This window comes from Streptomyces sp. NPDC004647 (genome assembly GCF_040609575.1).
GTDB lineage: Bacteria > Actinomycetota > Actinomycetes > Streptomycetales > Streptomycetaceae > Streptomyces.
In genome coordinates this window covers 1-57,054 of the sequence record NZ_JBEXKU010000020.1, presented here as the reverse complement: position 1 = coordinate 57,054, position 57,054 = coordinate 1, and the positions used below count along the sequence as shown (strand labels likewise).

Annotated in this window: 45 protein-coding genes, 1 other RNA gene, 2 pseudogenes and 1 riboswitch (1 of these 49 only partly in view); of the genes and pseudogenes, 23 read left to right on the top strand and 25 right to left on the bottom strand. The window is 71.1% G+C overall.

All coding sequences use genetic code 11. The annotated features are described in order from the left end of the window. Positions 1 to 525, bottom strand: a pseudogene (locus ABZW18_RS11685) (epoxide hydrolase) (it extends 672 nt beyond the left edge of the window). A 168-nt stretch (positions 526 to 693) separates the two neighbouring features. After that, complete coding sequence (locus tag ABZW18_RS11680; protein ID WP_356185514.1) at positions 694 to 1,929, bottom strand: cytochrome P450; 1,236 nt, start codon at positions 1,927 to 1,929, stop codon at positions 694 to 696. 253 nt (positions 1,930 to 2,182) lie between these two features. On the opposite strand from ABZW18_RS11680, the gene ABZW18_RS11675 reads away from it, so the two are divergent. After that, positions 2,183 to 3,352, top strand: a complete 1,170-nt coding sequence (locus ABZW18_RS11675; protein WP_356185511.1) for a steroid 3-ketoacyl-CoA thiolase — start codon at positions 2,183 to 2,185, stop codon at positions 3,350 to 3,352. Positions 3,353 to 3,510: 158 nt separating this feature from the next. Here the strand turns inward: ABZW18_RS11675 and ABZW18_RS11670 are convergent, their stop codons facing one another. The 5 genes from ABZW18_RS11670 to ABZW18_RS11650 form a co-directional block, all read right to left on the bottom strand. Next, positions 3,511 to 4,509 (bottom strand): ECF transporter S component, encoded by a 999-nt coding sequence (locus ABZW18_RS11670; protein ID WP_356185509.1) that lies wholly within the window; start codon positions 4,507 to 4,509, stop codon positions 3,511 to 3,513. A gap of 73 nt (positions 4,510 to 4,582) precedes the next feature. Then, entirely contained in the window at positions 4,583 to 6,397 is a 1,815-nt protein-coding gene (locus tag ABZW18_RS11665) for an ATP-binding cassette domain-containing protein (RefSeq protein ID WP_356185506.1), read from the bottom strand. Next, on the bottom strand, positions 6,394 to 7,713 hold the full coding sequence (locus ABZW18_RS11660) for a CbiQ family ECF transporter T component (protein WP_356185629.1): 1,320 nt from the start codon (positions 7,711 to 7,713) through the stop codon (positions 6,394 to 6,396). The genes ABZW18_RS11665 and ABZW18_RS11660 overlap by 4 nt, the downstream gene beginning before the upstream one ends. A gap of 188 nt (positions 7,714 to 7,901) precedes the next feature. Next, positions 7,902 to 8,552, bottom strand: coding sequence for an SCO2322 family protein (locus ABZW18_RS11655; protein WP_356185627.1), 651 nt, complete (start codon positions 8,550 to 8,552; stop codon positions 7,902 to 7,904). 220 nt (positions 8,553 to 8,772) lie between these two features. Beyond that, on the bottom strand, positions 8,773 to 10,053 hold the full coding sequence (locus ABZW18_RS11650; RefSeq protein WP_356185503.1) for a prenyltransferase/squalene oxidase repeat-containing protein: 1,281 nt from the start codon (positions 10,051 to 10,053) through the stop codon (positions 8,773 to 8,775). A 190-nt stretch (positions 10,054 to 10,243) separates the two neighbouring features. Then, positions 10,244 to 10,316, bottom strand: a riboswitch (cobalamin riboswitch). A 401-nt stretch (positions 10,317 to 10,717) separates the two neighbouring features. On the opposite strand from ABZW18_RS11650, the gene ABZW18_RS11645 reads away from it, so the two are divergent. Beyond that, entirely contained in the window at positions 10,718 to 11,557 is an 840-nt protein-coding gene (locus ABZW18_RS11645; RefSeq protein ID WP_356185501.1) for an aldo/keto reductase, read from the top strand. A 202-nt stretch (positions 11,558 to 11,759) separates the two neighbouring features. On the opposite strand, the gene ABZW18_RS11640 is transcribed toward ABZW18_RS11645, so the two are convergent. The 6 genes from ABZW18_RS11640 to ABZW18_RS11615 all read right to left on the bottom strand — a co-directional run bounded on the left by ABZW18_RS11640 (position 11,760) and on the right by ABZW18_RS11615 (position 17,158). Then, positions 11,760 to 13,073, bottom strand: coding sequence for an MBL fold metallo-hydrolase (locus ABZW18_RS11640; protein ID WP_356185498.1), 1,314 nt, complete (start codon positions 13,071 to 13,073; stop codon positions 11,760 to 11,762). Positions 13,074 to 13,098: 25 nt separating this feature from the next. Further along, positions 13,099 to 13,626, bottom strand: a complete 528-nt coding sequence (locus ABZW18_RS11635; protein ID WP_356185495.1) for an NUDIX hydrolase — start codon at positions 13,624 to 13,626, stop codon at positions 13,099 to 13,101. 18 nt (positions 13,627 to 13,644) lie between these two features. Beyond that, a complete protein-coding gene (locus ABZW18_RS11630; protein ID WP_356185492.1) occupies positions 13,645 to 14,937 on the bottom strand; it encodes an STM4013/SEN3800 family hydrolase in 1,293 nt (430 codons plus the stop codon). Next, the gene (locus ABZW18_RS11625) at positions 14,930 to 15,571 is read right to left on the bottom strand and encodes a thymidylate kinase (protein ID WP_356185489.1); all 642 of its coding nucleotides are present in this window, start codon (positions 15,569 to 15,571) and stop codon (positions 14,930 to 14,932) included. The genes ABZW18_RS11630 and ABZW18_RS11625 overlap by 8 nt, the downstream gene beginning before the upstream one ends. Further along, positions 15,568 to 16,596: a radical SAM protein gene (locus ABZW18_RS11620; protein ID WP_356185486.1), complete on the bottom strand. Its 1,029-nt coding sequence runs from the start codon at positions 16,594 to 16,596 to the stop codon at positions 15,568 to 15,570. The genes ABZW18_RS11625 and ABZW18_RS11620 overlap by 4 nt, the downstream gene beginning before the upstream one ends. A gap of 88 nt (positions 16,597 to 16,684) precedes the next feature. After that, positions 16,685 to 17,158 (bottom strand): ATP-binding protein, encoded by a 474-nt coding sequence (locus tag ABZW18_RS11615; RefSeq protein WP_356185483.1) that lies wholly within the window; start codon positions 17,156 to 17,158, stop codon positions 16,685 to 16,687. A 370-nt stretch (positions 17,159 to 17,528) separates the two neighbouring features. Between ABZW18_RS11615 and ABZW18_RS11610 the strand changes: the two genes are divergently transcribed. Both ABZW18_RS11610 and ABZW18_RS11605 read left to right on the top strand, forming a co-directional pair. Further along, positions 17,529 to 18,917 carry a Tat pathway signal protein gene (locus ABZW18_RS11610; RefSeq protein ID WP_356185481.1) on the top strand — a complete coding sequence of 463 codons (1,389 nt, stop codon included), beginning with the start codon at positions 17,529 to 17,531 and terminating at the stop codon, positions 18,915 to 18,917. 80 nt (positions 18,918 to 18,997) lie between these two features. Beyond that, positions 18,998 to 19,483: an SAM-dependent methyltransferase gene (locus tag ABZW18_RS11605; RefSeq protein WP_356185479.1), complete on the top strand. Its 486-nt coding sequence runs from the start codon at positions 18,998 to 19,000 to the stop codon at positions 19,481 to 19,483. Positions 19,484 to 19,647: 164 nt separating this feature from the next. On the opposite strand, the gene ABZW18_RS11600 is transcribed toward ABZW18_RS11605, so the two are convergent. Then, complete coding sequence (locus tag ABZW18_RS11600; protein WP_356185476.1) at positions 19,648 to 20,505, bottom strand: GNAT family N-acetyltransferase; 858 nt, start codon at positions 20,503 to 20,505, stop codon at positions 19,648 to 19,650. A 140-nt stretch (positions 20,506 to 20,645) separates the two neighbouring features. On the opposite strand from ABZW18_RS11600, the gene ABZW18_RS11595 reads away from it, so the two are divergent. The 7 genes from ABZW18_RS11595 (at position 20,646) to ABZW18_RS11565 (ending at position 31,416) form a co-directional block, all read left to right on the top strand. Beyond that, complete coding sequence (locus tag ABZW18_RS11595) at positions 20,646 to 21,869, top strand: 4-hydroxybenzoate 3-monooxygenase (protein ID WP_356185474.1); 1,224 nt, start codon at positions 20,646 to 20,648, stop codon at positions 21,867 to 21,869. A gap of 284 nt (positions 21,870 to 22,153) precedes the next feature. After that, a complete protein-coding gene (locus tag ABZW18_RS11590; RefSeq protein ID WP_356185471.1) occupies positions 22,154 to 23,617 on the top strand; it encodes an aldehyde dehydrogenase in 1,464 nt (487 codons plus the stop codon). Beyond that, on the top strand, positions 23,617 to 23,850 hold the full coding sequence (locus ABZW18_RS11585) for a ferredoxin (RefSeq protein WP_356185468.1): 234 nt from the start codon (positions 23,617 to 23,619) through the stop codon (positions 23,848 to 23,850). Before ABZW18_RS11590 ends, ABZW18_RS11585 begins: the two co-directional genes overlap by 1 nt. A 367-nt stretch (positions 23,851 to 24,217) precedes the next feature. After that, entirely contained in the window at positions 24,218 to 27,190 is a 2,973-nt protein-coding gene (gene lanKC, locus ABZW18_RS11580) for a class III lanthionine synthetase LanKC (protein WP_356185465.1), read from the top strand. A 36-nt stretch (positions 27,191 to 27,226) separates the two neighbouring features. Then, on the top strand, positions 27,227 to 27,361 hold the full coding sequence (locus ABZW18_RS11575) for a SapB/AmfS family lanthipeptide (protein WP_356185462.1): 135 nt from the start codon (positions 27,227 to 27,229) through the stop codon (positions 27,359 to 27,361). 171 nt (positions 27,362 to 27,532) lie between these two features. Next, positions 27,533 to 29,377, top strand: a complete 1,845-nt coding sequence (locus ABZW18_RS11570; protein WP_356185459.1) for an ABC transporter ATP-binding protein — start codon at positions 27,533 to 27,535, stop codon at positions 29,375 to 29,377. A 164-nt stretch (positions 29,378 to 29,541) separates the two neighbouring features. Further along, positions 29,542 to 31,416 (top strand): ABC transporter ATP-binding protein, encoded by a 1,875-nt coding sequence (locus tag ABZW18_RS11565; RefSeq protein WP_356185624.1) that lies wholly within the window; start codon positions 29,542 to 29,544, stop codon positions 31,414 to 31,416. A gap of 205 nt (positions 31,417 to 31,621) precedes the next feature. Here the strand turns inward: ABZW18_RS11565 and ABZW18_RS11560 are convergent, their stop codons facing one another. Together ABZW18_RS11560 and ABZW18_RS11555 are read right to left on the bottom strand one after the other, a co-directional pair. Next, entirely contained in the window at positions 31,622 to 32,188 is a 567-nt protein-coding gene (locus ABZW18_RS11560; protein ID WP_356185622.1) for a response regulator transcription factor, read from the bottom strand. Between the two features lie 238 nt (positions 32,189 to 32,426). Next, positions 32,427 to 33,032 carry a TetR family transcriptional regulator gene (locus ABZW18_RS11555; RefSeq protein ID WP_356185456.1) on the bottom strand — a complete coding sequence of 202 codons (606 nt, stop codon included), beginning with the start codon at positions 33,030 to 33,032 and terminating at the stop codon, positions 32,427 to 32,429. 284 nt (positions 33,033 to 33,316) lie between these two features. Here ABZW18_RS11555 and ABZW18_RS11550 point away from each other — a divergent pair, with 284 nt between their 5' ends. The 3 genes from ABZW18_RS11550 (at position 33,317) to ABZW18_RS11540 (ending at position 36,829) form a co-directional block, all read left to right on the top strand. After that, positions 33,317 to 34,702 (top strand): glycosyltransferase family 4 protein, encoded by a 1,386-nt coding sequence (locus ABZW18_RS11550; protein ID WP_356185453.1) that lies wholly within the window; start codon positions 33,317 to 33,319, stop codon positions 34,700 to 34,702. Positions 34,703 to 34,952: 250 nt separating this feature from the next. After that, on the top strand, positions 34,953 to 35,753 hold the full coding sequence (locus ABZW18_RS11545) for a methyltransferase domain-containing protein (RefSeq protein ID WP_356185450.1): 801 nt from the start codon (positions 34,953 to 34,955) through the stop codon (positions 35,751 to 35,753). Then, positions 35,750 to 36,829 (top strand): prenyltransferase/squalene oxidase repeat-containing protein, encoded by a 1,080-nt coding sequence (locus ABZW18_RS11540; protein ID WP_356185447.1) that lies wholly within the window; start codon positions 35,750 to 35,752, stop codon positions 36,827 to 36,829. The genes ABZW18_RS11545 and ABZW18_RS11540 overlap by 4 nt, the downstream gene beginning before the upstream one ends. Before the next feature lie 165 nt (positions 36,830 to 36,994). Here ABZW18_RS11540 and ABZW18_RS11535 read toward each other — a convergent pair whose 3' ends face one another. Next, entirely contained in the window at positions 36,995 to 37,288 is a 294-nt protein-coding gene (locus tag ABZW18_RS11535) for a hypothetical protein (protein ID WP_356185444.1), read from the bottom strand. A gap of 539 nt (positions 37,289 to 37,827) precedes the next feature. Here ABZW18_RS11535 and ABZW18_RS11530 point away from each other — a divergent pair. Beyond that, positions 37,828 to 38,955 carry an NADH:flavin oxidoreductase gene (locus ABZW18_RS11530; RefSeq protein ID WP_356185441.1) on the top strand — a complete coding sequence of 376 codons (1,128 nt, stop codon included), beginning with the start codon at positions 37,828 to 37,830 and terminating at the stop codon, positions 38,953 to 38,955. Here ABZW18_RS11530 and ABZW18_RS11525 read toward each other — a convergent pair. From ABZW18_RS11525 to ABZW18_RS11510, 4 genes are all read right to left on the bottom strand, one after another. After that, positions 38,952 to 39,962 carry an LLM class F420-dependent oxidoreductase gene (locus ABZW18_RS11525; protein WP_356185438.1) on the bottom strand — a complete coding sequence of 337 codons (1,011 nt, stop codon included), beginning with the start codon at positions 39,960 to 39,962 and terminating at the stop codon, positions 38,952 to 38,954. The genes ABZW18_RS11530 and ABZW18_RS11525 overlap by 4 nt on opposite strands. A gap of 253 nt (positions 39,963 to 40,215) precedes the next feature. Further along, positions 40,216 to 41,082, bottom strand: a complete 867-nt coding sequence (locus ABZW18_RS11520; protein ID WP_356185435.1) for a hypothetical protein — start codon at positions 41,080 to 41,082, stop codon at positions 40,216 to 40,218. Between the two features lie 190 nt (positions 41,083 to 41,272). Continuing rightward, positions 41,273 to 42,280 (bottom strand): N-acetylmuramoyl-L-alanine amidase, encoded by a 1,008-nt coding sequence (locus ABZW18_RS11515; protein ID WP_356185432.1) that lies wholly within the window; start codon positions 42,278 to 42,280, stop codon positions 41,273 to 41,275. 23 nt (positions 42,281 to 42,303) lie between these two features. Continuing rightward, a complete protein-coding gene (locus ABZW18_RS11510; protein ID WP_356185429.1) occupies positions 42,304 to 42,957 on the bottom strand; it encodes a class I SAM-dependent methyltransferase in 654 nt (217 codons plus the stop codon). Positions 42,958 to 43,311: 354 nt separating this feature from the next. On the opposite strand from ABZW18_RS11510, the gene ABZW18_RS11505 reads away from it, so the two are divergent. The 4 genes from ABZW18_RS11505 (at position 43,312) to ABZW18_RS11490 (ending at position 47,704) form a co-directional block, all read left to right on the top strand. Further along, complete coding sequence (locus ABZW18_RS11505) at positions 43,312 to 44,112, top strand: SDR family oxidoreductase (RefSeq protein ID WP_356185620.1); 801 nt, start codon at positions 43,312 to 43,314, stop codon at positions 44,110 to 44,112. 497 nt (positions 44,113 to 44,609) lie between these two features. Then, positions 44,610 to 45,482: a MaoC/PaaZ C-terminal domain-containing protein gene (locus tag ABZW18_RS11500; protein ID WP_356185427.1), complete on the top strand. Its 873-nt coding sequence runs from the start codon at positions 44,610 to 44,612 to the stop codon at positions 45,480 to 45,482. A gap of 156 nt (positions 45,483 to 45,638) precedes the next feature. Then, positions 45,639 to 46,724 (top strand): Zn-dependent alcohol dehydrogenase, encoded by a 1,086-nt coding sequence (locus tag ABZW18_RS11495; protein ID WP_356185425.1) that lies wholly within the window; start codon positions 45,639 to 45,641, stop codon positions 46,722 to 46,724. 11 nt (positions 46,725 to 46,735) lie between these two features. Then, a complete protein-coding gene (locus ABZW18_RS11490; RefSeq protein ID WP_356185423.1) occupies positions 46,736 to 47,704 on the top strand; it encodes a 3-oxoacyl-ACP reductase in 969 nt (322 codons plus the stop codon). Positions 47,705 to 49,272: 1,568 nt separating this feature from the next. Here the strand turns inward: ABZW18_RS11490 and ABZW18_RS11485 are convergent. Continuing rightward, a pseudogene (locus ABZW18_RS11485) lies at positions 49,273 to 50,280 on the bottom strand (hypothetical protein); the annotation flags it as partial. Positions 50,281 to 50,588: 308 nt separating this feature from the next. On the opposite strand from ABZW18_RS11485, the gene ABZW18_RS11480 reads away from it, so the two are divergent. From ABZW18_RS11480 to ABZW18_RS11470, 3 genes are read left to right on the top strand one after another with little or no spacing between them, the layout of a single operon-like run. Then, positions 50,589 to 51,539 (top strand): Nif3-like dinuclear metal center hexameric protein, encoded by a 951-nt coding sequence (locus tag ABZW18_RS11480; RefSeq protein ID WP_356185420.1) that lies wholly within the window; start codon positions 50,589 to 50,591, stop codon positions 51,537 to 51,539. Beyond that, positions 51,536 to 52,279 (top strand): C4-type zinc ribbon domain-containing protein, encoded by a 744-nt coding sequence (locus ABZW18_RS11475; protein WP_356185617.1) that lies wholly within the window; start codon positions 51,536 to 51,538, stop codon positions 52,277 to 52,279. The genes ABZW18_RS11480 and ABZW18_RS11475 overlap by 4 nt, the downstream gene beginning before the upstream one ends. A 5-nt stretch (positions 52,280 to 52,284) precedes the next feature. Continuing rightward, entirely contained in the window at positions 52,285 to 53,502 is a 1,218-nt protein-coding gene (locus ABZW18_RS11470; RefSeq protein WP_356185417.1) for a bifunctional RNase H/acid phosphatase, read from the top strand. 91 nt (positions 53,503 to 53,593) lie between these two features. Here ABZW18_RS11470 and eda read toward each other — a convergent pair whose 3' ends face one another. After that, on the bottom strand, positions 53,594 to 54,238 hold the full coding sequence (eda, locus tag ABZW18_RS11465) for a bifunctional 4-hydroxy-2-oxoglutarate aldolase/2-dehydro-3-deoxy-phosphogluconate aldolase (protein WP_356185414.1): 645 nt from the start codon (positions 54,236 to 54,238) through the stop codon (positions 53,594 to 53,596). Between the two features lie 256 nt (positions 54,239 to 54,494). Beyond that, positions 54,495 to 55,295, bottom strand: coding sequence for a peroxide stress protein YaaA (yaaA, locus tag ABZW18_RS11460; RefSeq protein ID WP_356185411.1), 801 nt, complete (start codon positions 55,293 to 55,295; stop codon positions 54,495 to 54,497). A gap of 285 nt (positions 55,296 to 55,580) precedes the next feature. Here yaaA and rnpB point away from each other — a divergent pair. Continuing rightward, an RNA gene (gene rnpB / locus ABZW18_RS11455) (RNase P RNA component class A) lies at positions 55,581 to 55,983 on the top strand. Positions 55,984 to 56,275: 292 nt separating this feature from the next. Here rnpB and ABZW18_RS11450 read toward each other — a convergent pair. Next, complete coding sequence (locus ABZW18_RS11450) at positions 56,276 to 56,791, bottom strand: hypothetical protein (RefSeq protein ID WP_356185409.1); 516 nt, start codon at positions 56,789 to 56,791, stop codon at positions 56,276 to 56,278. Between the last annotated feature and the right edge of the window lie 263 nt (positions 56,792 to 57,054).

The following is a 57,054-nucleotide window of genomic DNA, read 5'->3' as shown; positions in this document are numbered from 1 at the left end:
GTATCGCTGGTAGCCGAGGCGCCTCATCAGCTCTGCGAACGCGGCGGCCACCCGCTTGAACTCCCAGCCGGTCTCCCGCGTCGGCCCGGAAAAACCGAACCCGGGGATGCTCGGCAGCACCAGGTGGAACGCGTCGGCCGGATCGCCGCCGTGGGCCCGTGGGTTGGTCAGCGGGCCGGCGACCTCGGCGAATTCGACGATCGAGCCCGGCCAGCCGTGCGTCATGATCAGAGGGGTCGCGTCCGGTTCCGGGGACCGGATGTGGGCGAAATGGAGGTTCGCCCCGTCGATCGTGGTCGTGAACTGCGGCCACTCGTTCAGCTTGGCTTCCGCGGCGCGCCAGTCGTACTCGTGCCGCCAATACCGCGCGAGCTCCTTCAGATAGTCGCGCGGAATGCCGTACGCCCAGCCCACTCCGGGCAGTTCGTCGGGCCACCGAGTGCGGTCGAGGCGCTCGTGCAGATCGTCCAGATCGCTCTGGGGAATGTCGATGCGGAACGTCTCGATGTTCTCGGCGGGCGTCATGCCCACAGATGCTAGGTCGACGCATCCATGACGGCGAACCCGATTTACCGGTGGTACGACGAAGCCGAGGACGCCGACCTGCCGCGTACCGAGCAGCAGAACCCCATTGTGCCTACCCGCAGCCGCAGCCGCGGTCGCAAACGCAGAGGCGTGGGTGGGTGGGAGTGGTCAGGCGTAGGTGACCCGGAGTTCCTTCACGCCATTGATCCATGCCGACCGCAGCCGCCTGGGGTCGCCCGCGAGGCGGATGTCCGGGATCGTGTCGGCGATCGCGTTGAAGATGAGGTTGATCTCCATCCGGGCAAGGCTTGCTCCCAGGCAGAAGTGCGGGCCGCCGCCCCCGAAGCCGAGGTGCGGATTCGGGTCGCGGGTGATGTCGAAGACGTCGGGCCGGTCGAAGACCTCCGGGTCGTTGTTGGCCGAGGAGTAGAAGATCCCGACCCGGTCGCCCTCCTTGATCCGCGCGCCGCCCAGCTCCGTGTCCTGTGTGGCGGTGCGCTGGAACGAGACGATCGGGGTCGCCCAGCGGACGATCTCGTCGGCCGCCGTGGCCGGGCGCTCCGCCTTGAACAGTTCCCACTGCTCGGGATGTGTGAGAAAGGCGTGCATGCCATGCGTAATGGCGTTCCGCGTCGTCTCGTTTCCCGCGACCGTCAGCACCAGCACGAAGAAGCCGAACTCGTCCGACGTCAGGTTGCCTTCGTCCGAGGCGGCGACCAGTTGGGTGACGATGTCGTGCGCCGGGCACGCCTTGCGCTCCGCCGCCATGTTCATCGCGTACGAGATCAGCTCCATCGCCGACTCCGTGCCGACCTCCTCGGTGATGGCCAGCTCCGGGTCGTCGTACGACGCCATCTTGTTCGACCAGTCGAAGAGTTTGAGCCGGTCCTCCTGCGGCACTCCGATCAGCTCGGCAATGGCCTGGAGCGGGAGCTCCGAGGCGATGTCGGTGACGAAGTTGCCGGTCGGTTTGCCGGCCGCTCCCGAGACGATGCGGGTGGCGCGGTCACGCAAGGCCTTTTCCAGAGCCCGTATCGCCCGCGGGGTGAACCCGCGCTGGACGATCTGCCGGAGCCGGGTGTGCTCGGGCGGGTCCATGTTGAGGATGATCAGCTTCTGCACGTCGATCTGGTCGCGGGAGATGGTCTCCTTGAAGCGGATGATCGCGGTGTTGGTGTTGGAGGAGAACACCTCGGGGTTGGTCGAGACCGCCCTGACGTCCGCGTGGCGGGTCACGACCCAGTAGCCGTCGTCCTGGAATCCCGCGATGTTGTGCGGCTGGGCGTTCCACCACACGGGCGCGGTCCGCCGCAGTTCGGCGAGCTCCGGGAGTGGGACCCGCTGCTGGTAGACGTCCGGGTCGGTGAAGTCGAAGCCTTCGGGCAGCGCTGGGCAGGAGGACATCGGCAGCTCCAGGTCCGACGGTCTGACGGTCCATCAGAAGTTCAGAAGTTGCCCGAAAGGTAGTAACGAGTTCTACAACTGGCAAGGCTCGGGGCGTCATCCGTTGCGGAGCGGGGGGTCCGACGCTTGCAGGACCCTTGCGTACCGGGGGTAATAGTCAGCAGACTTCTTGCGTAACTAGAACGCGTACTAGTTAGGGGTGCGCAGGCGCCGGGACGCCCTGCGTACCCGAGGCGCGAGGAGAGGACGAGTCATGGCCGCGGAACCCGTCATCGTCGAAGCCGTACGCACCCCCATCGGCAAGCGCGGAGGCGCGCTCGCCAACCTTCATCCCGCCTATCTGCTGGGCGAGACGTACCGCGAACTCCTCGCCCGTACGGGCATCCAGCCGGACTGCGTCGAGCAGATCGTCGGCGGCACCGTCACCCACGCCGGTGAGCAGTCCATGAACCCCGCACGCAACGCCTGGCTCGCCTGCGGGCTGCCGTACGAGACGGCGGCAACCACCGTCGACTGCCAGTGCGGCTCCTCCCAGCAGGCCAACCACATGGTCGCCAACATGATCGCGGCCGGCGTCATCGACGTCGGGATCGGCTGCGGAGTCGAGGCGATGTCGCGGGTCCCGCTGGGCAGCGGCTCCAAACACGGGCCGGGCAAGCCCTTTCCGGACGAGTGGAACGTGGACCTGCCCAACCAGTTCGAGGCGGCGGAGCGGATCGCGCGCAACCGCGGACTGACGCGCGAGCGCGTCGACTCACTCGGGCTGCTGTCCCAGGAGCGCGCGGCGCAGGCCTGGGCGGAGGAGCGCTTCAAGCGCGAGACCTATGCCGTCCAGGTGCCCACGACCGAGGAGGAGCAGGCCGCCGGGCAGGGCATGTGGCGGCTCGTCGACCGTGACGAGGGGCTGCGCGACACCAGCATGGAGGCCCTGTCGGGGCTGAAGCCGGTCATGCCGACGGCCCTCCACACCGCGGGCAATTCCTCGCAGATATCCGACGGCTCGTGCGCGGTGATGTGGGCGTCCAAGCGGATGGCGCGGGCGCTGAAGCTTCGGGCCCGTGCGCGGATCGTCGCCCAGGCGCTGGTCGGCGCCAACCCGCACTTCCACCTCGACGGTCCGATCGACGCGACGCGGGCCGTCCTCGGCAAGGCGGGGATGTCGCTGCGGGACATCGACCTGGTGGAGATCAACGAGGCCTTCGCGTCCGTGGTGCTCTCGTGGGCGCAGGTCTTCGATCAGGATCTGGAGAAGGTGAATGTGAACGGTGGAGCGATCGCGCTGGGCCACCCCGTCGGGGCGACGGGAGCGCGACTGATCACCACGGCGCTTCACGAACTGGAGCGGCGGGACAAGGAGTTCGCGCTCATCACGATGTGCGCGGGCGGCGCGCTGGCGACCGGGACGATCATCCAGCGGCTCTGAGCACGTACGAATGCGCCTGTATGGGGATGCGCGTACGGGTACGGGGATGCGCGTACGGGGACGCGTACGGGCACGCGTGGAGGCAGCGGCGGGTGCGGGAGCGGGTGTTCACCGTGGATGGGTGTGTGAGCCGGGCCGTGCCGGGCGGTCCGGACCCGTCAGGTCTCCGTGTCCGGCCTGGGCCGCCGCCCGGCGGCGAACGAGACCGGTGCCTCGAAAGCGGCGCGGCGGGTCGCCCTGCGCAGCGCCTTGAGGATCGTCCCACCGAGGGTCAGGGTCAGGACGGCCGTCAGTATGGCGCGTCCGATGTCCCAGCCGAGGGAGGTCGCCAGGCAGTAGACGGCGAAGCGGACGAGGTTCTCGTGGACCGGGTCACCGGGGTCGAAGGAGACTCCGGTGGCCAGGCCGCCGATATACGGCCAGCCCTGGAGGTTCATGACGGTGCCGTAGAGGACGGACACGGCCGCGCCGTACGCCGCGAGCATCGCGAGCTCGCCGCGACCCCGTAGCCGGTCCGGCCTCGGCAGCAGACCCGCGCCCATCGCCACCCAGCCCATAGACAGCATCTGGAACGGCATCCACGGGCCCACCCCGCCCGTCAGCAGAGCGGACGCGAACATCGTCACCGCGCCGAGCACGAACCCGAAGCCCGGCCCCAGCACCCGCCCGCTGAGCACCATCAGGAAGAACATCGGCTCCAGCCCCGCGGTTCCGGCCCCGAGTGGTCGCAACGCCGCTCCCGCGGCGGCCAGTACGCCCAGCATCGCGATGGCCTTCGCGTCCAGCCCGGAGTCGGCGATCGTCGCCACGACGACGGCGACGAGGAGCGGGAGCAGCGCCGCGAACAGCCATGGCGCGTCCTGAGAGTGCGCAAGCCCGGACGCGGAGTCGGCCAGCAGCGGCCATCCGAAGGCGGCGACGCCGATCGCCGAGACGAGTATGAGCGCGGCGACGGACCGTGACCCGAGGCGGATCGCCCGGACCCGCCGCCCCTGGCTGACGGCGCGGATCGGCTGGTCGCGGTCGGGGCCGATGTCGGCGCCGATGTCGGGGCCGGGGTTGGGGCCGGGGTTGGGGTCGCGGTCGGGGTCGCGGTCCGGTGTCGGTGCCGGTGGGGTGGTGCCCGGCTCGTCGGTGGGATCCCGGCGCGCGGTCATTCCGGGTTCTCCCGGTCGTGGAGGTTCTCCGTGGTGCGTGAGCCGGCCTCGCCGTGCGAGCCGTCCGGTTGCGTCAGCCCCTCCGGCGCTTCGCCTCGGCCAAGGGACTGGGCCCGCCCGAGGGCTGATGCGTGCCTCCCTGACCCTCCTGCCGCTCTGCCTCTGCCTCTGCCAGTGCCCGCCGGACCTGGGGCACCGTCAGCCAGCGCTGCGGCGTGAGCACCTTCGCCACCTGCGGAGCGAACGCGGGGGAGGAGACCACCACATCCGCCGTCGGGCCGTCCGCGACCACCTCGCCGTCCGCGAGGATCACCACCCGGTGGGCCAGTTCGGCCGCCAGTTCCACGTCGTGCGTCGCCAGGACGATGGCGTGGCCGTCGGCCGCCAAGCCGCGCAGTATCTCCACGAGGCGGGCCTTGGCGGAGTAGTCGAGCCCCCGCGTCGGCTCGTCGAGCAGCACCAGCGGCGGGCGGGCCGTCAGCACGATCGACAGTGCGAGTGCCAGCCGCTGCCCCTCCGACAGATCGCGCGGGTGCGTGGCGTCCGGTACGCCCGGCAGCAGTTCCTCGACCAGCGCCCGGCAGGTGCCCTGCGTTGCCTTCGCATCCTCGTCTGCCGCCGCGCACTCCGCCGCGACCGAGTCCGCGTACAGCAGGTCGCGCGGCTCCTGGGGTACGAGCCCGACCCGGCGGATCAGTTCTCGCGGGCTGCTGCGGTGCGGGATCACGCCCCCCACCCGCACTGATCCGCCCGCCGGTTCGTGCATTCCGACCAACGTGCCCAGCAGTGTCGACTTGCCCGCGCCGTTGCGGCCCATCAGCGCAACCGTCTCGCCCGCCCGCACGGACAGACCGACCCGGCGCAGCGCCTCGATCCGGCCGCCGCGATATACGGACAGCGCGCCCACCTCGAGTACGGGGCCGGCAGGGACCGGCACCGGCACCGCGACGGGCGAGGGAGCCGGGACCGCGCCCGCGTCCGGGGCGGCGTGCGGAACCGCGTCCGGGGTGGCCGGCGGGGTGCCGTCCGGGGTGGTGCGCGGGGCGGTGTCCGGGGCAGTGCGCGGGGTCAGCGGCGCCAGCCGCTCCCGCAGCGGAGCCGCCTTGCGGCGGGCGTCCCGTACCGACAGCGGGAGCGGCGACCAGCCCGCCAGGCGGCCGAGGTCGACGACCGGCGGGTGGACCGGCGAGACGGCCATGATCGCGGCCGGTTCGCCGGAAACCGGGGGCTCTCCGGGGGCGGACAGCAGGACGACCTGGTCCGCGTACTGCACCACGCGCTCCAGCCGGTGTTCGGCCATCAGGACCGTCGTGCCCAGGTCGTGCACCAGCCGCTGGAGTACGGCGAGGACCTCCTCGGCCGCGCCGGGGTCGAGCGCGGACGTCGGTTCGTCGAGGACGAGGACCTGCGGGTGCGGGGTGAGGACAGAACCGATCGCGACGCGCTGCCGCTGTCCACCGGACAGGCTCGCGATCGGCCGGTCGCGGAGTCCGGCCAGGCCCAGCAGGTCGAGGGTTTCCTCCACCCGGCGGCGCATGACGGCGGGGGCGAGACCGAGGGACTCCATGCCGTAGGCGAGTTCGTCCTCGACGGTGTCGGTGACGAAGTGCGCGAGCGGGTCCTGGCCCACGGTGCCGACGACATCGGCGAGTTCGCGCGGCTTGTGCGTACGGGTGTCGCGTCCCGCGACGGTGACCCGGCCGGACAGCGTGCCGCCGGTGAAGTGCGGTACGAGCCCGCTGACGGCGCCGAGGAGTGTCGACTTGCCGACTCCGGACGGGCCGACGAGCAGACAGAGCTCTCCTTCGGGGACTGCGAGGTCGACGTCGCGGAGCGCGTACCCGGGCGCGTCGTCGTAGGCGACCGACACCTGCTCGAACCGGATCACGGGGTCTCCTCCGGACGGGTGGGGCGGCGCGGGACCGCGGCTTCGTCGGGCTGATGCGGGACCGCGGCTTCGGCGGGCCGCTTCGAGGCCTCGGCCGAGGCGGGCCGATGCGGGGTCACGGACGGGTCCGGCCGATGCGGGGTCACGGACGGGCCTGGCTCATTCGGGGCTTCGGCCGGGCTTGGCCGCTTCGGGGCTTCGGCCGGGCTTGGCCGTTTCGGGGCTGCTGGCCTGGGCCGGTTCGGGGCGGGGGCGACGAACGCCGGGAGCAGGCCCAGCAGTACGGCCGCCGCAGGCCACAGCGGCAGCGCCGGGACAGCCAGGGGGACGACGGACGGGTGCAGGGCCAAGGGGTCCGCCCCGGCCGCACGGATCATGAGCGCGGCCACCGCGACACCCGAGCCCGACACCAGCCACGCCCGCGTGCCCCACGCGTCCGGGCGGTAGCGGCTGCGCACCGAGCGGCGGCCGCCCAGCCACAGCCCGCCGAGCGCGGCGGCAAGCCCTGCCAGCAGCACCGGCAGCCCGAAGCCCGCGCCCTGGGCGGCCAGCAGACCGTACGTGCCGGCGCAGACGCCGAGCAGGCCGCCGAGGGTGAGCACGGTCGTGGTGCGCCGGACGGCCGGCGGGACCCGGGCCGTCCGGCCGTAACCGCGCGCGTCCATCGCGGCGGCCAGGGCGACGGACCGTTCCAAAGCGCCTTCCAGCACCGGAAGTCCGATCTGCAAGAGTGACTTGACGCCCCTGTCGGGACGGCCGCGCAGGCGCCGGGCGGAGCGGAGACGCAGCACATCCGCGACGAGGTTGGGCGCGAAGGTCATGGCGACGACGACGGCCACGCCCACCTCGTACAGCGCGCCCGGCAGGGACTTGAGCAGCCGGGCCGGGTTGGCGAGGGCGTTTGCGGCGCCGAGACAGGCGAGGAGGGTGCCGAGCTTCAGGCCGTCGTACAGCGCGAAGACCACGCCCTCCGCGGTGACCCGGCCACCGATCCGCACGCCCTGCGCCCAGTCGGGGAGCGGGACTTCGGGCAGTGCGAAGAGGGTCGTGCTGCCGGGGACGGGGGAGCCGAGGAAGACGGAGAAGACCAGCCGGATGGCGATGACCACGAGGCCCAGCTTGAGGAACGCGCCGTAACTGCTCGCCCAGGGCGCGTCGGTGCGGCGCACGGCGACCACATAGCCCGCGACGGCGACGAGCAGCCCGAGCAGCAGCGGATTGGTCGTCCGGGACGCGGCTGTCGCGAGTCCGAGTGCCCAGAGCCACCAGGCCCCGGCGTGCAGGGAGTTGCTGCGGGACGCCGCCGGTGTACGCAGCGGGAGCCGGTTGCGGCGCGCCGGGGCGGGGGCGGGGGCGCTTTCGTCGCCGGCAGCCGGGCCGTCGCTGTCCCCCCGTTCGAGGGGAGCGGAACGTCCGGCCCGGGTGCGGGGCTGTCCGTGCTGCTCGGTGCGGGTCTCGGTGCGAGTGGCGTAGGGGCGTCGGGACGCCGGGCGGTTGCGGGGGTTCATGTGCGGCGGGACTGCCACAGGGCCGCGGCGGCGAGGGCGAGGACGGCCGCGAGACCGGCGACCAGGCCCGTGGAGGGACCGCTGCCGTCGCCGTCGCCCTCGCTCCCCGCATCCGACGGCGACTTCGGCCGGGCGGACTTGTCCGACCCCTCGGACGGATCGCGCCGGTCGGACTTCGACGCGGCGTCGCCGGAAACCTGCTCGCCGCAGCCCTTCTGCGGGTAGCCCGCGATCGCGCACAGCAGCGCGTTGGAGTCGTAGCGCAGCGGCTTCGCGACCGACGCCAGGGCTTCCGCGGAGGTCGCGTCCCCGGAGACGCGCGCGCACTCCGTACGGCCCTTCGGCGGGGTCTCGCCGCCGGGTGCGTCCGCCTGTGCTCCGAAGTCGACGACCAGTGCGATCCGCTTCGTCCCGCCCTTGGCCGGTGTGTGCCCGCAGATCCTGTCGAAGTCGGTGGTGCCGCGCGGCTTCGCGGAGTCCTGGGAGTTCTCGCTCACGGAGAAGCGGAAGCCCTGGACGTCGCCGTCGGCGGGCCGCGCGGTGGCCGGCCCCTGCGTTGCGTACGCCCACTTCCCGCCGTCCCCGTCCCAGAACGACCAGTAGCGGTACCCCTCCGCATGCGCGGGCCCGGCCCCCAGCATCACCATGACCGCGGCCGCAACGGTGAGGGCCCCGGTCGTGCCGATGGCCGCCCGGGGGGTGCGTAGCCCCGGGCGAACGCCGTACCGGTCAAAGGCGTTGGCCTGCCTCTGGGCGAGCCGCGGGCCCCGAGAGGTGCTCATGGGCGTGGCAGCGATGGGCGCGGCGGCGTCTGCCCGGGAGACCCGCCGTGTGCCGCCGCGGGTGATCGCGGTCGTCATCCCGTCGTCATGCCTTGGTCTTGCGGCCGCTCAGCAGAAAGCCGATGCCGGCGCCCGCGGCCAGGCCCACGCCGACGATCCACCAGACCGTCATGTCGTCGCCGGGGTCCTGGTCCTGGTCGGGCGACTGCGTCGGCGCGTTCACCGCCGCCGGCTTCGGGCCGGTGGCGTTCAGCTGCTGCACCAGGTCGTTGCCACCGAAGGCGCGCGGGTCGGTGCCCGTCGCATGCGCGGCGAGGACCAGCGTGCCCAGGCCCGCGGGATTGTCCTTCGCCCAGGCCGCGGAGTTCTGCTCGAGCCACTTCAACGGACCCTGGACCGCGTCGCGGTGCCCGCCCGCCGCGAGCGCGATCACCGCGTCGGCCGTATTGGCGTAGTCCGGCGCGGGCTTGTCGGAGCCGGGTGCGACGGCCGTGAGGTGCATCTTGTTCTTCTTCAGGACGTCCGCCAGGTACCAGGCCGCGCCGCCGGCCGCCTCGTCCGGCTCACGCGCGTCCTTCGAATCCGTCGTACCGCACTCCAGCGGCTTGACGTCCTCGTTCTCGTCGCCCAGCGGCTCCACGACCAGGCCCTTGCCGAGGCCCGCGAGCGCGCCGGCCGCCGTCGCGTCGGCGTTCGGTGCGGGCCGGCCCCCCTTGTCCGGCTGGTAGGCGAACGCCCCGCGCACGCTCTCCTTCTCGTCGCAGCCCAGCTGGAAGGCGAGCAGCGCGTCGTACGCCGAGCGGCCCTTCTGCGACTTGGTCTCCTCCGGCTTCTCGCCCGCCGCGGCGAGCGCGCCGATCACGACCGAGGTGGAGTTGGCGTCGCTAGGACCGCCCGGGTTGTAGCTCCAGCCGCCGTTCTGGTTCTGCACGGACTTCAGCCAGTCGACGCCCTTCCTCACGGCCTCGCTGTGCCCGCCGAGCGCGGCCAGGGCCTGCACGGCGGCCGCGGTGGCGTTGCTGTCCACCGGTGTCTTCGCGTCGCACTTCTCAGCGGCGTCGGCACGGTACGGGGCGAAGCCGCCCGAGGTGCACTGCTGCCCGGCCAGCCAGTTCACCGCCTTCTTCGCCGGGGTCACCCCGGCCGTGTCCTGGGCGAGGAGAGCCAGGGACTGCCGCCACACACCGTCGTACGTCGGGTCCTTGGTGCCGTACAGCCCGGAGGGCAGCTCCGCGGAGGTCTTCGGCGAAGGGGAGTCGGCGGCGGGCACGGCCGGAGCGGCCACGGCCGGGGCGGCGGTCACGCAGAGCACGGCGGCGGACGCGGCGAGGGCGGCGGCGCTGCGGCGTACGGTCTTGGCGGACATGGCGGGCTGGTGCCTTTCGGTGGGCGGATGCGGGCAGCCGGATCCGCTGCGCACCGCACGCTGCGTGTCCGTACCTGGACCTACGCACGCGGGCGGGGCACCGGGCTCCGGCTCCGTACCTCGACGGTGCCGGTCGCCGGGCGGGACCGCGGGGCGGCACGTCCGGCGACGGAGCCGGTCACATCCGCCTGGGCGTTCCGACTCGCCGCGGTTCGACGGCTCACGGTTGCGGGTCAGTGCCGGAATTACACCGGCTTTCCCCTGTCGGATGTGGTATCGACCTACACACTCTATCGGCACCGCCGGAACGCGCCAGGGGTGGGCGGGAGACCCCGGTCAGGGCATGAGCATATGGTGAAACCTGTCGGGCTTGGGTGTGGTTCTGGTCATTCGTCGGCTGCACGGCTGCACGGCTGCACGGGTGTGGGCCTGGACGCCTCTACGGCTGTACGGCTCTGCTGCTCTGCGGGCAGGCTGCCCGGTCCGTGAAGCTATGTTCTGTCTCTTTGATCTGCGTTTTGATCTGCGTTGTGTCGAGAGGAGACCGCTGCGAGGCGGGCGGCCTAGTAGGCGATGGAGAGTCGTCGGTTCGCGAGCAGCGCCCCACGCCAAGGCCAATGGCACTGTTAGCGTTGCCGCTTGAGCGAAGGGGCGGAGACGGTAGATGACATCGACCATGTTTCGCATCGGGGGGGATCTGGGCGTGCGGCGGCTCGGGTTCGGAGCCATGCGCCTGCCGACCGAGCCGGGCCCCGCCCGGGAAGCCTCCCTCCAGGTCGCCCGGCGGGCCGTCGAGCTGGGTGTCACGCTGATCGATACCGCGCACATGTACGGCTGGGGCGCCAACGAGGAGCTCCTCGCCGAGGCCCTTTACCCGTATGCGGACGGGCTGCTCATCACCACCAAGGTCGGCGTCGCGCGATCGGGCCCCTCGGCCGAGTGGAAGCTCGACGGGCGGCCGGACGTCCTACGCGATCAGGTCGAACACGCCCTCCGTCGGCTGCGCGTTGAGCGGATCGAGCTCCTCCAGTTGCACCGCATCGATCCGGAGGTACCCCTCGCCGACCAGCTCGGCGCACTGCGGGAGCTCCAGACCGAGGGCAAGCTCGGCCGGATCGGGCTGTCCGAGGTCACTGTCACCGAACTCGACCAGGCACGGGAGATCATCGACGTCGCGAGCGTGCAGAACCGGTACAGCCTGCTGGACCGCGAACACGAGCCCGTGCTCGCGGTCTGCGAGGCGGCGGGGATCGCGTTCCTGCCGTGGCGGCCCGTCGCCGGAGCGGCGTCAGGCGCGGCGGCTGAGATCGCCGCCGTGGCGGCCGAACTCGGCGCCTCCTCTGCGCAGGTCGCGCTCGCATGGCTCCTTGGCCACTCTCCGGTCATCCTCCCGATCCCGGGCACCGCCCGGATCGATCACCTGGAGGAGAACCTCGCCGCGACGCATCTCCACCTGCCCCCGGCCCACCGGGACCGCCTCGAACGGCTGCCTCCGAGTGCGTAGCGTGTAAGGGACTGGCCCTGTTTCTTTGGTCAGCTCGGGTCCGGATGAGGATCGCGGCGAGGCGGCCGCCGGCCTGGTAGGCGATGGCGAGTTTGCCTTTCGCACGGCCAAGGCGCGCCACTGTTTGAGTCGGCTCGATCCGGTCCCCTACCGCATCACTGATCACGAACCGGACAGGTACATCCGATCAACTGACCACCCGTCAAAGAGACACGCTCTTGGTGGCTCGGTACGTGACCGGGTGGCTGTTCGTGCCCGCCTCCGCCCGGCCCAGCTTCACCAGGCGGCGCAGATGCGCCTCCGCCTCCGAGACGGCGATGTTCCGCGATCCGTACGGGATCTGCTCCCACGGACGGTTCCACTCCATGGCCTCGGCGAGCTGCCAGGCGGTGAGCGGGCGGGTGGCGAGGAGCTCATGGAGGCCGGTCAGGCGTGCCTCGTGGTGGGCCAACAGCTCCCGTACGCGGCCCGCGGCGTCCGAGAAGGCGTACTGGTGCGCCGGGAGCACCTCGGCCGGGGCGAGGCGGCCGATGCGCTCCAGGGAGTCGAGGTAGTCGCCGAGCGGGTCGGTGACCGTGGCGTCATCGGGGTCCTCGTAGAGGCCGATGTGCGGGGTGATCCCGGGGAGGAGGTGGTCGCCGGAGAAGAGCCGGCCGCCGGTGCCGGTGGGGCTGCCGCTGCCGCTGCCGCGGTCGGTGGCCGGAGTCGGACCGCGGCCGTAGGGCTCGGGCTGCGGTAGTACGGCAGGGCTGTGCGGTACGCCGTCAGTCCTGCGCCTGTGCCCTCCGTCATCGCGCGTGTGCGGTACGGCGCCCGGCCTGTCCGGTAGGGCGTCCAGGGTGTCACGCCGGTGCGGAAGTGCTTCCTCCAGATGCAGGCAGACATGGCCCGGGGTGTGGCCCGGAGTCCAGATCGCGCGCAGTCTCCGGCCCGGCAGGTCCAGCAGCTCGCCCGGATCGATGCTCCGGTCGGGCAGTGCGGCGCGCGTGCCGGGCAGGATGCGCCTCCGACCGGACTCTCCCCCATAGCCTTCGGCATGGGCGGTACCCCCAGCGGCGCGCAGCGGTTGGATGTGCTCGTCCGGGGCGCCGGCGGCCGCCAGCTTCTCGGCCATGTAGCCGAACCAGAGCATGGGTTCGGCGGTACGGGTACGCCGTACGACCTGGATATCGGCGTCGTGCATCGCGATCCAGGCGCCGGACGCCTCACGTACCTGCCCGGACAGCCCGTGGTGGTCGGGGTGGTGGTGGGTGACGAGGACGCCGTACACGTCGGAGACCGACGCCCCGCAGGCCGCGATCCCGTCGGCCAACGCGTCCCATGCGGCTGGGTCGTCCCAGCCGGTGTCGATCAGCACGGGCCCGCGGTCGGTGTCGAGGAGATACACGAGCGTGTGGCCGAGCGGGTTGTCCGGGATGGGGACCGGGATGCTCCACACCCCGCCGCCGTGGTCGGTCACCCGATCGGTGGCTGCGCCACGTGGCCACTCTCCGGGCGTGCGCTGCGGCGTATGCATTGCCCAACTATAACTAGAACTGGTTTCAATAGTCGCCCAAGTCGACTGTTATTCCCGGGCGCTTCGCTGACCGGTCGGAGCCACTGTCTTGACCAGGAGCTCTCCGACTTGGATCCTTCACGTGGATCTCGCGTCGGTCGACCAGTAACAGGGCCAGTGGGCCTGCCGGTAGGAGGAAGCGGCCTTCTGCGGCGGCAGTGATCGCGTCGTTCAGGGGCCACCAAGCGAGTTTGAAGTCCGCTTCATTAGGGGTGAGTTCCTGCGGTCCGAGAGTGAGGTTCGCCGCTTCGAAGAGGTGGACTCGGGCTGTGGAGCCCAGCGTCATGGCGTACGCACCGAGCGGCTGCCAGGTCTCGGCGGTGATGCCGGCCTCCTCCCGTAGCTCTCTGCGGGCGCACTCCTCCGGGTTTTCCCCTTCCTCCCGACGTCCGCCGGGGAGGAACAGGTATTCGCCGCCGTGCCGGGGGAAGTCGGCGCTGAGCAGTGCGACCAGTCCGTTCACGTCACGTGCCACAACGACGGAGGCGTCGCGCATCGCGCCAGGTTCGTTCATGGCGCGTGAGCGTATCGGTCACCCGCGCACTGTGGCTGCGAAAGGTACGTTCATCACCGCCGGGTGGGCGATGCCGCGGCCGTAGTAGCCGTCGTCGCCGTAGGCGTCTCCGTGGTCGGCACACATGATGATCAGCCACCTCTGCCGGGCCGTGAGACCGTCGATGAGGCGGCCGAGGTCAGCGTCGGCGTAGGCCAGGGCCGCTGCCTGGGATGCCGTGTTGTCGGTGCTGGACTCCAGGTAGTGACCGTGGGGGACGTGGGTGGCGGAGACGTTGACAAACAGGAACAGCGGCTGTCGCCTCTCGAAGATTTCTGCGGTCTCCAGAGCCTGGTCGACCTGGTTGCGCGTGGAGTCGATCTCGGGTGAGCAGAACTCGGGTCGCCAGTGGTCCTCGTCGAACATGTCGGGCAGTACGGAGCCGAGTGGCGTCTCGCGTGAGAAGTAGGTGACGCCGCCCACGCACACGGTGCGGTAGCCGTGCTGGCGGAGTCCGGCCAGAAGGCTCGGGGCGTCGAACACGAAGGTCTCCGGCCTTACCCGCTTGAAGGCCGGCGGGCGGCACTCCCACAGCCTTGGCGGCTGGATCGGCTGCGGGAGTTTGGGCAGGAATCCGGAGAAGAACGCCATGTGGGCGGGCAGAGTGAATGTTCCTGGGGTCTGTCGCCGTTCCCAGCGCCCTTCGGGCAGCAGGCCGCCGAGCCGCGGTGTCTGCCCCGCCTGGAGAGTTTCTTTCGCCACGTCGTAGCGCAGGGAGTCGAGGGTGACGAACAAGATGTTCGTCCCGGAACGGATGATTTCAGCCGTGTCGATCACTGGGCGGCCTTCTGCCTCGTAGGGCGTGACGCGCCCCCGTGCCGCGTCATTGACGGGAAGGGGCACGCGATCGTCGGTGATCATGCGGCGGATATCGGCGAGGCCGTTGCCTTCATCTACGGCGCGTCCGTCGCGGTCGAAGAGAGTGATGGTGACTGCATCGGCACCGTCGCCGCTGCTGCTGGTGATGAGCGCTCCGGGCACGTCCCCCAGCTCCTCCATGGCGGACAGCAGCTCTTTTTCCCCGCAAGGGCGGCCGAGAGTGGTGACGTGGCACGCGTAGTGCTGCGCGTTGATCGCTCCATTGCAGAAGCGGCTATGGAACTCCGTGCTTGTGGGGCGATGGTCGTATGCGACAGCGATGCGGTGCGCCTCGCTCACGACCACGAAGCAGGAGCCGACCCACCAGGCGACGCCTTCGTGGATCTCTCCCGGAAAGCGACCCGCGATGCGGCCGTCGCGGATGACGGCTTCGGTGTCGATGGGGTTAAGCACGATCGCGGCTCCCTACGACATTGATGATCCAGTCGGCCAGTTCGCCGACGCTCTTACCGTCGGTGTCGACGGTGACTGCGGTCGGGTCGGTGGCTGCCACCGCAGCGAAGTTGTTCAGGAGGGTGGAGAGGCGTCCGGGGACCTCGAACAGGTCCAGGTCGTCCTGCTTCAAGTCCCTCTTGGTCGCCATGCGCCTGCGGATTTCTTCCTCCGAGCAGCGCAGATAGAAGGTGTGGTCGGGCTGGATGAGGTAGCCGAGGAAGGGGGCGAGGAGGTCCCGTACGGCCTGGACGTCGATCCCCTGCACGGCCGCATGGCAGGCGGTCACCGACGACACGTACCGGTCCGCGACGACCCAACCTCGTGTGAGGCCCTGTCGTACGAGGTCGGAGGCGTGCAGTGCCCCGGACAGGTAGAACCCGAACTGTGGCAGGGCGCGCAACTCACGGTCGATCGTGGAGGACATCTGGGTAAGGGGAGCAGGCAGGGTGTGGAGCATTGTCGCGTTCAGCCGAGCGGTCAGGGCGCGTGCCAGGTGCGACTTGCCTACCCCGGAGACTCCTTCGAGGACGATGAACCGTCCTTGGCTGGGTTCCGATGCTGCGGGTACGTAGGCTCCCTCAAGACTGGTCACAGTGTTCCCTCCGTGAAGGCTGTGGTGTGTGCGGCGACGGCGGCCGTGAGTCGCTGCGGGGCATTGAGGTACGGCAGCAGGTCCAGGCGGAGGTCTTCGCGGAGAAGGCACGGCTGGAGGCCGCCCGCGTGGTCGACGCGCAGAGCCCAGAAGCCCTCGACGCACTGGGTCCGAAGGGAACACGTACCGCACTGGCCCACCTGATGTCGGCCGAGGTCGCGATGGATGACGTCGATCTCGATGCCGTCGACGCGGAAGACCCGCCGGCCTTGGCCCACCCCGGCGATCTCCGTGTGCTCGTCGCTGGTGAGGGTGCGCAGGTAGCTGATGATGTCGTCGGCTGGGAGCGCGGACGTCTGGCGGCCGGCGTTGAAGTCGGTCCCCACTAGCTCGATGAACTGCACCGGGAGCCGACGCTGGAGGGCGTAGTCGACGATGGCGCGCACCTCGTGTGCGTTCTCCCGCTGGAGAAGAGTGTTCAGCTCGACCCGCTCGAACGTGTCGCGGGCGACATCGATTCCCTCCAGGACGCTTGCGATACCGAGCCGGGTACCGGCGATCGCGCGCAGCGTCTCGTCGGAGAAGTAGTGCAGCGACACTTTGACCTTGTCGAGCGGCGTATGCGCCAGCCAGGCCCGATTGTGGCGTACCCGGGTTCCGTTGGTGATCAGCGTGTACGACTCGTCCGCTGCGCGGGCCGGGAGCTGTTCCAGGACAGGGCGAGCGAGCGGCGAGGTGAGGGGCTCGCCGCCGGTGAAGTACACGCGCTTGAGGCCGACGTCCATCAAGGAGCTGATGAGGGTGAGGTAAGCGTCGGCGTCCAGCGATCGTTCGCGCGGCTGTTGGGACCGGTCTGTCCTGGACAGCGGTGGCGGGACGTCCCCTTCGTTGTGGCAGAACCAGCAGGCGATGTTGCACCGTGGGGTGAAGGAGACCCGGAGCTGCCCGCGGAGGGCCGCGAAGTTCGACAAGGCGGTCTGGTCGACCTGCGGCGGCAGGGCGGGTAATGGGGGTGTGGGCGTCATGCTGATCTCCCTGAGGCTTTGATGTTGGAGAGTCGGGTGAGGAGGTTCACCGGGCCCCCGCGGCGATCCGGGGGAGGCCGACCGGCGGTCAGGCAGCCGGTTCGGGCGGCCGCTGGAGGATGGCCACGACGCGCTTCCCAGGACCATCCCGATCCGGATACGAGGCCCAGGCGTCTGCCGCGATGTCCACGAGCAACAGGCCGCGGCCGTCCAGGGCGCTGGGTGGACTGGCGCGGGGAATCGGCGACTCGGGGGAGTTGTCCCCGACTTCGATCCCCACGACGGAGTCCTGCAAGGCGAGCGTCAGGGTTACGTACTCGGCCTGACCGTCGGGCCGGGTCCTGCCGTGGAGGCGGGCGTTTGTGACGAGTTCGCTGACGATGAGCTGCGCCCGGTCGGTGAGCTGATTCAGGTTCCATTCGGCGTGCAGGCTCCACTCGGCGAGCGTCTCGCGGGTGAAGGCACGAGCTCGACCGGGAGCGAGATCATCAGAGGGCAGGGTGAGGGGCGACCTCAGCTCCGGATCGGTAATGACGGACTCCAGGGTCAGATCGGTGTTCATCCGGGCTCCTCATGACATCCGTCGAAGTCCAGCGAGGATCAGACGGCAGATCTCGATCGGCACCTCGGCCGCAGTCTCGGGCCGGTGGCGCCCCAAGGTCGCACCTCTGTTTCGGCTCGGTGGCCGGGCATCCTCGGTGTCCCTCATCGATCCCAAGCTGCCTGGACTCGCTGCGAGTTCATCGGGCACCCTCCGGTGGAGGGCGGAACCACTCTTCTGATCTGCGTTCACCTGCATTCCTCCCGAGAGCTCGACGGTTGCTGGTTTCGTTCACATAGAGCGAACCGTGTATTACAGCTGGTAGACATCCCCATCCGGGCGGTGATGCCGCCAAAGCTGCCAAAGATCGTTTCGTGGACAGGGGCGCACCATGGCGCGCACACGCAACACCAAGCTCGCTGCCGTAATCGGCGAAACCGGCTGGTCGCAGGGGCAGTTAGCCGCGCAGTTCGTGCGGGTGGCCGCCGAAGTCGGGGCGACCGAACTGCTCAGCACCAAGCGCTCCCACATCTCGATGTGGGTCCTGGGAACGCAGCCGACGGGTCGAGCGCCCCATATCTTGTGCGAGACGCTGTCCCGACGGCTCCAACGCCCGGTCACGAACACAGAGATCGGCCTGCGACCGCCGAGATCGGGTGTGACAACGGCGCCCGAGTGGCGCGTCGATACGCTGACCGCGCTGGTGGACCTGGGGAAAAGCGACGTGGACATGGAACGGCGCCAGATACTGGCGGGGTCGGCTTACTCGGTTGCCGGCCTCGCTCTTCCTGACCAGAGCTGGTGGGACGAGGCACCTGAACAGGGTCGCATCCGGCCCTCAGCGACGGGCCGTAAAGTCGGTGAGGGCGAAGTCGACGCCGTCCGAGAAATGACCGTCTTCTTCTCCAAGCGGGACCAGCGCAGGGGCGGAGCCCACGGCCGTAGATCCCTCGTCCAATATCTCTACGATGATGTAGCCACGTACCTCAGCGGCGTCTTCCCCAGCGAGCGGATTCGCCGCGACCTGCTCTCCGCCGCCGGAGAGTTGACGTACCTCAGCGGCTGGATGAGCTTCGACGCCTCCCAGCACGGCGTCGCCCAGCAGTACTTCACGTTGGCGGTACGACTCGCAGCCGAGGCCGGAGACGCACCATTGGCCGGGCACATTCTGCGGGCCATGGCCCACCAGGCTGTTGACTTGGGCCACCCTGAGCAGGCAGTGGAGTTGTCGACGGCCTCCGTGGGGCGAAAGCGGTACACCCTCGCCAGTCACCGCGAACGCGCCCTGCTTGGAGTCGTGCAGGCCCGGAGCCTTGCCGCGGCGGGCCGTAAGAAGGACGCTCTTGCTGTTCTCCTCCGTGCGGAGGACGATCTCGCCGCGGCCCAACCGGGAGATGACGAGCCCCAACGCGTCTGGTTCTTCTCGGAGGCCAGCCTGGCTCACGAGACGGCTTGCACGCTCAGGGACATCGGTGATCTCCAGGGCGCTCAGAACGAGTTCAGGCGAAGCGTCCGCACGAGGAAGGCCGCAACCTTCAGCCGCACCCACGCTGTGACGTTGGGCTACCTCGGTACCGTTCAGGCGCGACAGGGGAATGTGGAAGTGGCCTGCAATACCTGGTCTCGGGCGCTTGACGCCATGGAGGGTGTGCATTCCGGACGGGCGCGGGAGACCGTGATCACCATGCGCCGCGTGCTCTCGCCTTTCCGTAACCGTGGCATCACCGCGGCCACAGAACTCGACACCCGAGCCAAGGTCATGCTGGGCCGAGTAGTCTGATCGGGACATGACGATGGGGGCGTACGGCGTGCAAAGGGCCTGTGCAACGTCCCGCTCGGGATGAGAGGGAAGCCAAGCCCATGTCTGCAGAGTCGTTCCAGGTACGCGCCGTTGCGCAGGTGGTCGGTGGCCACAGCGAGCCGGCCGACGACTTCCAGGGCGGGGTGCAGTCCGTTATCCGCCTGAACGAGGGATTTCCCCTCGAAACGCTTCAGGGAATCGACGCGTTCTCACACCTGTTGGTCGTCTGGCAGTTCCACCGAGCCTCTCCCGACGCGGTCGCTCTCCACGCGCGCAGCCCGCGTGACAACCCTGACTGGCCTGCTACGGGAACCTTCGTCCATCGAAACCACCGTCGTCCGAATCAGCTGGCCGTCTCCTTCCCCCGCCTGCTCAAGGTGGAAGGCCGGGACCTGCATGTGACGGATCTGGACGCTGTCGACGGCACGCCGATCATCGACCTCGCGCCCTACTTCCAGGAAATGGGCCCTCGTGGAGCCGTCACGCAGCCGAATTGGCCGACCCAAATGCTCCAGGACTACTGGAGGGACGCGAACCGGCGCTGAGCGGGAACTCTCGCTGCCGACCTGGGTCTCGGCTCTCACCGTCTGTTCCGGTCGGAGACCCTGACCGCGAATGGGCGAGTCGTCGTTGTCGGCGCCAAGGGATGGGACTACTCAGAACTGCCCACACAGTGAGTTGAGTTGTCGGTGGTGTGTTACCAGTCCCGTTAGGAACGGGCGGGCTGGTTGGCGATCAGCAGCGTGGTGCAGGCCGGGCGGAAGCCCAGGCGGGCGTAGATACGGGCGACGGACTCCTCGGCGTAGGCGAGGAAGATGGTGCGCACGCCGTGGTCGCGGGCATGGGCGGCCAGGGCCGCCGCGACGGCGGCGGCGAGGCCCTGGCGGCGGGCGGTGGGAAGGGTGCCGATGCCGCCGATCTCGGTAGTGCCGTTTGCCGGGTGGTAGTGGCCTACGGCGAGCGGGGTGCCGTCGGGGGCGAGGGCAGCGACGACCGTCTTGTGATCGGCGCGGATGGTGGGGCGGGTCGTTGCGACCGTGCCGTCCGCCGTGAGCTTTTCGGCAACCACGGTCAGTTCCGGGCGACCCGCAGAGCCGACCGCGGTGCCTTCTTCGGCGAAGGCCAGATGGGGGACAGCGAGGGCGGCGGGCAGGGCCGGGTCGTCGGCTTCCAGGGCTCGGACGGTGACGCCTTCGGGCAGGGGCTGCGGGGGCAGTGGGTGGTGTGGGTCGAGGGTCATCAACGGGCGTTCCGCCACCGGGAGGCCCGCGGCCTCGATGCGGCCACGCAGCGACGGCGCCACCTCGGCCAGCCACTCGAAGGCCTCCGGCACGCCGAGCTCGCGCTGCCGGGTGCGCACCTGGGCGATATCGGCGGCGGTGACGGTCGCGGCGTCTGCCGCGGTGGGCTGGGCGTGGTTCGGGCCGCCGTAGTAGGGGGCGCCTGCTGCCTTTCGTACGAACAGGCGCAAGGGGCCGAACTCCTCGACGTCGGCGAACATCAGCGGCACGGTGGCGTAGTACTGCTCGATGCGGGCACGCAGAGAGAGATCGTTCACGCAGCGCATCCCATCACGGGGCGGCGCCACACCGCATCCGAAAATGCACTCCGGAGCGTTCACCTAGAGCTGTTGCCGGTTGATCCGCTGTTTAAAAGGCTCAGGCGGCAGCGTAATGATCTCTTGAAGTTCACCGTCATAATGCTCGGATGGCTGTCCCCTCCCCGCCTCCCTCTGCTGCGTCGGCGCAGCGCACCCGCGTCGTCATCGTGGGCGCGGGACCTGCCGGGCTCACGGTCGCCAACATCCTGCGTGCCGCCTCCGTCGACTGCGTCCTGCTGGAAACGGAGAGTCGAGAGTTCATCGAACAGCGGCCCCGCGCGGGCTTCATCGAGGAGTGGGCGGTACGCGCCCTTGAGCAGCGCGGGCTGGCCGACCGGCTGCTGGAACAGGCGCAGGCGCACAGCGAGTGCGAATTCCGTTTCGCGGGTGAGAGCCACAGGTTCCGGTACGGCGAGCTGTCGGGGCACCGTCACTTCGTCTATCCACAGCCGCTGTTGGTGACGGATCTCGTTCGCAAGTATGCGGACGCCGCAGGTGGCGACGTCCGCTTCGGCGTACGCGATGTGGAACTGCACGCCGTCGACACGGATCGGCCCTCGGTGTCGTATACGGACCCGGAGACGGGCGAGCGCCGGCGCATCGACTGCGATGCCATCGCGGGTTGCGACGGAGCACGCGGCGTGACGCGCGCCTCGTTGCCGCCGGAACACACCACCGTCGCCCGGAACGACCACGGCATCGGCTGGCTGGCTCTCCTCGCCGAGGCGCCGCCGTCCTCCGACTGCGTCGTCTTCGGTATCCACCCACGCGGCTTCGCCGCCCACATGGCTCGAAGCCCCCAGGTCACCCGCTACTACCTCGAGTGCCCGCCCGGCGACGACCCGGACAACTGGCCGCACGAGCGGGTGTGGGCCGAACTCCGCGGCCGGCTGTCGGTGGATGGCGCCCGCCCGCTCGCCGAAGGACGGCTCATCGAGAAGCGGGTGCTGGACATGCACAACTACGTCGTGGAGCCGATGGCATGCGGACGGCTGTATCTGGCGGGCGACTCGGCCCACCTCGCGGCGCCGATCGCCGCGAAAGGCATGAACCTCGCGCTGCACGACGCGCTGCTGCTCGGCGACGCGCTCGTCGCGTACTGCGGCAAGGGCGACGACACCGGTCTGAGCGGCTACTCGGCGGCGTGCCTGCCGCGCGTGTGGCAGTACCAGGAGTTCTCGCAGTGGCTCTCGGAGGTGCTGCACGGGACCTCGTCGGGCGATCCCTTCCGGGCGGGCTCCGCGGCTGCCCGCCTGCGGCGAATCCTCGGCTCGCCCGCCGCCGCGACCGCCTTCGCCGAGTTGTACATCGGCAAGGTCGCCGACTACTGACCCTCCAAGAGACGTGTCCGGGAGCAGCGAACACGGCCCCGACCAGGCGCAGCGCAAGTAGCCCCCGCCCATGGGAAACCACTGGTCGGGGGCTGTTTCGTTTCTGACGTGGACTCCTTTGACCAGAACTGGTATCAGTTCTGATACTGCGTCAGGTACGAAAGGTGCAGGCGCGCCGATTCGCCTGCGGTGTGCGCGATGGCCGGTGCTCGGTGTGTGTCCTGAAGCAGCGTCAGGTGGCGAAGGTGTGCCACACGCGCGTGGATCCGTAGGAGGTAGGGGCGATGACCGACCTGGTGGAGCACCGACAGCTCTTCATCGGCGGGGAGTTGGTCGATCCGCTCGGTACGGAGACCATCGAGGTGATCTCCCCGCACTCCGAGCAGGTCATCGGCCGGGTCCCGCACGCCACGCGCGGTGATGTCGACCGGGCGGTACGGGCCGCCCGTACGGCCTTCGACAACGGGCTCTGGGCTCGCCGGACCCTCGACGAGCGGATCGAGGTGGTGACCCGGATCAAGGACGCCATCGCCGTACGCCACGAGGAGATCGCCCGGGTCATCAGCGCCCAGAACGGCTCCCCGTACTCCTGGAGCGTCCTCGCGCAGGCGCTCGGCGCGATGATGGTGTGGGACACGGCCATCGCTGTCGCCCGCGACTTCGTGTTCGAGGAGCACCGTCAGGGCGTCCTCGGGCCGATCCTCGTACGGCGTGAGCCGGTGGGTGTGGTCGCGGCCGTCGTGCCCTGGAACGTTCCGCAGTTCGTGGCCGCGGCGAAGCTCGCCCCCGCGCTCCTCAGCGGCTGCTCGGTGATCCTCAAGCCGTCGCCCGAGACTCCGCTCGACGCCTACCTGCTCGCGGAGATCGCCACCGAGGCCGGGGTGCCCGAGGGCGTGCTCAGCATCCTCCCGGCCGACCGTGAGGTCAGCGAGTACCTCGTCGGGCACCCCGGCATCGACAAGGTGTCCTTCACCGGCTCCGTCGCGGCGGGCAAGCGGGTCATGGAGGTTGCCTCCCGGAATCTGACACGCGTCACCCTCGAGCTGGGCGGCAAGTCCGCAGCGGTCATCCTGCCGGACGCGGACCTGGGCGCCGCGGTCGAGGGAATCGTCCCCAGCGCCTGGATGAACAACGGACAGGCGTGCGTCGCCCAGACCCGTATCCTCGCGCCGCGCAGCCGTTACGACGAGATCGCCGAGCGCTTCGCCGCGGCCGCCTCCGCACTGGTCGTCGGCGATCCGCTGGACGCCGCGACACAGGTCGGGCCGCTGGTCGCGGAGCGGCAGCGGCAGCGGTCGCTGGACTACATCGGGCTGGGACAGGAGGAGGGCGCGAAAGTGCTGACGGGCGGTGGGCGTCCGGCGGGCCTCGACCGCGGCTGGTACGTCGAGCCGACCCTCTTCGGGGGCGTCTCCAACTCCATGCGGATCGCCCGCGAGGAGATCTTCGGCCCGGTCATCTGCCTGCTGCCGTACGAGGACGAAGCGGAAGCGGTCCGGATCGCCAACGACTCGGACTACGGGCTGTCCGGCAGCGTCTGGACGGCGGACGTGGAGCGCGGCATCGACGTCGCGCGGCGGGTGCGCACCGGCACGTACTCCGTGAACACCTTCAGCCTGGACATGCTCGGCCCGTTCGGCGGCTACAAGAACAGCGGTCTGGGGCGGGAGTTCGGCCCGGAGGGCTTCGGCGAGTACCTGGAGCACAAGATGATCCACCTGCCCGCCGGCCATGGGGAGGACGGCTGATGGGGGACCGCTGGCGCATCGAGGTCGACCGCAGCGTCTGCATCGGCTCCGGTCTGTGCGCGGGCACAGCACCCGCCGGCTTCACGCTGGACTCCGCCCGCCAGTCACACCCGGTCGAAGCCGACACGGACGCCTCCGAAGCGGTGTTGGAGGCCGCGGAGGGCTGCCCGGTCGAGGCCATCCTGATCCGTCTCGGGGACACCGGCGAGACGGTCTTCCCGCTCGACGAGTGAGCGGTTGCGTTCCGGACCGGCGAGCAACCCGTGGACGGGGACCCGGGGTCGGGGACTTGGGGTCGGGCGCTGGGGCTCAGACCTTGTGCGCCGGAGTCCTGTGTGCGTGTGCGGGGCCCGTGCGCCGGGCAGGTCCGCGCTTCCGGTCCTCTACTTCGTCAGGACCTGCGGTCAGGCCCCGGCCCCGCCCGGATACGGGTCGGACGCGGACTCGGCCGGCGCGAGCCGCGCCCTCGGTGCCGAGCGAGCTGTGTGCGATCGACTGACAACAGAGCGTGCATTTTTCACAGTCACTTCATGACACACGTGACTGTCCCCCTCCCCGGCCGCATGGAAATCTCATGCCGTCACCGGCCGAGGGAGTGGGATGAACAAGGGGTACGCCGTCTTCTGCGACGCCGACCGGCAGTTCTACGACGCTCCGCACCGGGTCCCGTCCATGACCGAAGGCACGGGCCCGGACAGGGGCACGTCGCCGGCCGATGGCACGGGCAAGTCGTCGGCCAACAGCGCGGAGACGGCCTCGCCCGCCGGCACGGACACGGGCTCGGCCAACGGCACGCGCACAGGCTCGGCCAACGGCACGGGCTCGGCCAACGGCACGGGCTCGGCCAACGGCACGCGCACGGACTCGGCCTCCGGCACCGGCAGGGGAGTCCTCTACGAGGCGGCGCGGCGCGAGGCCCCCGAGGGCTGGCAGCGCCACCGCTCCGGAGACTGGCTGGCCTTCCGCCCCCTCGACACCCGGCTGCCCCTCCAGGGTTGGAAGATCCATGTCTCGGCGTGCCTCGACAACGCAGAGAAGGTTCTCGCCAAGGTCTGGGACCACTGTGTGCCGCGTGGCATCGCCTTCAAGTTCATGCCGAGTCGCTATCTGCTGCACACCCGCAACGCGAAGTACGCGGACCGCGGCAGCAGCGGCAAGTTCATCACCGTCTATCCCATCGACGACGAACAGTGCCGGACCATCGCCGAGGACCTCGACGCGCTGCTGGCCGGAGAGCCGGGCCCGTACATCCTCAGCGATCTGCGCTGGGGCGCCGGGCCGGTCCACCTGCGATACGGCAGCTTCACCGAACGCCACTGCTACGGCGTCGACGGCGAGTTGTGCCCCGCGATCGAGAACGCCGACGGACTCCTCGTCCCCGACCGCCGGGACCCCGTCTTCCACGTTCCGGCCTGGGTCACCCTGCCCGGCTTCCTCGAACCGCACCTGGCCGCCCGCTCCGCCACCACGACCACCGACCTCCCGTACGCGATCGACCGCGCCCTGCACTTCTCGAACGGCGGTGGTGTCTACGAGGGACGGGACACCCGTACCGGGGAGCGGGTCGTCCTGAAGGAGGCCCGGCCGTACGCCGGTCTGGCGGCGGACGGCGCCGACGCCGTGACCCGGCTGGAGCGGGAGAGGACCGCCCTCGAGCGGCTGTCGGGGCTGCCCTGCACCCCCGAGGTGAGGGACTGGTTCACGCTCGGCGACCACCGGTTCCTGGTGCTGGAGTACATCGAAGGGCACACGCTCAACAACTTCTTCGCGCGGCGTCACCCGCTGATCGAGGAGGACCCCGGCGAAGAACGGCTCGCCGAGTACACGGACTGGGCCCTGCGCATCCACCGGCTCGTCGAGGAGGCCGTCGAGGCGATCCACGCACGTGGTGTGGCCTTCAACGATCTGCATCTGTTCAACATCATGGTCGCCGAGGACGAATCCTCCGTCGTCCTGCTGGACTTCGAGGCGGCCGCGGACATCGACGAGGGCCGCCGCCAGGTCATCGCCAACCCCGGCTTCGTCGCTCCCGCCGACCGCAGGGGCGCCGATGTCGACCGGTACGCGCTCAGCTGTCTGCGTATTGCCCTGTTCCTGCCGCTGACCAGCCTGTTCGCCATCGACCGGGACAAAGCCGCCCACTTGGCCGAGATCGCGGCCCAGCAGTTCCCAGTGCCGCGTACCTTCCTCGACGAGGCTGTCGCGGAGATCACCCGCGGCTACGTGCCGGCGACCGGCCGCCAGGGGCGGGGGAGCGGACGGCGGGACGGGCGGCCGGATGAAAGGGAGAACGGGCGGCCGGACGGAGGGGAGCACGGGTGGCGCGACGCCGACGGCTATCTGCCCGTGGATCTCGCCGACTGGCCGCACAGCCGGGACTCCATGGTCCGGGCCATCCACGCCTCCGCCACTCCGGAACGGGAGGATCGTTTCTTCCCCGGCGACATCGCACAGTTCGCAACTCCCGGCGGCGGCGCCTGCTTCGCGTACGGTGCGGCCGGCGTGCTGCACGCCCTCGCCGAGACCGGTGGCGAAGCCTGCCCGGAAGCCGAGGAGTGGCTGCTGCGAGCCACGAAGGATCCGGCCTCGGGCACACCGCTCGGCTTCTATGACGGGCTGTCCGGTATCGCCTGGGTCCTGGACCGGCTCGGGCACACCGAGCGCGCCCTCGAACTCGTCGACACCGTCGTCTCCCAGAGCTGGGACCGGATCGCTCCCGACCTGCACAGCGGGCTCGCGGGCATCGGCCTCGCGCTGGACGCCCTCGGTACGTCCACGGGCGACAGCGCACTGCACGACAAGGCCCTGCGCTGCGCCCGGCTTGTCGCCGAGCGGACCGCCGCCACAGGGGGCAACACGGCGGGCGCCGCCTCCGGCATCAACTCCGCCACGGCCTCCGGGAAGAGCTCGGGCGGAGGCGGTGCCGGAGGCGGTGGGAGAACGCCCCGCGCCGGCCTCCTGCACGGCGCCACCGGTGCAGCCCTGCTCCACCTGCGCCTGTACGAGCGCACCGGGGATCCCGCGCTGCTCGACCTCGCAGCCGACGCCCTGCGGCGCGATCTGGCCCGCTGCGTACGGGGCGCCGGCGGGGCTCTCCAGGTCGACGAGGGCTGGCGCACCATGCCGTATCTCGGTGCGGGAAGCGTCGGCATCGGCATGGTGCTCGACGACTATCTCGCCCACCGCTACGACGAGGAGTTCGAGCGGGCGCGCGGCGAGATCGTGCGGGCCGCGCAGGCGAAGTTCTACGCCCAGCCCGGCCTGTTCCGCGGCGCGGCCGGGATGGTCCTGTACCTGAGCCGTACGACGGCCGGCGGCCCCGGCACCCACGCCACCGATGTGCGCCGCCAGATCGACTCGCTCTCCTGGGGCGCCGTCCCCTACCGGGGCGATCTCGCCTTCCCGGGGGAGCAGATGATGCGGCTGTCCATGGACCTCAGCACCGGCACAGCCGGATGCCTCCTGGCGCTGGGCGGCGCGCTGCACGGCGGACCCGTGCAACTGCCCTTCCTCCCGCCGCTCCACCCCGCCGCTCACGCGGCCCCAGAGCCGGCTCCCTACCGGGAGCCGTAGCAAGCACACCGTCCCCATGAAGGAGAGGAACACCTCATGTCGCTTCTTGACCTGCAGTCGATGGAAACCCCGAAGGACGAGCTCACCGGTGACATCGCCACCGGCGGCGGCAGCCGCGCGAGCCTGCTGCTCTGCGGTGACAGCAGCCTGAGCGTCACCACCTGTAACTGACCTCGTCCGCTGTGCGGGGCGTGCGCGCCCCGCGTAGCGGGAGGCGGTTTGCGGCGGCCCCGGGCGTTGCTCCGCCCGGGGCTCACCGCTGGGGAACCGCTCCGCACGGAGATGTCGAGTCTCCACCCGGAAGCAGCCCGCCGCTGCCCCACGACCGAGGACCCACCGCGTATGGCCTCAACGCACCCCGCAGCCGCCCCCGCCACGACCCCTGATGCCGCTCCCGGTGCCACTCCCGACGCCTCCTCCGGCGCCGGCAGGCGGGACGACGCCACGGCCGGCCGTCTGCTCGCCCGGGCGGCTCGGCTCAACGCGGCCCGCACCGTGGCCATCTGCCTGTTCAGCACCGCCTCGGCCGCCGCGACGCTCGCGCTGCCCGCCGTACTCGGGCGCACCCTGGACCTCGCACTCGGCGACAGCGGAAAGTACGGCCCCTGGCTCGCGCTGTGCGCCGCCCTCATCGTCGCCGACGTCCTCTCGGACGCCCTGGTCGCCCTGCTCACCGGCACCACGAACGCCCGCTGCGCCGCCTGGCTGCGCGGACGCGGCCTGGCCCACCTGCTGGCCGTCGGACCGCACCGGGCCTCCGCATTCACCCCCGGCGACCTGGTGACCCGGCTGACCGGCAACGCCACCGAAGGGGGCGCCGCCCCCGCCACAGCCGCCACCGGGCTCGCCTCACTGCTCACCCCGGTCGGCGGCCTGGCCGCACTGGCACTCATCGATCCATGGCTGGCAGCCGTGTTCCTGGCCGGGGTGCCCCTTCTCGTGCTGCTGCTGCGGTCCTTCACCCACAGCTCCTCCGACAGTGTCGCGCGCTACCAGAGCATCCAGGGCGACATCGCGGCCGGCCTCATGGAGGCCCTCGGCGGTGCCCGCACGGTCGCCGCGGCCGGTACGGAGGCACGGGAACGCGCTCGCGTTCTGGCCCCGCTGCCCGAACTGGGCGTCCAGGGGCGGCGCATGTGGCAGGTGTACGGGCGGGCCGTCGTCCAAGGGGGAATCCTGGTGCCCCTGCTGCAGACCGCGGTACTCGCCGCCGGCGGGACAAGGCTCGCCGCCGGAGACGTGACCGTCGGCGAACTGCTCGCGGCCACCCGCTACGCCGCCCTCGCCGCCGGTATCGGCGCAGTGGTGGGGCAGCTCAACTCCCTGGTGCGCAGCCGGTCCGCGGCCCGGCGCACCGGCGAACTGCTGGCCGTACCCGCGGTGCCTTACGGCACGCGCCCGCTGCCGCTGGACGGCGCGGGGCGGCTCGAACTCCGCGGCGTGAGCGTGACGCGCGGCGGGGGACCGGTGCTCAGCGGCGTCGACCTGACGGTCCCGGGCGGAACGACCATGGCCGTCGTCGGACGCTCCGGCGCGGGCAAAACCGTACTGGCCGAGCTCGCCGGGCGGCTCGCCGACCCCGACAGCGGCCAGGTCCTGCTGGACGGAGTGCCGCTGACCGAGGCCGATCCGGAGGACCTTCGGCGGGAGGTGGGGTACGCGTTCGAGCGGCCCGAGCTCTTCGGCCGCACGGTGGGCGAGTCCATCGCCTTCGGACCGTACGAGCCCTCGGCCCGCGAGGTCGAGGCCGCCGCGCGGGCGGCCAGCGCCGACACCTTCGTCAGGCGGCTCCCGAGCGGATACGCCACCGCCCTCGCCGACGCCCCCCTCTCCGGAGGAGAGCTGCAACGGCTCGGCCTGGCAAGGGCCTTCGCGCACGCCGGCCGGCTGCTGGTGCTCGACGACGCCACCTCGAGCCTGGACAGTGTCACCGAACGGGATGTCGGCCGGGCACTGACGTACGACGTACGGTCCGGCACTCGCCTGCTCATCGCCCACCGGGCCTCCTCCGCCGCCCGCGCGGACCTGGTCGCGTGGCTGGAGAACGGCCGCATACGGGCGGTCGGACCGCATGAGGTCCTGTGGGAACTCCCGGACTACCGGGCCGTGTTCGCCGAAGGTACGGACGCGAACGCGCGAAACGGCGAGGACGGCGGCAGCGCCGCCGAAGCGGGAGCCCGACGATGACGGGCACGGCGCCGGCGTCCGAGGCCGGGGAGGACTCCACCTCGCGCTGCCGCACTGCGGGGCCGTTGCGCGGGGACGGGCCGCAGGTGTGGCCCTCCGGTACGGCCACGGCCTCCGCGACCGGCCGGCATGACTCCGCCCCCCGCCACCGCACGGCGGGACCGATGCGCCGTGTCGGGCCGCAGGCGTGGCGTTTCCTGGGGCGCCGGAAGCGGGTGCTTCTCGGGCTGGCCGGCTGGTCGTTGCTGGAGTCGGCGCACACCTTCCTCAGCGGCTACAGCGCGGCGCGGGCGCTGGATGACGGCTTCCTGGCCGGGCGTACCGGAGTCGGGCTGGCCTGGCTCGCCCTCGCCGCAGTGGCGGTCGTCGCCGGTGGCCTGGCCAACCGCGGGGTGTTCCGGGGGCTGGCCGGGCTAGTGGAGCCGCTGCGGGACGGGTTGGTGCGCCGCGTCGTGTCCGGCGCGCTGCGGACCGCGGTCGCCGAACCCGCGGCGCGGGCGGACAGCGCCGCGGTCTCCCGCCTCACCCACCAGACGGAGACCGCCCGGGACAGCTTCGCGGGACTGGTGCTCGTGGCCCGCTCGTTCGTCTTCACGGCAGCCGGGGCGCTGCTCGGACTTGCCTCCCTTGCCCCGCAGCTCCTGCTGGTCGTGCTTCCGCCGCTGGCTCTGGGGCTGCTGCTGTTCGCTGCCACGCTGCCGCCGATGGCCGCCCGCCAGCGGGACTTCCTGCACGCCGACGAGGCTTTGGCCGAACAGTTCGGCGCGGTAGCGACCGGCCTGCGCGACATCGTGGCGTGCGGCGCGCAGGGGCGCACGACGGACGAGGCCCGCCGGCTGATCGACGTCCAGACGAGGGCCGCACGCTCCCTGGCCCGGTGGGCGGCGGCGCGCTCGATGGCGCTCGCGGTGGCGGGGCAACTTCCGGTTGTGCTGCTGCTGGCCGCCACGCCCTGGCTCCTCGAACAGGGACTCACCGCGGGCGCGCTGGTCGGCGCGCTCACGTATCTGACCCAGGCGCTGCTGCCCGCTCTGCACACCCTGATGACCGCACTCGGGGCGGCGGGCACACGGCTGCTGGTGGTCCTCGATCACCTCACCGCGAGCGACTCCGGCACAGCGACCACCGGCCCCCCGGCGCCCGTACCGCCCCCGCGTCTCACACACCCGCGTCTCGCACACCCGCGTCCCGAGTCCGCGCGTCCCGAGTCCCCGGGTCCCGAGTCCGCGAGTACGGATCTCCCGCGTCCCGGGCCCCCGCGTCTCAAGCCCGTGCATGTCGCGCCCGCGCGTCCCGAGTCCCCTCGCCCCCACCCCCCACGCGTCGAACTCCGCTCGGTCACCTTCGCCTACGGCCCGGCCGCGCACCCCGTCCTCCGCGACCTCGACCTGGCGATCGAGCCGGGGGAGCATCTCGCCGTCGTCGGGCCCAGTGGCATCGGCAAGTCGACGCTCAGCGCGCTCATCGCGGGACTGCTGGAGCCCGACCGGGGCGAGGTGCGGGTGCAGGGCGAGCCGGTCCGGCGCCGCAGCGCGGAGCAGCCGTCGCGCTCGCGCGTGCTGATCCCGCAGCAGGCCTACGTCTTCACCGGCAGCCTGCGCGACAACCTGCTCTATCTGTGCCCGGACGGGCCCCCGCCGGAGGCGGTGCAGACCGCCTCGGTGGAAGCGGTCGGTCTCGGCCCTCTGGTGTGCAGGCTCGGCGGACTCGACGCGGCGGTCGAACCGGCCGCTCTCTCCCAGGGTGAGCGGCAGCTCGTCGCGCTGGCCCGGGCGCACCTCTCGCCCGCCCCGCTGGTGCTGCTGGACGAGGCGACCTGCCATGTGGATCCCGCGGCCGAGGCGCGCGCCGAGCGGGCCTTCGCCGAGCGGCCCGGCACCCTCGTCGTGATCGCCCACCGGATCAGCTCGGCGCGGCGGGCGGACCGGGTGCTGGTACTGGACGGCGTACGTGCCGCCTGCGGGACACACCACGAGCTGGTCGAACGGTCGGCGCTCTACAGCGATCTGGTCGGACGCTGGCACGCCGGCCGGACATGAGAGGCGCGGTGGGCCGTACAGCTGGTCCCGCTGGTTCCGTTCCGGTGATTGCCCGGCCGGGCCGGTCCCAGGGCCGGCAAGGAAGAATCTTCGTCCCCTTCCGACACCGGTGCCCCCGGTCGGCTCACATCGGTGGGCCGTGGGCTCGCCGGGGGTCGTATCCGGCTCTGCGCCGCGCCCCTCCGGACCGGGGTGGCACGAATCCCTAGACCCAGCCCTCGCCTTGCGATATCCGTATGGCGTCCACTCGGTTGCGTGCCCCGGTCTTCCGGGTGATGGCGGACATGTAGTTGCGTACGGTCCCGTTGGAGAGATGCAGCCCTCGGGCGATCTCGGCGATCGTGGCGCCTTCGGCGGCCAGGGCGAGCACGTTCAGCTCACGTGGTGTCAAGGGCATGGTGGCGGCCTGGAGAAAACCGAAGGCGAGCGACTCGTCCACGAATCGCTTGCCGGCCGCGACCGCCCGGATGCCGTCGAGCAACCCCTGTGGTCCGGCGTCCTTGTTGACGTAGCCCAGGGCATGCGCATCGAACGCCAGCCGCAGCAGCCCGGGCCTCGTGACAGTGGCCAGTACGAGCAGCGCGGCGCTCTCGGTGACTCGCCGGGCCAGCTCCGCCGCCGCGCTGAGCGTCCTCGAGCCCCGACAGTCGACGTCCACCACGCAGACGTGGGGCTGTAACGAACGTGCCTGCCGAGGCGCGGTGTCCCACGAGGCCGATGCAACCTCGAGGTCGCGTTCCTTGCGTAACAGCGCCACCAGAGCCGACCGCATCAGACGTGTGTCGTGCACCAGCAGTACCCGGATCACGGTGTCCCCCTTCCGCCCCACATCCGCCCCACACTCCGACGACACGCTCCCTTGCGTGTACGCCGTCAATTCATACAAGCGCGTACCTCGCCCTGTACGTGAGAATCGGCGATGAGGGGGGCGCAGGGTCGCACGGTTGACGATTCATGCGCCCGGCGCGCGGTTCAAGGTGGCGCACGCCCCCTTGGGTGCGCCGGTTGCGCTACCGGGGTGCCGTGACGTCGATCAGACGGCAGACCGTCTCGATGTCGATCTTCACTTGGGCGATCGACGCGCGGCCGGAGAGCCAGGTGATCAGGGCCGAGTGCCAGGTGTGCTCGATGACGCGGACGGCCGACAGCTGCTCGGGGGTGGGCGGTCCCTCCAGGGTCATGGCGTCCAGGATGATCGCGGTGGTCAGCCGGGAGACGGTGTCCACCTCGGGGCTCACCGAGCGGTCGGCGAAGGTCAGGGCGCGGACCATCGCGTCCGCGAGATGCGGCTCCCGCTGCATCGCGCGGAAGGCGCGCATCAGGGTCTGGGCGACCCGAGCCGAGGGCTCCTTCTCGGTCGGCGGGCGCTTGCGCAGCGTCTCGTGCATGTGCTGGAGCTGGTCCTGCATGGTGGCCACCAGCAGGTGCACCTTGGACGGGAAATAGCGGTAGAGCGTGCCGAGGGCGACGTTGGACTTTTCGGCCACCTCACGCATCTGCACGGCGTCGAACCCGCCCCGGCTCGCCAGCTGTGCGCTGGCATGCAGGATCCGGCGGCGGCGAGCCTCCTGACGCTCAGTCAGTGGCGGGGAGGACGGCTTGGATTCCGTAGTCATTTGTCCCCTTCCATGACATCCGTGACATCCGTGAACGTGTCGAAGGCTGTGGTGGGCGGGCCCCCGTCCCGACCTCCCCCGGCCTGCGGTTCGGGAGGCGGCAGGGAAAGATCCGGACAGCATGGCAGGGGCCGCGCCGTGGCGCGAATCACCTGTTCCGGCCGCTGCCGCGGACGCTACCTGCCGGTAGATTCGGCGGTCCTTGTCCATCCACTCTGAAACTTGTTCTAGATTAGCGTGAGCGGTTACGCTCCGGCTGAACTGCAGTGAGAAGGGGGCCGTGAGTGACCGCTGAGGCCATACAGGCAGCCTCGCCTCGCCCCCCGGCCGGGGTGTCCGCGGCCGACGGGGACCGCCCGCTGAGCATCGCGCTGCTCACGTACAAGGGCAACCCGTTCTGCGGCGGCCAGGGTGTGTACGTACGGCACCTGTCCCGCGAACTGGCCCGGCTCGGCCACACCGTGGAGGTCATCGGCGCCCAGCCGTACCCGGTTGTCGACCAGGGGTTCCACCTCCCCGAAGGGGCGCCGGGAGGCCGGGTCGGCCTCACCGAGCTGCCCAGCCTCGACCTCTACCGCCAGCCCGACCCCTTCCGCACCCCGCGGCCCGGTGAGTACCGGGACTGGATCGACGCCCTCGAAGTGGCGATGATGTGGACTGGCGGCTTCCCGGAGCCGCTCACCTTCAGCCTCCGCGCCCGACGCCATCTCGCCGCCCGCCGCGGCGCGTTCGATGTCGTCCATGACAACCAGACCCTCGGCTACGGCCTGCTGGGCCTGGAGCGCACCGGCTTCCCGCTGGTCACCACCATCCACCACCCGATCACCGTCGACCGGCAGCTGGATCTGGACGCCGCCACCGGCTGGCGGCGCCGTGCCTCCGTCCGCCGTTGGTACGGCTTCACGCGCATGCAGAAGCGCGTCGCCCGGCGGCTGCCGGCCGTCCTCACCGTGTCCGGCTCGTCGCGGCAGGAGATCGTCGACCACCTGGGCGTACGCCAGGACCGGGTGCATGTCGTGCACATCGGCGCGGACACCGGCCTGTTCTCCCCGGACCCGTCCGTCGCGGAGGTCCCCGGCCGGATCGTCACCACCTCCAGCGCCGATGTCCCGCTCAAGGGCCTCATCCACCTCGTCGAGGCGCTGGCGAAGCTCCGTACCGAGAATCCGCGGGCCCATCTGGTCGTCGTCGGCAAGCGCGCCGAGGACGGGCCGGTCGCCGCCGCGATCGAACGGTACGGCCTCGAAGGGGCCGTCGAGTTCGTCAAGGGCATCAGCGACCAGGAGCTGGTCGACCTCGTGCGCGGCGCCCAGATCGCCTGCGTGCCCTCGCTCTACGAAGGCTTCTCGCTGCCGGCCGCCGAGGCGATGGCCACCGGAACCCCGCTCGTCGCCACCACCGGCGGTGCCATCCCCGAGGTCGCGGGCAGCGACGGCGATACGTGTCTTGCCGTACCGCCCGGTGACGCCGGGGCGCTGGCCGCTGCCCTCGGCCGCCTTCTCGATCCGGACACCGGCTCCGAACTGCGGCGCAGACTCGGGGCCCGCGGGCGGGAGCGCGTGCTGCGCCGCTTCACCTGGGAGCAGGCCGCACGCGGTACGGCCGAGCACTACCGCGAGGCCATCGCCGCCCAGGCCGTACGGGCCCCCGGGCTCGTACGCACCGCCTGAAGCCGCGGCGATTCCGGAGCGCTGGAACCGCCGGAGGCCTGCACCACCCGAACCTGGACAGCCGGAAGCTTGAACCGTTTCAGCCCCGTACCGCCTGAACCGCCCGATCTCCGTACCGCCTACCGCCCTATCGTACGAGCGTCGAACACCCCGTCACAGCCCCACTTACGACCCCATTCCCCGCCCCACTCACCACTCCCGCCACCAGCCCCGCTCACCGCCACGACCCGCCGGACGAAAGCAGACGCCAGTGCTGACCGTCGACTTCACCCGCTTCCCACTCGCCCCGGGCGACCGTGTCCTGGACCTCGGCTGCGGGGCGGGCCGCCACGCGTTCGAGTGCTACCGGCGCGGAGCGCAGGTCGTCGCCCTCGACCGCAACGGCGAGGAGATCCGCGAGGTCGCCACGTGGTTCGCGGCCATGAAGGAAGCGGGCGAGGCCCCGGCGGGCGCCACCGCCACCGCGATGGAGGGCGACGCGCTCGCGCTGCCCTTCCCCGACGACAGCTTCGACGTCGTGATCATCTCCGAGGTCATGGAGCACATCCCGGACGACAAGGGCGTACTCGCCGAGATGGTCCGGGTCCTCAGGCCGGGCGGCCGGATCGCGGTGACCGTGCCGCGCTACGGGCCCGAAAAAGTCTGCTGGGCGCTGTCCGACGCCTACCACGAGGTCGAGGGCGGCCACATCCGCATCTACCGCGCCGACGAACTGCTGCGCAAAATGCGCGAAGCGGGCCTGCGCCCGTACGGCACGCACCACGCCCACGGGCTGCACTCGCCCTACTGGTGGCTCAAGTGCGCCTTCGGCGTCGACAACGACCAGGCGCTGCCGGTGAAGGCGTACCACAAGCTGCTGGTCTGGGACATCATGAAGAGGCCGCTGGCCACCCGGGTCGCCGAACGGGCGCTGAACCCGCTGATCGGCAAGAGCTTCGTGGCGTACGCGACCAAGCCGCACGCCCCTTCCCTCGACTCCCCGACCGAGCCCGGAGGGAACTCCACGGAGCTCTCCCGGTCCGCGGCGGGAGTACAGGCGGCCGCGGAATGACGAGCCCGGGCCGTACCGAACGTCTTGTCCTGCCCGGAGTCCTCACGGCCGGTCAGGCTGCCCGGACCGTGGCGGGCATCCTCGCCGTACAGCGGGAGGACGGTGCCATCCCGTGGTTCCGCGGGCACCACCTGGATCCGTGGGACCACGTCGAGGCCGCCATGGCGCTGGACGCGGCGGGCGAGCACGAGCGCGCCGAGGCCGCGTACCGCTGGCTGGCCCGGCACCAGAACTCGGACGGCTCCTGGTACGCGGCGTACCCCGACCGCCCGGCCGGAGTCGCCGCCGACGATCCCACCGACCGTGGCCGCGAGACCAACTTCGTCGCCTACATCGCCGTCGGCGCCTGGCACCACTACATCTCCACGGGCGACGACGCCTTCCTCGACCGGCTGTGGCCCACCGTCCACGCCGCAGTGGAATTCGTCCTGGCCCTGCAGCAGCCCGGCGGGCAGATCGGCTGGAAGCGCGAGGACGACGGAACGCCGGTCGCGGACGCTCTCCTCACCGGCTCGTCCTCCATCCACCAGGCGCTGCGCTGCGCCCTGGCCATCGCCGAGCAGCGCGCGGAACCGCAGCCCGGCTGGGAACTCGCGGCGGGCTGGCTCGGCCACGCGATCCGCCACCACCCGGAGCGGTTCCTCGACAAGGACCAATTCTCGATGGACTGGTACTACCCGGTTCTCGGCGGAGCGCTGACCGGCGCGGCGGCGAAGGAGCGGATCGAGTCCGGCTGGGACCGCTTCGTCGTCCCGGAACTGGGCGTGCGCTGCATCCTGCCGAACCCGTGGGTGACGGGCGGCGAGAGCGCCGAACTCGCGCTCGCTCTCTGGGCCATGGGCGAGTCCGACCGCGCGGTGCAGATCCTCAAGTGGATCCAGCATCTGCGTGCCGAGAACGGAATGTACTGGACGGGGTACGTCTTCGAGGACCGCGCGGTGTGGCCGGAGGAACTCACGTCCTGGACTGCCGCGTCGCTGCTGCTCGCCGTGGCCGCGCTCGGGGGGGACGAGGCGACCACGGCGGTCTTCGGCGGCGAGCGGCTGCCGTCGGGCCTGGATCCGGACTGCTGCTAGCTCACCGGTCGTCGGGCCGGCCGCGTAGTCGGGCCGCGTCGTCGGGCCCGGGGACGGGCCGGGCCACGTCGTCGGGCTGCCCGGGGGCGGGCGCGAGGGGCCCGGCTGCCGTAGCGGACTCCGGGCCGTGCGGCCGCAGTCCGTGGGGCGGGGAGGGGGAGCGGATCAGGCGCGGCGGATCCGCCCGGCCACGGCGTGGCCGATGAAGAGGTACACCACGGCCGGGAGACCGTAGTTGAGCAGGATCCGCAGCCAGTCGGTGTCCATGGTGAACAGGTCGTGCGACCAGCCCGCCAGCCAGCGGGCGGCGTCCTGGACGAAGTCCACCAGATCGTTCGACCGGTTGGCGTCGAGCCAGTACATGAGGATCCACAGGCCGAGGATCACGGCGGCGATGTCCGCGACGACGGCTATCACAGTGGCAGCGGTGTTGCTCCCTGAGCGTTGTCTTATGGGCATGCCAAGCGTCTTGCCCCATCCGCGCGGTGAAAACCTGCACCGGTTTCAACAGCCGTCCATGAGCTGCCTGTCGACACGGCTGACCCGGTGGGGCAGCTCAGAGACTCGGCACGCTCGCGACCGAAGTCCTGGCGAACCATACGGTGGACGAGCAGTACGCGTTCGCCCTTGTGCAGGCCGTGCAAGTCGAGGAGATGCGTGAGGCCGGGGCCGTGTACGGGGGGACCTGCTTCCCGGACGTGGACGGTCGTCCCAGCAACGCTTCGGTCGCTGTGTACCGTCTGCCTCTTCAAGGCGAGTCCGAGGATCACGAGAGATCGGAAATCCTCGGAGAGCACGGGTGTTCACCGCGCTGATGGCCCAGGCTGATGCTCTGTGCCCGGCTGCGGGAGCACTGACCGCCCCGGCTCTGGGCGCGTGTCCGGGATCACAGGGCGGCTCGCCGGACAAGCGGAATGCCGTGACCGGCGGGACGGTTGGCACCTACACGCATTCAATGCATGTGCACATACCGTCTGGTACCTACGAGGAGCACCCCCGTGACCATCACTGCGTCCTCCGCCTCCCGCGCGGTCGAGATCCTGTCCCGGCCCGTCGCGCTGAACGGCCTGACCGTCCCGAACCGCATCGTGATGGCGCCGATGACGCGCATGTTCTCCCCGGGCGGCGTCCCCGGTGATGACGTGCGGTCGTACTACGCCCGTCGCGCCGCCGCGGGTGTGGGCCTGATCGTCACCGAGGGGACCTACGTCGGCCACGAGTCGGCCGGGCAGAGTGACCGTGTGCCGCGGTTCCACGGTGAGGAGCAGCTGGCGGGGTGGGCGAAGGTCGCCGAGGTCGTTCACGCGGCGGGCGGCACGATCGTGCCGCAGCTGTGGCACATCGGCATGGTACGCAAGCAGGGCGACCCGCCCTACGCCGACGCCCCCGCCGTCGGCCCCTCCGGCATCCGCGTCGACGGCACCGAGGGCACCGGCAAGGCGATGACCCAGCGCGACCTGGAAGACGTCATCGGCGCCTTCGCCGAGGCCGCCGCGGCCGCCGAGCGCATCGGCTTCGACGGCGTCGAACTGCACGGCGCCCACGGCTACCTCCTCGACCAGTTCCTGTGGGCGGGGACGAACCGCCGTACCGACGCCTACGGCGGCGACCCCGTGGCCCGTATGAAGTTCGCGGCCGAGATCGTGGCCGCGGTCCGCGAGACCGTCTCGCCCGACTTCCCGGTGATCTTCCGCTACTCGCAGTGGAAGCAGGAGGCCTACGATGCGAGGCTCGCCGAGACCCCGGAGGAGCTGGAGGCGATCCTGACCCCGCTCGCCGCGGCCGGCGTCGACGCCTTCCACGCCTCCACCCGCCGCTACTGGCTCCCGGAGTTCGAGGGCTCGGACCTGAACCTGGCGGGCTGGACCAAGAAGCTCACCGGCAGGCCCACCATCACCGTCGGCTCGGTCGGGCTCGACGGCGATTTCATCCGCGGCTTCATGGGCGAGGGCGCCCCGGTCCAGGGCATCGACAACCTCCTCGACCGCCTCGAGCGCGACGAGTTCGACCTGGTCGCCGTCGGCCGCGCCCTGCTCCAGGACCCGGAGTGGGCGGCGAAGGTCCTGGGGGACCGGTTCGAGGAACTGAAGCCGTACGACGCGGCGGCGCTGAAGACGCTGAGCTAGGTGTTCAGCTCGGCCAGTGCGCGGAGTGTCCGGGGGTCGGGGGCGGTGATCAGCAGGTCGGTGACCGGGCCCTTGCGCCAGAGGTCCAGCCGTTCCGCGATCCGTTCCCGTGGCCCGACGAGGGAGATCTCGTCCGCGAAGGCGTCCGGCACCGCCTCGGTCGCCTCCGCGCGCCGCCCCTCCAGGAACAGCTCCTGGACGCGGCGCGCTGCGGACTCGAAGCCCATACGGGCCATCAGGTCGGCGTGGAAGTTACGGGCGGCGTGGCCCATGCCGCCGATGTAGAAGCCGAGCATCGCCTTTACCGGCAGCAGCCCCTCCGATATGTCGTCGCACACCTGCGCACGGGCCATCGGCGCCACCATGAAGTTCTTGGGCGCGTCCACCAGGGAGGCTTGGTAGACGCCCGTGCGCAGCGGGGACCAGTAGAGGGGGATCCATCCGTCCGCGATACGCGACGTCTGCGCGATGTTCTTCGGGCCTTCCGCGCCCAGGAGAATCGGCAGGTCGGGGCGGAGGGGATGGGTGATCGGTCTGAGGGGCTTGCCGAGTCCGGTGCCGTCCGGGCCGGCGTAGGGGTGGGGGTGGAAGCGCCCGTCCAGCTCCACCGGGCCCTCTCGGCGCAGCACTTGGCGGATGACGTCCACGTACTCGCGGGTCGCGGTGAGCGGGCTCTTCGGAAACGGCCGCCCGTACCACCCCTCGACCACCTGCGGCCCGGACAGCCCCAGACCGAGCATCATCCGCCCACCGGAGAGGTGGTCGAGGGTCAGGGCGTGCATCGCGGTGGCGGTGGGCGTACGAGCGGCCATCTGCGCGACTGCGGTGCCGAGTTTGATGCGTGAGGTGCGGGCGGCAATCCAGGTGAGGGGCGTGAAGGCGTCGGAGCCCCAGGCTTCGGCCGTCCAGGCGGAGTCGTAGCCGAGTCGCTCCGCCTCGACGGCGAGTTCGAGGTGGGCGGGGTCGGGGCGGCGCCCCCAGTAGCCGAGTGCGAGGCCGAGCCGCATGCCGAACCCTCCCGGTCGGAGACGTAGGGGAACTTACAGCTGGTGAGTGACCTGACGTCCTGTCAGTTTGCTGTCCGTACGGGGACTCTACGGTCACGGCGCCGACCGGACAACGCCCCCAAGGGCCCGGAACCGGAGGAAAGACAACGGCCTCCCGCCCACGAGGGGCGGGAGGCCGTGCGGTACTGCTGGGCCCATCAGGCGCGAGATCAGGCGCCGCGCGATCAGGCGCGAGGCCGGACGGGCCCGGGGTTCAGCCGCGCTGGATGCCGGTGGTGTCCTGGAGGACGCCGCGGCGGCCGTCCTGGGTCTGCGCAATGAGCGCCGGGCCGCGCTGCTCGACCGCCAGGTACCACGTGCCGGGAGCCAACTCGGCGATCGGCGACGGCGAACCGTCCTCGGAGTACAGCGGCCGCGCGATGGGCACCGCGAACCAGAAGGGCGCGAAGTCGCCGCCACCGGCGGGGCCGGGCTGGCCGCCCTGCGGACCGGCTGCGGGACCGGGCTGCCCCGGCTGCTGGCCGCCGCCGTAGGGCTGCTGACCACCGGGGTTGCCGTAGCCCTGGTGACCGGGCTGCGGCGCACCGTACGGGGACGGGGCGCCCTGCTGGCCCGGGTAGCCGTAGCCCGGGTTCGGGCCCGCGCCGTAGGGGGACGGAGCCTGCGGGCGCGGGGCGCCCATCAGCGGGGCCTTCAGGGCGGGCACGCGTTCGGGCAGGATCGCGCCAGCGGTCAGGGCGAGAGTGGCGAGCAGCGCGAGGATGGAGCCGATGCCGAGGCTCGCGTTTTCGGGCACCACGATCAGGCCCCACAGGGCGGCCCAGACGGAGGTCACCGCAAGCCCGGTGCCCCACTGGTCCAGTGAAATGCCGTTGATCTTGCGCCCTTCGGGCTGGAAACGCGCCGTGGCGATCAGTGCTGCGCTGATCAGGCCGGTCAAAATGATCGTCGGCAGGACCAGGAACAGCTTGTCGATCTCCCACGCGTTCGGCAGTTCGAGGCTGTCGCAGGCGGCGCCGCTGCAGTCCACTGAGTAGTAGTCGAGGAACGAGGCGATGAACAGCAACACCGCTGCTCCGATCACCACGCCGTCGCCTCGAGTGAGGGAGCGGATGTTCACGTAAAGTCCTTAGTCGGTCTCGTCGGTGTCGCTGTCGCCGGTACGCGGAAGGCATGGGCGCGGGGGTGGCCCCCCATCGTACGGATGAATCTATCGGTCGGTCCTTGGGGGTACGTGCCGGGTCGCGGAGCTCTCCGATTTCCGTGCTTCCCGACGATTCCCCGTCGAATTCCCGCTGAGCGGGTGGTTTCTACCCCTTTAGGAAGCTCTGAATGCCGTCCGCGAGCCCCTGGGCCGCGCGCTGCCGCCACTTCCCGTTCGTCAACCGGTCGGCGTCCTCCCGGTCCCGCATGTTGCCGCACTCGATGAACACCTTGGGGACGGTTGAGAGGTTGAGCCCGCCGAGGTCGGAGCGGACGTCCAAGCCGGTGCTGTCGCCGATGTAGTTGGAGGGCTCGCTGCCCGTCTCGCGGACGAAGTTCCCGGCGATCCGCTCGCCGAGCTCCCGGGACGGGCCGACGATCTCTGCGGTGTCGGCGGCGCCCCCCTTCACCTTCGAGGGGAGGATGACATGGAAGCCCTGGTTGCCGGACGCCGAACCGTCCGCGTGGATGGAGACGACGGCATCGGCCTTCGCCTTGTTCCCGATCCGCGCGCGCTCGTCGATGCACGGGCCGTAGGGGCGGTCGTCGTCCTGGGTGAACTTCACCGTCGCTCCCTCCTTTTCGAGCAGGGTGCGGAGGCGCCGCGAGACGTCGAGGGTGAAAGCGGCCTCGGTGTAGCCGTCGTTGGTCGACGTGCCGGTGGTGTCGCACTCCTTGCGGTTCGTTCCGATGTCCACCTGGCGGGCGATCTCGCTGGTGTGATCGCGGTTGCCGGGGTTGTGCCCCGGGTCGACCACGACGACCTTGCCGGAGAGAGGGCCGCTGCGGTGATGGGTGCCGCTGCCGCCGTCCCCGTCTCCGCTGTTTCCTCCGTCGCCCTTGCCGTCCGGTTTCCCGTCTCCGTGATCGGAGGATTCGGAGCCACCGGGCGCGCCGGGGTTCTCCGGCTGTCCGGTCTTCCCGTCCGGCGAACGGCTCGAGGACTGGCCCGCCGGCAGCGGCGACGGCGCCTTCGCGCTCTCGTCCTCCGTCCCGCCGATCGCCTGCCAGATCAGCCATCCGGAGAAGCAAATCGGGATGAGTGCGGCAAAAGCGATGAGGAGGGCGCGGCCGCTGGGGCGGCGCGGAGTGGGGGGAGGGCAGCCGTTCGACACGTTGCCGATGCTAGCGGGGCCGCTCAGATGCCCGGGGCGGTACGCCGCAGGACATGGAGGGAGCGGGTCGCGGAGACTTCGGTGAACGCGCCGGACTCCAGCGCGCGGCGGTAGATGCGGTACGGCGCCTGGCCGCCGTCGGCCGGGTCCGCGAACACATCGTGGATGAGGAGGAGGCCGTCGGGCGCGACGTGCGGGGCCCAGCCCTCGTAGTCGGCGGCGGCGTGCTCGTCGGTGTGGCCGCCGTCGATGAAGACGAGCCCGAGCCGCTTGCCCCAGAGGGCGGCGGCCTGCGGGGACCTGCCGACGACCGCGACCACGTGTTCCTCCAGGCCCGCGCGGTGGAGGGTGCGGCGGAAGGTGGGCAGGGTGTCCATCCGGCCGACCTCGGGGTCCACGACGTCCCTGTCGTGGTACTCCCACCCCGGCTGCTGCTCCTCGGATCCGCGGTGGTGGTCGACGGTGACGGCGACGGTGCCCGCCTCGCGGGCGGCTGCGGCGATGAGGATGGTGGAGCGGCCGCAGTACGTACCGACCTCGAGGAGCGGGAGGCCGAGCAGGGCCGCCTCGGTGGCCGCGGCGTAGAGCGCGAGCCCCTCGTCGGCCGGCATGAAGCCCTTGGCCGCTTCGAACGCCGCGAGTACGTCGGGGTGGGGCTTGATGCTCGCCTGCGTCATCGGGGGCTTCCTCCTGGTCTCGCGGTCCGGCGGCTCGTACGGCCGTCGTCGGCCTCACGGGTGCGGCCTCATGCGTGTGACCTCATGCGTGCTGCCTCACCTGCGGCCTCATGGATGCGGCCGCATGCGTGCTGCCTCATGGGTGCGGCTCCGGTCGCCCATGCTGCCGGATCGGTCGCGGCGGGTTGCGGGTGGGGCGCCGTACGGACGCGGGCCCGGCGGGCTCATAGGCTGGAAGAGCCCGGAACCCTCGCAAGGAGAGGAATGCGCGCCATGGCATCGCCCGCCTCGGAAAGCACACCGGAAACCGCCCCGGCGGGAGCCGTCGCCGCCCCACTCCCCGAGCCGGACCTGATGGAGCCCGAGCCGGAGCCGGAGCCCGTTGTCCCCGACTTCCCGGAGAGCGGCCGCCGCGTCCTGGTCACCGGCGCCGCGCGCGGGCTGGGGCGCGCCGTGGCCCATGCCTTCGCCGCCAATGGCGATCATGTCGCCGTGCATTACGGCGCCAGCCGCGACAAGGCCGAGGCCACCGTCGCGGGCCTTCCGGGTACGGGGCACGCGCTGGTGAGCGGCGACCTGGCCGACCCGGAGCAGGCGGCGTTGTTCGTGGAAGCGGCGGCGGGCGCGCTCAGCGGTATCGACGTGCTGGTCAACAATGCCGCCATCATGATCCCGCACCCGCCGGCCGCCACCCCCTTCGCCGAGTGGTCGGCCCTCTGGCAGCGGCACGCGGCCGTCAATCTGGTGGGCACGGCGAACGTGAGCCATGCCGCCGCCCAACGGATGATCGCCCAGCGCACGGGCGGCCGTATCGTCAACGTCGGCTCGCGCGGCGCCTTCCGCGGTGAGCCCGACCACCCCGCGTACGCCGCCACGAAGGCCGGAGTGCACGCCCTGGGCCAGTCCCTGGCCGTCGCCCTCGCCCGGTACGGCATCACCGTCGCTTCCGTCGCGCCGGGCTTCATCGAGACCGACCGGGTGGCCCACCGGCTGACCGGCCCGGAGGGCGAGGAGATCCGCGCACAGAGCCCGTTCGGACGTGTCGCCGGTACCGACGAGATCGCGGCGGCGGTGCTGTGGCTCGCGTCGCCCCAGGCACAGTGGAGCTCGGGGGCGGTACTCGACCTCAATGGCGCGTCGTATCTGCGGACCTGAGCACCTGGCGGCAGCGACCACGGCAGCGGCAGCGGCGGCGGGGGTAGCGGCAGAGACAGCGGCGCCGGCAGCAGCAGTGGCAGAGACAGCGGCGGCGGCAGCGGACGGCGACCACGGCGGCGGGGCAGCGACAGCGGTGGCGACGGCCTCCCGCTTGTGTCCGCCGCACCGGGCCATGCCGTACACGCACAAAGGTCACGACACCCAAACCTGACGCACCGTCAGCACTCTTCCCAACGGATGAGGGGTGCGTTATATATGGGTGCCATCGGCTAGAACGCGTTCTAGGGCCCGTTTCGCAAGGAGCGCCGGTCTGCCCCCGAGGCAGGCAGGCGGGACATGCGCAACAGGCACTCAACGGGCACGAGGTCGCCGAACGGCGCCGGCGCGCCTTCCGGCCGACCGGATACGACCCCGGTGCGGCCGACGGTGCGGACGGCCGTGCCGGGGTCTCCCGTACCGCACCGCACCCACCGTGGCGAAGGAGCAGCACCCCGATGCCCATCGACGTCGGACAGGCCCTCTCGGCCGAGCCCAGCAAGACGGACCTCGCCTGGAACCACAAGGACATCCAGCTCTACCACCTCGGCGTCGGGGCGGGTTCGGATCCCGACAAGCACAGCCCGGCCACCGACCCCGACGAGCTCCGCTACACCCTGGAGAACGGACTGCACGTCCTGCCCAGCTTCGCGACCGTCGCCGGAGGCGCCCTTGCCGCGGCCGGCGGGCTCTCCTCGCCCGGCATCGACGTCGACCTCGCCGCCGTCCTGCATGGCGGCCAGCACATCGAACTGCACCGGCCCATCCCGGTGAACGGCACCGCCGTCCAGACCTCCCGGATCGCGGCCGTTTACGACAAGGGGAAGGCCGCCGTCATCGTGCTGCGCTCTGCCGCGGCCGACGAGGACGGGCCGCTGTGGACCAGCGACACGAAGATCTTTGTACGCGGCGAGGGCGGTTTCGGCGGTGAGCGCGGCCCCTCCGACCGCCTCGAGCTCCCGGACCGCGAGCCGGACCGGACCGTCCAGCGCCCCATCCGCGAGGATCAGGCGCTGCTCTACCGGCTCTCCGGCGACTGGAACCCGCTGCACGCCGACCCGGAGTTCGCCAAGCTCGCCGGCTTCGACAGGCCGATCCTGCACGGCCTGTGCTCGTACGGCATCACGCTCAAGGCCGTCGTGGACACGGCGCTGGACGGCGACGTGTCCCGCGTCCGCGCGTACACGACCCGCTTCGCCGGGGTCGTCTATCCGGGCGAGACGCTGCGCATCCGGATGTGGCAGGAGGAGCAGCGCATCCAGGTGTCGGTGACCGCTGTGGACCGGGACGACGCGCCGGTCCTCGCCGACACCGTGGTCGAACACTCCTGACCCGAAGCCGGTCAGCAGCGCCGCGACAGGACTCGACAGGCGACAGGACTCGACAGGCGACGTCGGCAACGCACCAGACGCATCAGCAGGAGGCATCGGCAGCGCCTCGACAGGAGAACTCGGCAACGCCTCAACAGGAACGGAAGGGAGCACACCGTGCGCGCAGCCGTACTGCACGAGATAGGCCAGGACAAGCTCGACGTCCTCGACGACGTCGAGACGGTGGGGTTCGGCCCGGGGAAGGTCAAGCTGCGTATCCGGGCCACCGGGCTGTGCCACTCCGATGTGTCCGCGATGAACGGCGTGCTGCCCCAGCCGGCCCCCTTCGTCCCCGGCCACGAGGGTGCGGGCGAGGTCATCGACGTCGGTGACGGGGTCACGAGCGTCCAGCAGGGCGACCGCGTTTTGGTCTGCTGGCTGCCCGCCTGCGGCGCGTGCCCGTCCTGCAAGCGCGGCCAGGGCCACCTCTGCCTGGCCGGCTTCCTGAACGCCGGCACCCCCAACTTCAAGCGCCCCGGCGGCAGTCCCGAGGACGTATTCGGCTTCGCCGGCACCGGTACGTTCGCCGAGGAGGTCGTCGTCGGCGCCGGGGCCGCCGTGCCGATCCCGGACGACGTCCCGTACGACATCGCGGCCCTCATCGGCTGCGGGGTCACCACCGGGCTCGGCGCCGCGCTCAACACCGCCGAGGTGGAGGCCGGTTCTTCCGTCGCCGTGCTCGGCTGCGGCGGCGTCGGCATCAGCACCATCCAGGGCGCGCGGGCGTCCGGAGCGGCGCAGATCGTCGCCGTCGACCCGGTCGCGGCACGCCGCGAGGCCGCGCTGCGGTTCGGCGCCACGGAGGCCGTGTCGCCGGAGGAACTGGCCGACGCCAAAGCCCGTATCACCGGCGGCGAGGGCTTCGACTACGTCTTCGAGGTCGTCGGCAAGTCCGCCACCGCCCGCACGGCGTACGAGACCACGCGCCGCGGGGGCACCCTCTGCGTCGTCGGCGCGGGCGCCATGGACGACCTCTTCCACGTCAATATGTTCGAGCTGTTCTTCGACGAAAAACGGATCCTGCCGTCGCTGTACGGGGGCGGCGACGTGCTCCGGTCGTACGAGCGGGCCATTGCCCTGTGGCGGGCGGGCCGTATCGACCTCGAAGGGCTCATCACGCACCGGATCCAGCTCGCCGAGATCAACGACGCGCTCGATCAGATGCGCACCGGCGAGGCGCTGCGCACCTGCGTCGAGATCTGAGGGAGCGGGTCATGGCTGGGCAGGGGCTGCCGCTCTCGGGCAGGGCTGCGATCGTCACCGGCGCGGGGCGCGGTCTCGGCCGCGCAGAGGCGCTCGAACTGGCACGGCTGGGAGCCGATGTCGTGGTCAACGACTTCGGACAGCCGGGGCGGGACGGATCGGGCGAGGCATCGGCCGCGCCCGCCGAGGAGGTCGTCGCGGAGATCCGGGCCGCGGGCGGCCAGGCCGTGGCCCACCTCGGCGACGTCGCCGACTTTGAACAGGCCCGCGCGCTGGTCCGACTGGCCGTCGACACCTACGGATCGCTCGACATCCTGGTCAACAACGCGGGCATTCTGCGCGACCGGATGGTGTTCTCGATGACCGAGGACGAGTGGGACTCGGTGATCCGCGTCCATCTGAAGGGCCACTTCAACACCACGCACTTCGCGGCCGCGTACTGGCGTGAACGGTCCAAGGCGGCGGGCGGACCGGTCTACGGGCGGATCGTCAACACCTCCTCTGAGGCGTTCCTCGCCGGGTCGGCGGGCCAGCCCAACTACGCGGCCGCCAAGGGCGGGATCGTCGGGCTGACCACCTCGACGGCGCTCGGCTTGAGCAAGTACGGAGTGACGGCCAACGCCATCTGCCCCCGTGCCCGGACGCGGATGACCGCGGACGTCTTCGCGGGCATTCCGGCAACGGGAGCGGGCGAAGTGCCGGGGGACGGCGGAATCGACGCGCTCGCCCCCGAGCACGTCTCGCCGCTCGTCGGCTATCTCGCCTCACCGTCCGCCGCGAAGGTCAACGGCCAGGTGTTCGTCGTGCACGGCGGGATGGTCGCGATCGTCGAACGCCCCAGGGTGGCAGCCAAGTTCGACACGGCGAAGGAGGTCTTCAGCCACGGTGAACTGGACGAGCTGCTGACTCCGTACTACGCGGAACGCCGACCGGACGAGACCTTCGCGGCGGCGGAAATCCTCGGCCTCAAACGGGGTTGACCGTCGGCGTCGGGAAGCGGCGCCGCGAGATCGGCGCCGGAAGGCCTGGGCGGTGCCGGCCACCGCACCCGTATTCATATCCGTACCCGTACCCGTACCCGTACCCGTACCGGTACGGAAAAGGCCGGGGCCGGAAGCTCGTGATCTCGATCTCGCTTCCGGCCCCGGCCATTTCAGCGCTGCTCCGGCTCAGGACCCCTGGTCCTGAGCCGGCCTGCGGTGACGGCCGTGGGCCGAGGACTGGGCGTCCTCGGACGCGGCCGGGCCCCGGTGCCTGCCCGCGCTCGCTGAGGCCTGGGCAGCAGCTCCCTGTGGGCGCGCCTGGTTCGTGTCGGTCCGTGTCTCGGACATCTGGGAATCCACCCCGTCGAATCGCTCTCTGCTGTGCGCATGGGGTCATTGCAACGCGCACCAGCACCAACCGGCTCTCCACGAGTGACCGTTGAGTACCGGTCGGTGCCCGACCGGTACGGTTGCGTAGCCCCCGCCTCAGTCTAACCAGGATGATGATCGTGCAGCTACCGGGTTCGTGCGGTCGGCGGGGCGTGCGGTTACTGGTTTCCGGCCATAGGCGCCTGCTGCAAGGGGACGGGCCGCAGGGGCAGGGTGCCGGACGGGTCCTTGCCTGCCGAATACCCGTCGGGCTGGTGCATTTCGGGCGAGCTGTCGTCGGGCTGGTTGCTGTCGGCCGGAGCAGCGGCGGCGGCCGTGTCCGACTCCGGGGCGGTCCACGCCGTGGTCGTCAGGGCCACGGCGCGTCCTTCGAACGGAGCGGGCCACACCTCCGGCGCAGTTCCGCGCCCCCTTCCGGGCGAAGCCTCCGGCGCCGATACGGGCGCACGTCGCGCCCCCGACCCCGACCTCGCCCCCGACCTCGCCTTCGGCGCGGGGCCCGGCACGGGGCCCGGCGCAGGGCCCGGCGCAGGGCCTGGCGCGGGCACCCGCACGGGCTCCGGTGGCATCTGTAGCGGCCGCCGAGCAGGCACCCGCACGGGCCCCTGCGCGGATACCTGCACGGGTCCCCGCGCCGGCGCCCGCACCGGACGCGGCGCAGGCAGCTGTACGGGTCCCCGCGCCGACACACGTACGAACCTGGGTGCAGACACACGCGCAGGCCCCGCTTCGGCCCCGGTCGCCACCCCCGGTTCTCGTTCCGGCGCAGGACCTGCTTCCGCGCTGGCTCCCGGCTCGCGTTCCGGCGCAGGCTCCGCCCGGGTCCACACACCCGGTTGGCGTTCCCGCGCAGGCACGGGCCCCGACTCGGCCGGGGCGCCCGCCCCCTGTTGGCGTTCCGGCGCAGGACCTGCTTCCGCCCCGGCTCCGGGTTCGCGTTCCGGCGCAAGCGGCGCAGCGTCCGCCCGGCTTCCCACAGCCCGTCCGGGTGCTTGCGCAGGCCCAGGCGTTGACTCCTCCCGACTGCCCGCCCCCGGTCCGGGTTCCCGCGCAGGCGCCGCTTCCGCCGGGCGCCCAGCCCCCGGCTCGCGTTCCGACGCAGAGCCCGGCCTCGCTCCTCCCGCTCCTGCTCCTGCTCCCACTCCCGGAACGGGGACTGCCGCTGCCCCCGGCCGGGGCTCGGGCGGTGTCATCCGTGCCAGCCCGCACGGCACCTCCGCCGTCGCGTACGGCAGCCGCAACTCGCCCTCGCGTGTCCACAGCCCCGCCCCCGCCAGCCAGCCTTCCGGTGCTGCGAGCTGCCTCAACTGCCGCCCCGACGGATGCCATACGCCCACCCAGCTGCCGGCCGCCCCGTCGATCCGCAGCGCCACCGCACAGCTCTCCGGCATCAGCACCTGCCCCGGCTGAATGGCGAAGGGCGTCACCGCCGCGTCCGCGAGCCGCAGCGCCTCCGGGAAGCGGATGGGCCGGGTACCGCCGAGCACGCCCCAGCCCAGCCGGTCGTGACCGGCCGCGTCGGAACGTACGAGCAGCAGCCCGCTGTCCGGATCGGCCATCAGCAGACGGTCGTTGCTCTTCTCGGTGATCTGCAGCAGCGGGCTCGTCTCGCCGCCCCGCTCCAGGTCCACGGTGACGGCTTTCACCAGCCCGTCCACCTCCTGGTCGAGGGCCAGTATCCGGCCCGTACGGTCCAGCCAGGCACCGCCCGTGCACCGGCCGGTCAGCTCGGCGACCCGCTCCGGGCCGAAGGCGCCCCCGTGCACCAGCCACAGGGCGGTGGTACGGGGGCCGGGCACGAGGGCGTACGCGGTGGAGCCGTCGGGCGAGGGCGGCAGCAGCGTCAGCCGCTCGCACTCGACCTCGCCGAGCGGCAGTTCACCGGTGCCGCGACCGGTCGGGTAGAGCAGCGCGAGGCCGTACCGGTCGGCCACGCGGCGCCGGATCAGCACGCGCCCGTCGGCGAGCGGCAGCAGTTGGCTGTCCGGCTCCTCGGGCTGGTTGCCGGGCAGCGGTACGGCGTACGGCTCCGGGCCTTCCAGCGTCCAGCGCTCCGGGAACCAGTTCCCGGTCTCCGCACCCGCCGCGAGCCGCGCAGCGTACGAACCGTCCGCCGCGATCGTCAGCGCTGCCGGTCTCACGGTGCCGCAGTCCGCGGCGGTCTCGATGGCACAGGCCGTCATCGGGGGTCACCTCCGCCGACCGAAGGTAATTTCGCATGTCGAGCCGGACAACGACAGCGGCAGCTGCTTCACACAGACGGGTGGCTGTGCGGCGATTCAACTGAGGGGCCGGGGCCGGTTGTGCCTCCTGCGACGGAGCCGCTCAAAGTGACGAGCTCTCCAAGATCGCGCCGACCGTGTTCTCCATCCGTCCCGTCTTGTGAAGTAGGGAGGGGGACGGGGAGACAAGCGGGGGAGTCACCCGGCGAAGTCACCTGGCGAAGGAGCGGCAGTGCTGCCGGGCACGGCTGGGAGGTAACCTCTGACCCGTGCCCGCTCTGTCTGAAGTCATCGCCGCCCTCGACGCCCTCTGGCCGCCGGAGCGGGCCGAGGAGTGGGACGCTGTCGGCACTGTCTGCGGGGACCCGGACGCCGATGTCACCCGCGTCCTGTTCGCCGTCGACCCTGTCCAGGAGGTCGCCGAGGAGGCCGTGCAGCTCGGCGCCGACCTGCTCGTCACCCACCATCCGCTCTATCTGCGCGGTACGACGACGGTCGCGGCGTCCACCTTCAAGGGCCGCGTCGTGCACCTGCTCATCAAGAACGACATCGGTCTGCATGTCGCGCACACCAACGCGGACCGCGCCGACCCCGGTGTCTCCGACGCCCTCGCCGGTGCCCTGGACCTGCGTGTCACCGGCCCGCTCGTGCCGGACCCGACCGACCCCGGCGGCCGCCGCGGCCTCGGACGGATCTGCGAGCTCGACGAGCCGCTGACTCTGGAGGCGTTCGCCGAGCGGGCCGCCGCCAGGCTGCCCGCGACCGCGCAGGGTATCCGTATCGCGGGTGACCCGGCCCGTACGGTCCGTACGGTCGCGGTCTGCGGCGGCTCCGGCGACAGCCTGTTCGAGGACGTACGGCGGGCGGGCGTGGACGTCTACCTGACAGCCGATCTCCGCCACCACCCGGCGTCCGAGGCACAGCAGCAGGCTGCGGCGTCGCCCGAGGGCGGGCCCGCGCTGCTGGACGCGGCACACTGGGCCACCGAGTGGCCCTGGATCGAGCAGGCCGCCGCCCAACTCGACGAAATCTCCGACCGGAACGGCTGGAACCTCCGCACCCACATCTCCCGTACGGTCACCGACCCCTGGACCGCCCACGCGTCCCACCCTCCCCTCGCCTCCGGCATGGGGAACCCCACCGTCGCCGCCCTTCCGACGAGCGCTTCGAGCGCCCCTCCGGACGCCGCCCACACCCACACCCCAGGAGCCCCAAGCTGAACGCCGCGCCCGCCGACCAGATCCGACTGCTCGACGTCCAGGGCCTCGACCTCCGCCTCTCGCAGCTCGCGCACAAGCGCAGGAGCCTCCCGGAGCACACGGAGATCGACACCCAGAACGCCGACCTCGTGCAGCTGCGCGACCTGCTGGTCGCCGCCCAGACCGAGGAGAGCGACACCGCCCGTGAGCAGACGAAGGCGGAGCAGGACGTGGACCAGGTGCGCCAGCGCGCCGCCCGCGACCAGCAGCGACTCGACTCCGGAGCGGTGACCTCACCGAAGGACCTGGAGAACCTCCAGCACGAGATCGCCTCCCTCGCCAAGCGGCAGGGCGCCCTGGAGGACGTCGTCCTCGAGGTGATGGAGCGCCGCGAGTCGGCCCAGGACCGGGCCCGTGAGCTGACCGGGCGGGTGGAGTCCGTACAGGCCAAGGTCTCCGACGCGGTGGCGCGGCGGGACGCGGCCCAGGTGGAGATCGACGCGGAGATCGCGAGGGCCACCAAGGAGCGCGAGGTCCTGGCCGCCTCCGTCCCGGCCGACCTGCTCAAGCTCTACGAGAAGCTGCGCTCGCAGCAGGGCGGCGTGGGAGCGGCCCGGCTCTTCCAGCGGCGCTGCGAGGGCTGCCGTCTGGAGCTCAATATCACCGAGGTCAACGAGGTGCGGGCGGCGGCGCCGGACGAGGTCCTGCGGTGCGAGAACTGCCGCCGCATTCTGGTCCGTACGCCCGAGTCGGGGCTGTAAGCCCGATGAGTCGACGCTTCATCGTGGAGGCGGACGGCGGCTCCCGGGGTAACCCGGGGCCCGCGGGCTACGGCGCCGTCGTCCTCGACGCGACGACGGGTGAACCGCTCGCCGAGGTCGCGGAGCACATCGGGACGGCGACGAACAATGTCGCCGAGTACCGCGGCCTGATCGCCGGCCTGCGGGCCGCCCACGCCCTCGACCCCGAGGCCACGGTCCGGGTCCGGATGGACTCCAAACTCGTCGTCGAGCAGATGAGCGGCCGCTGGAAGATCAAGCACCCGGACATGCGCCCTCTGGCTGCCGAGGCGAAGACGATCCTCCCGCCGGACCAGGTCACGTACGAGTGGATCCCGCGCGAGAAGAACAAGCACGCGGACCGGCTCGCGAACGAGGCGATGGACGCGGGCAAGCGGGGCGAGAAGTGGCAGGCGTCGCGGTCGACGGCGGCACTGGACAGCCCCGCTTCCGCGGCACTGGACAGTTCCGTTTCCGCGGCACCGGACAGTCCGTCCTTGGCACCGGACAGTCCCGCTTTCGCCCCAGAGCCGCTCGCTGAGGAGAAAGCCGCCCCCGGCTGGGGCGCCTCCGCGGATCTGGGCGCGCCCACCACCTTCGTACTGCTCCGCCACGGGGAGACCGCGCTCACCCCGCAGAAGCGCTTCTCCGGCAGCGGCGGTTCCGACCCGGAGCTCTCGCCCGCGGGCCGCCGCCAGGCCGAACAGATCGCCGCGGCACTCGCCGCCCGCGGCACGATCCAGGCGATCGTCAGCTCGCCGCTGCGCCGCTGCCGTGAGACGGCGGACGCGGTGGCCGCGCGGCTCGGACTCGAGGTCCGCATCGACGAAGGGCTGCGGGAGGCCGATTTCGGGGCGTGGGAGGGACTGACGTTCGCCGAGGTACGGGACCGCTATCCGGCCGACCTGGACGCCTGGTTGGCCTCGACGAAGGCCGTGCCGACAGGCGGTGGGGAGAGCTTCACGCAGGTGGCCCGCCGGGTCGCGCTCTCCCGCGACAAGCTCCTCGCGCGCTACGCGGGCCGTACGGTGCTGCTGGTCACCCATGTCACGCCGATCAAGACGCTCGTCCGACTGGCCCTGGGCGCGCCGCCGGAATCCCTGTTCCGGATGGAACTCTCGGCGGCGTCGATCTCCGCTGTGGCGTACTACGCGGACGGCAACGCGTCGTTGAGGCTGCTGAACGATACGAGCCACCTGCGGTGAGCACCGGCTGACGACGGCTCGGTGCCGGCTCGGGGCGGGGTCTGCCGGACTGCCGTGCGCGTCAGGCGTCAGGGCTCAGGCGCTGTGGCGCTCAGGGCTCAGGGCTCAGGCGGCGACCGGGTTCCAGCGAAGCGGCCTCGCGGGCCAGTCGCTCGACCCGGGCCCAGTCCTTGGCCCGCAGCGCGTCCGGCCGCAGCATCCACGTACCGCCGACGCAGCCGACATTCGGCAGGGCCAGGTAGGACTGCGCCGAGTCCGCGCTGATCCCGCCGGTCGGGCAGAAGCGGGCCCGGGGGAGCGGTGAGGAGAGCGACTTCACATACGCCGTCCCACCGGCCGCCTCCGCAGGGAAGAACTTCATCTCCGTGATCCCGCGCTCCAGCAGGGCGACGACCTCGGAGGTGGTCGAGACCCCCGGCAGGAACGGCACTCCCGACGCCTGCATCGCGTCGAGCAGCCGGTCCGTACAGCCGGGGCTGACCAGAAAGCGGGAACCGGCGGTGAGTGCTGTGCCGACATCCTCGGGGGAGATCACCGTGCCCGCGCCGACGACGGCGCCCGGCACCTCGTCGGCGATCGCCCGGATCGCGGCCGGGGCGGCGGGCGTCCGCAGGGTGACCTCGATCGCGGGCAGTCCGCCTGCCACCAGCGCGCGGGCGAGAGGTACGGCGTCGGCGGCGTCGTCCAGGACCACGATGGGGATGACGGGAGCGAGGCCGAGCACGGAGAACGTCATGCGGGTCATCCTGCTTGCAGGCAGCGCGATGCGCAACGAGTGTTGCATCATGCGCAACCTCGTCATGTCAGTGTGGAGATAGCGGCGATAGCAACGACAGCGCAGCGGCGCAACACGACAGCGCAACACGACAGCGCGACGCACAGCGACCGCAGCGGCGGAGCGCAACACCGGCAAGTCCGGCGGCAGCGTGCGACATCAGCGATAGCTGCCCCGAGCCCCTGCCCCGAGCCCCTGCCCCGAGCCCCCGCGACTGTCAGTGAATCTCGCTGACCACCACATCGAGCTGCCACGCCTTACCGGCCTTCGCGGGGGCCTCCGCCTCCACCGCGTACCCGAGCTCTCGCAGCAGTTCCACCAGCTCCGCCGGCCCCTTCGGCTCGGCGCCCGCCACCAGCAGGTCGCGGACCAGCCGTCCTTTCGTGGCCTTGTTGAAGTGGCTGACCACCGACCGCTTCTCCACCCCGTTCACGATCTGCGAGTGCAGCACGCGCACCGTCGCCGTACGCCCGGCGACCTCGCCCTTCGGCCTCCATGCGGTCGCGTACGCCGAGGACCGCAGATCCAGTACGAGCCGGTCGCCGGCGGCCTCGGGCATGACCTCAGCCATCGGCGTACGCCAGTACGCCCCGAGGGCGCCCAGCGCGGGCAGCTTCACCGCCATCGAGCAGCGGTACGAGGGAATCCGGTCGCCGATCCGAACGGCACCCCACAGCCCTGAGAAGACCAGCAGCGTGCGCTGGGCCCGCTTGCGTCCGGCGGCGTCGAGGGAGGCGAGGTCCAGGGCGTCGTACAGCACGCCGGTGTAGATCTCCCCGGCGGGCCGGGCTGCCGCGGTCCGGAGCGCCGCGTTCTTGGCCACCTCGCCGCGAAGCCCCTCGCTCAGCCCGAGTACGGTCCGCGCCTTCTCCTCATCGGCCGTGCACAGCGAGACCAGCTCCTCGAGCACGGTGGCCCGCGCCGGGCCCAGCCCCTGCAGCGACAGTCCTTCAGGCCTCAGCGGCGCCCCGGAACCGCCGACGGCCTTTCCTTCGGACGGCGGCAACAGCACGAGCACGGTGGATCTCCTTCTTTCCTTCGGACGGCGGCAACAGCACGAGCACGGTGGATCTCCTTCGCAAGACGGGACGGGGGCGCGAGCCCGCGCCGCAGCCTAATGGCCCACGGTCTGTCCCCATGACCCCCGGCCTGTCCCCATGGCCCGGCCTGTCTCCCTGACTACGGCCTGCGCCCGGTGGTACGCCACGGCCGTCGAGTTCTCCGCCCGTTTCTCTTCCGCGCTCGGACTGCCGGTTCGTACGAGCACGCCCAAACCGGCGGGTAGCATGGTCATCACGGCAGACGAGCCGAGCGGGCGGCCGCGTCGGGATCTTCGGATCCCGCCGAGGAACGTCCGGGCTCCACAGAGCAAGGTGGTGGGTAACGCCCACCCGGGGTGACCCGCGGGACAGTGCCACAGAAAACAGACCGCCGGGGGCTTCGGCCCTCGGTAAGGGTGAAACGGTGGTGTAAGAGACCACCAGCGTCCGAGGTGACTCGGACGGCTCGGTAAACCCCACCTGGAGCAAGGTCAAGAGGGGCCGTCGGAAGAAGGCCCTGCGCGGACGATCGAGGGCTGCTCGCCCGAGTCCGCGGGTAGACCGCACGAGACCGGCGGCAACGCCGGCCCTAGATGGATGGCCGCCTCCCACCGGGCCGCGAGGTCCGGCGGAGACAGAACCCGGCGTACAGCTCGGTCTCGTCTGCCTCACCGCTCCGGCCCCGGTCGGAGCGGTGTTCTGCTCCGGCCCGCACCAGCGGGGTCGAATCGGGGCGTTCGCGCCGTAGCCGGTATCTGCGACCAGCACCGCGGGCCGCAGCCGACGCAACTCCTGGACCGTCTCGAAGTCCGACAGTCTGTGCAGCGACTGCAACATGACCGCCGAGGCCAAGACCTGCGGCGGCATACTCGGCTGCTCGCTTGAACCACGACAACGAGTCCGGCCCCGTCGCAGGCGCGGCGAGGCCGGAACCCAACATCTTCATCAGTCTTCCAGGTCAGGGCAGCGTCCAGATCTGGGTTGTAACGACGTAGAAGACAACGCCCCAGAACACGGTCACCGCGGCGACGATGCCGAGGCCGACGAGGTTGGTCTTCGCCGCCGGTTCGTCCGGTGACGGCCGCAACCACCGCTTGAGCAAACGGTTCACGTAGTAGGGCATCGTGAGGAAGCTCATGACGAAGCTCGAAAGCAGGTTGCCCACGAGCAGCCCGAGCCAGAGCGGCATCTGCAGCGGCGACAGGGCGAGCGTCAGCAGCACAACGGTCGGGTACAAGCCAACCCAGACCGCGATGGAGGTTTTGGTTTCCGAGGGTGGCGGCGCTTCCTTGCCGTTCTCTTCGAAGGCGAACCAACTGCCGAACGAGTTGTCGATCTTGCTCAGTTTGAAATCGTTGAACTTCTCGCCTTCAGCGAGAACTTCCTGCCGCTCGGTCGACGCCAGCCAGGCATCGAGGTGCTCGGCGTTGTCGTATCGGTACAGCGGGGTCTGGTAACTCGTCAGCAGGATCAAAGGACCGCGGTTCCTCCGGTCAAGGGCCCGTTCAAAGCCTTGCGGACGAACTGCTGGCCGTGGTCGAGCAGCAAGTTCACCGGCAAGCCGGCCATCCCGTCGACGACGTCGACAGCCGTCGAAACGGATGAGAGAACGCGTCTTACGGTGTCCGTGAGGGCCTGGGTCAGGTGCGGACGTAGGCCGCGAGGTGCTCGCCGGTGAGGGTGGAGCGGGTGGCGACGAGGTCGGCGGGGGTGCCCTCGAAGACGATCCGGCCGCCG

What these genes read in the sequence shown, in the direction of transcription:
- ABZW18_RS11595 (WP_356185474.1), top strand. Translation starts at nt 20,646, where the DNA reads ATGGCTGTCCCCTCCCCGCCTCCCTCTGCTGCGTCGGCGCAGCGCACC.
- ABZW18_RS11505 (WP_356185620.1), top strand. Translation starts at nt 43,312, where the DNA reads ATGGAGCCCGAGCCGGAGCCGGAGCCCGTTGTCCCCGACTTCCCGGAG.
- ABZW18_RS11670 (WP_356185509.1), bottom strand. Translation starts at nt 4,509, where the DNA reads ATGACCGCGCGCCGGGATCCCACCGACGAGCCGGGCACCACCCCACCG.
- ABZW18_RS11565 (WP_356185624.1), top strand. Translation starts at nt 29,542, where the DNA reads ATGCGCCGTGTCGGGCCGCAGGCGTGGCGTTTCCTGGGGCGCCGGAAG.
- ABZW18_RS11675 (WP_356185511.1), top strand. Translation starts at nt 2,183, where the DNA reads ATGGCCGCGGAACCCGTCATCGTCGAAGCCGTACGCACCCCCATCGGC.
- ABZW18_RS11470 (WP_356185417.1), top strand. Translation starts at nt 52,285, where the DNA reads ATGAGTCGACGCTTCATCGTGGAGGCGGACGGCGGCTCCCGGGGTAAC.
- ABZW18_RS11540 (WP_356185447.1), top strand. Translation starts at nt 35,750, where the DNA reads ATGACGAGCCCGGGCCGTACCGAACGTCTTGTCCTGCCCGGAGTCCTC.
- ABZW18_RS11525 (WP_356185438.1), bottom strand. Translation starts at nt 39,962, where the DNA reads ATGCGGCTCGGCCTCGCACTCGGCTACTGGGGGCGCCGCCCCGACCCC.
- ABZW18_RS11635 (WP_356185495.1), bottom strand. Translation starts at nt 13,626, where the DNA reads ATGAACGAACCTGGCGCGATGCGCGACGCCTCCGTCGTTGTGGCACGT.
- ABZW18_RS11575 (WP_356185462.1), top strand. Translation starts at nt 27,227, where the DNA reads ATGTCGCTTCTTGACCTGCAGTCGATGGAAACCCCGAAGGACGAGCTC.
- ABZW18_RS11650 (WP_356185503.1), bottom strand. Translation starts at nt 10,053, where the DNA reads ATGTCCGCCAAGACCGTACGCCGCAGCGCCGCCGCCCTCGCCGCGTCC.
- ABZW18_RS11535 (WP_356185444.1), bottom strand. Translation starts at nt 37,288, where the DNA reads ATGCCCATAAGACAACGCTCAGGGAGCAACACCGCTGCCACTGTGATA.
- ABZW18_RS11510 (WP_356185429.1), bottom strand. Translation starts at nt 42,957, where the DNA reads ATGACGCAGGCGAGCATCAAGCCCCACCCCGACGTACTCGCGGCGTTC.
- ABZW18_RS11500 (WP_356185427.1), top strand. Translation starts at nt 44,610, where the DNA reads ATGCCCATCGACGTCGGACAGGCCCTCTCGGCCGAGCCCAGCAAGACG.
- ABZW18_RS11590 (WP_356185471.1), top strand. Translation starts at nt 22,154, where the DNA reads ATGACCGACCTGGTGGAGCACCGACAGCTCTTCATCGGCGGGGAGTTG.
- ABZW18_RS11570 (WP_356185459.1), top strand. Translation starts at nt 27,533, where the DNA reads ATGGCCTCAACGCACCCCGCAGCCGCCCCCGCCACGACCCCTGATGCC.
- ABZW18_RS11560 (WP_356185622.1), bottom strand. Translation starts at nt 32,188, where the DNA reads ATGCGGTCGGCTCTGGTGGCGCTGTTACGCAAGGAACGCGACCTCGAG.
- ABZW18_RS11655 (WP_356185627.1), bottom strand. Translation starts at nt 8,552, where the DNA reads ATGGTGATGCTGGGGGCCGGGCCCGCGCATGCGGAGGGGTACCGCTAC.
- ABZW18_RS11645 (WP_356185501.1), top strand. Translation starts at nt 10,718, where the DNA reads ATGACATCGACCATGTTTCGCATCGGGGGGGATCTGGGCGTGCGGCGG.
- ABZW18_RS11555 (WP_356185456.1), bottom strand. Translation starts at nt 33,032, where the DNA reads ATGACTACGGAATCCAAGCCGTCCTCCCCGCCACTGACTGAGCGTCAG.
- ABZW18_RS11640 (WP_356185498.1), bottom strand. Translation starts at nt 13,073, where the DNA reads ATGCATACGCCGCAGCGCACGCCCGGAGAGTGGCCACGTGGCGCAGCC.
- eda (WP_356185414.1), bottom strand. Translation starts at nt 54,238, where the DNA reads ATGACGTTCTCCGTGCTCGGCCTCGCTCCCGTCATCCCCATCGTGGTC.
- ABZW18_RS11610 (WP_356185481.1), top strand. Translation starts at nt 17,529, where the DNA reads ATGGCGCGCACACGCAACACCAAGCTCGCTGCCGTAATCGGCGAAACC.
- ABZW18_RS11680 (WP_356185514.1), bottom strand. Translation starts at nt 1,929, where the DNA reads ATGTCCTCCTGCCCAGCGCTGCCCGAAGGCTTCGACTTCACCGACCCG.
- ABZW18_RS11605 (WP_356185479.1), top strand. Translation starts at nt 18,998, where the DNA reads ATGTCTGCAGAGTCGTTCCAGGTACGCGCCGTTGCGCAGGTGGTCGGT.
- ABZW18_RS11615 (WP_356185483.1), bottom strand. Translation starts at nt 17,158, where the DNA reads ATGAACACCGATCTGACCCTGGAGTCCGTCATTACCGATCCGGAGCTG.
- ABZW18_RS11620 (WP_356185486.1), bottom strand. Translation starts at nt 16,596, where the DNA reads ATGACGCCCACACCCCCATTACCCGCCCTGCCGCCGCAGGTCGACCAG.
- ABZW18_RS11585 (WP_356185468.1), top strand. Translation starts at nt 23,617, where the DNA reads ATGGGGGACCGCTGGCGCATCGAGGTCGACCGCAGCGTCTGCATCGGC.
- ABZW18_RS11490 (WP_356185423.1), top strand. Translation starts at nt 46,736, where the DNA reads ATGGCTGGGCAGGGGCTGCCGCTCTCGGGCAGGGCTGCGATCGTCACC.
- lanKC (WP_356185465.1), top strand. Translation starts at nt 24,218, where the DNA reads ATGAACAAGGGGTACGCCGTCTTCTGCGACGCCGACCGGCAGTTCTAC.
- ABZW18_RS11600 (WP_356185476.1), bottom strand. Translation starts at nt 20,505, where the DNA reads ATGCGCTGCGTGAACGATCTCTCTCTGCGTGCCCGCATCGAGCAGTAC.